This window comes from Pseudomonas sp. Tun-23181, assembly GCF_057415455.1.
In genome coordinates this window covers 4,041,304-4,097,860 of sequence record NZ_CM171630.1, presented here as the reverse complement: position 1 = coordinate 4,097,860, position 56,557 = coordinate 4,041,304, and the positions used below count along the sequence as shown (strand labels likewise).

General features: G+C 65.5%; 55 protein-coding genes (2 of these 55 running past the window's edge). 37 read left to right on the top strand and 18 right to left on the bottom strand.

Going from position 1 to position 56,557, the window contains the following annotated elements; all coding sequences use genetic code 11:
• From mscK to trxC, 3 genes are all read left to right on the top strand, one after another.
• Window positions 1-172 carry the end of a mechanosensitive channel MscK gene (gene mscK / locus ACDI39_RS19540; protein ID WP_225787501.1) on the top strand. The gene continues 3,137 nt to the left of window position 1, outside the view, so only the last 172 of its 3,309 coding nucleotides appear in the window; its start codon lies beyond the left edge, outside the window; its stop codon occupies window positions 170-172.
• Between the two features lie 78 nt (window positions 173-250).
• Window positions 251-1,711, top strand: coding sequence for a protein adenylyltransferase SelO (selO, locus tag ACDI39_RS19535; RefSeq protein WP_225787502.1), 1,461 nt, complete (start codon window positions 251-253; stop codon window positions 1,709-1,711).
• A gap of 82 nt (window positions 1,712-1,793) precedes the next feature.
• Window positions 1,794-2,228 carry a thioredoxin TrxC gene (trxC, locus tag ACDI39_RS19530; protein WP_225787503.1) on the top strand — a complete coding sequence of 145 codons (435 nt, stop codon included), beginning with the start codon at window positions 1,794-1,796 and terminating at the stop codon, window positions 2,226-2,228.
• 129 nt (window positions 2,229-2,357) lie between these two features.
• On the opposite strand, the gene ACDI39_RS19525 is transcribed toward trxC, so the two are convergent.
• Window positions 2,358-3,131, bottom strand: coding sequence for a ParA family protein (locus ACDI39_RS19525; RefSeq protein WP_225787504.1), 774 nt, complete (start codon window positions 3,129-3,131; stop codon window positions 2,358-2,360).
• Window positions 3,132-3,447: 316 nt separating this feature from the next.
• Here ACDI39_RS19525 and ACDI39_RS19520 point away from each other — a divergent pair, with 316 nt between their 5' ends.
• The 21 genes from ACDI39_RS19520 (at window position 3,448) to ACDI39_RS19420 (ending at window position 21,301) form a co-directional block, all read left to right on the top strand.
• Window positions 3,448-4,164, top strand: coding sequence for a beta-ketoacyl synthase chain length factor (locus ACDI39_RS19520; protein ID WP_225787505.1), 717 nt, complete (start codon window positions 3,448-3,450; stop codon window positions 4,162-4,164).
• Window positions 4,140-4,958, top strand: a complete 819-nt coding sequence (locus ACDI39_RS19515) for a lysophospholipid acyltransferase family protein (RefSeq protein WP_225787506.1) — start codon at window positions 4,140-4,142, stop codon at window positions 4,956-4,958. Before ACDI39_RS19520 ends, ACDI39_RS19515 begins: the two co-directional genes overlap by 25 nt.
• On the top strand, window positions 4,927-5,199 hold the full coding sequence (locus tag ACDI39_RS19510; RefSeq protein WP_225787507.1) for a phosphopantetheine-binding protein: 273 nt from the start codon (window positions 4,927-4,929) through the stop codon (window positions 5,197-5,199). Before ACDI39_RS19515 ends, ACDI39_RS19510 begins: the two co-directional genes overlap by 32 nt.
• Window positions 5,200-5,208: 9 nt before the next feature.
• On the top strand, window positions 5,209-5,463 hold the full coding sequence (locus ACDI39_RS19505; protein WP_225787508.1) for an acyl carrier protein: 255 nt from the start codon (window positions 5,209-5,211) through the stop codon (window positions 5,461-5,463).
• Window positions 5,460-6,005, top strand: coding sequence for a COG4648 family protein (locus tag ACDI39_RS19500; protein WP_225787509.1), 546 nt, complete (start codon window positions 5,460-5,462; stop codon window positions 6,003-6,005). The genes ACDI39_RS19505 and ACDI39_RS19500 overlap by 4 nt, the downstream gene beginning before the upstream one ends.
• The gene (locus ACDI39_RS19495) at window positions 6,002-7,681 is read left to right on the top strand and encodes an ApeI family dehydratase (RefSeq protein WP_253079866.1); all 1,680 of its coding nucleotides are present in this window, start codon (window positions 6,002-6,004) and stop codon (window positions 7,679-7,681) included. Before ACDI39_RS19500 ends, ACDI39_RS19495 begins: the two co-directional genes overlap by 4 nt.
• Window positions 7,674-8,408, top strand: a complete 735-nt coding sequence (locus tag ACDI39_RS19490; protein WP_225787511.1) for a glycosyltransferase family 2 protein — start codon at window positions 7,674-7,676, stop codon at window positions 8,406-8,408. Before ACDI39_RS19495 ends, ACDI39_RS19490 begins: the two co-directional genes overlap by 8 nt.
• Window positions 8,405-9,343 carry a lysophospholipid acyltransferase family protein gene (locus ACDI39_RS19485; protein WP_225787512.1) on the top strand — a complete coding sequence of 313 codons (939 nt, stop codon included), beginning with the start codon at window positions 8,405-8,407 and terminating at the stop codon, window positions 9,341-9,343. Before ACDI39_RS19490 ends, ACDI39_RS19485 begins: the two co-directional genes overlap by 4 nt.
• Window positions 9,324-10,868 carry an HAL/PAL/TAL family ammonia-lyase gene (locus ACDI39_RS19480; protein WP_225787513.1) on the top strand — a complete coding sequence of 515 codons (1,545 nt, stop codon included), beginning with the start codon at window positions 9,324-9,326 and terminating at the stop codon, window positions 10,866-10,868. The genes ACDI39_RS19485 and ACDI39_RS19480 overlap by 20 nt, the downstream gene beginning before the upstream one ends.
• On the top strand, window positions 10,861-11,286 hold the full coding sequence (locus ACDI39_RS19475) for an acyl-CoA thioesterase (protein ID WP_225787514.1): 426 nt from the start codon (window positions 10,861-10,863) through the stop codon (window positions 11,284-11,286). Before ACDI39_RS19480 ends, ACDI39_RS19475 begins: the two co-directional genes overlap by 8 nt.
• Window positions 11,283-11,885 carry an outer membrane lipoprotein carrier protein LolA gene (locus ACDI39_RS19470; protein WP_225787515.1) on the top strand — a complete coding sequence of 201 codons (603 nt, stop codon included), beginning with the start codon at window positions 11,283-11,285 and terminating at the stop codon, window positions 11,883-11,885. The genes ACDI39_RS19475 and ACDI39_RS19470 overlap by 4 nt, the downstream gene beginning before the upstream one ends.
• On the top strand, window positions 11,875-14,196 hold the full coding sequence (locus tag ACDI39_RS19465) for an MMPL family transporter (RefSeq protein ID WP_486539011.1): 2,322 nt from the start codon (window positions 11,875-11,877) through the stop codon (window positions 14,194-14,196). The genes ACDI39_RS19470 and ACDI39_RS19465 overlap by 11 nt, the downstream gene beginning before the upstream one ends.
• Before the next feature lie 120 nt (window positions 14,197-14,316).
• Window positions 14,317-15,564, top strand: a complete 1,248-nt coding sequence (locus ACDI39_RS19460) for an NAD(P)/FAD-dependent oxidoreductase (RefSeq protein WP_225787516.1) — start codon at window positions 14,317-14,319, stop codon at window positions 15,562-15,564.
• A complete protein-coding gene (locus ACDI39_RS19455) occupies window positions 15,561-16,292 on the top strand; it encodes a class I SAM-dependent methyltransferase (RefSeq protein ID WP_225787517.1) in 732 nt (243 codons plus the stop codon). The genes ACDI39_RS19460 and ACDI39_RS19455 overlap by 4 nt, the downstream gene beginning before the upstream one ends.
• Window positions 16,289-16,774 (top strand): hypothetical protein, encoded by a 486-nt coding sequence (locus ACDI39_RS19450; protein ID WP_225787518.1) that lies wholly within the window; start codon window positions 16,289-16,291, stop codon window positions 16,772-16,774. Before ACDI39_RS19455 ends, ACDI39_RS19450 begins: the two co-directional genes overlap by 4 nt.
• Entirely contained in the window at window positions 16,771-17,964 is a 1,194-nt protein-coding gene (locus ACDI39_RS19445) for a beta-ketoacyl-[acyl-carrier-protein] synthase family protein (protein ID WP_225787519.1), read from the top strand. The genes ACDI39_RS19450 and ACDI39_RS19445 overlap by 4 nt, the downstream gene beginning before the upstream one ends.
• Complete coding sequence (locus tag ACDI39_RS19440) at window positions 17,961-18,431, top strand: hotdog family protein (protein WP_225787520.1); 471 nt, start codon at window positions 17,961-17,963, stop codon at window positions 18,429-18,431. The genes ACDI39_RS19445 and ACDI39_RS19440 overlap by 4 nt, the downstream gene beginning before the upstream one ends.
• The gene (gene fabG, locus ACDI39_RS19435) at window positions 18,424-19,152 is read left to right on the top strand and encodes a 3-oxoacyl-ACP reductase FabG (protein WP_225787521.1); all 729 of its coding nucleotides are present in this window, start codon (window positions 18,424-18,426) and stop codon (window positions 19,150-19,152) included. Before ACDI39_RS19440 ends, fabG begins: the two co-directional genes overlap by 8 nt.
• Entirely contained in the window at window positions 19,152-20,378 is a 1,227-nt protein-coding gene (locus tag ACDI39_RS19430) for a beta-ketoacyl-ACP synthase (protein ID WP_225787522.1), read from the top strand. The genes fabG and ACDI39_RS19430 overlap by 1 nt, the downstream gene beginning before the upstream one ends.
• Window positions 20,379-20,404: 26 nt before the next feature.
• Complete coding sequence (locus tag ACDI39_RS19425) at window positions 20,405-20,839, top strand: hypothetical protein (RefSeq protein WP_225787523.1); 435 nt, start codon at window positions 20,405-20,407, stop codon at window positions 20,837-20,839.
• Window positions 20,840-20,854: 15 nt separating this feature from the next.
• A complete protein-coding gene (locus tag ACDI39_RS19420; RefSeq protein WP_253079865.1) occupies window positions 20,855-21,301 on the top strand; it encodes an excinuclease in 447 nt (148 codons plus the stop codon).
• Window positions 21,302-21,332: 31 nt separating this feature from the next.
• Here ACDI39_RS19420 and ACDI39_RS19415 read toward each other — a convergent pair whose 3' ends face one another.
• A complete protein-coding gene (locus ACDI39_RS19415; RefSeq protein WP_225787525.1) occupies window positions 21,333-22,226 on the bottom strand; it encodes a LysR family transcriptional regulator in 894 nt (297 codons plus the stop codon).
• Between the two features lie 178 nt (window positions 22,227-22,404).
• Here ACDI39_RS19415 and ACDI39_RS19410 point away from each other — a divergent pair, with 178 nt between their 5' ends.
• On the top strand, window positions 22,405-23,601 hold the full coding sequence (locus tag ACDI39_RS19410; protein ID WP_413247282.1) for an MFS transporter: 1,197 nt from the start codon (window positions 22,405-22,407) through the stop codon (window positions 23,599-23,601).
• 141 nt (window positions 23,602-23,742) lie between these two features.
• Here the strand turns inward: ACDI39_RS19410 and ACDI39_RS19405 are convergent, their stop codons facing one another.
• The 11 genes from ACDI39_RS19405 to pilM form a co-directional block, all read right to left on the bottom strand.
• Window positions 23,743-24,090, bottom strand: a complete 348-nt coding sequence (locus tag ACDI39_RS19405) for a YgiW/YdeI family stress tolerance OB fold protein (protein ID WP_225787527.1) — start codon at window positions 24,088-24,090, stop codon at window positions 23,743-23,745.
• A gap of 104 nt (window positions 24,091-24,194) precedes the next feature.
• On the bottom strand, window positions 24,195-25,259 hold the full coding sequence (gene hemE / locus ACDI39_RS19400) for a uroporphyrinogen decarboxylase (protein WP_225787528.1): 1,065 nt from the start codon (window positions 25,257-25,259) through the stop codon (window positions 24,195-24,197).
• A 173-nt stretch (window positions 25,260-25,432) separates the two neighbouring features.
• Complete coding sequence (locus ACDI39_RS19395) at window positions 25,433-26,851, bottom strand: FAD-dependent oxidoreductase (RefSeq protein ID WP_225787529.1); 1,419 nt, start codon at window positions 26,849-26,851, stop codon at window positions 25,433-25,435.
• Between the two features lie 123 nt (window positions 26,852-26,974).
• On the bottom strand, window positions 26,975-31,420 hold the full coding sequence (gene gltB / locus ACDI39_RS19390) for a glutamate synthase large subunit (RefSeq protein ID WP_225787530.1): 4,446 nt from the start codon (window positions 31,418-31,420) through the stop codon (window positions 26,975-26,977).
• Between the two features lie 373 nt (window positions 31,421-31,793).
• On the bottom strand, window positions 31,794-33,386 hold the full coding sequence (locus ACDI39_RS19385; protein WP_253079864.1) for an SPOR domain-containing protein: 1,593 nt from the start codon (window positions 33,384-33,386) through the stop codon (window positions 31,794-31,796).
• Window positions 33,387-33,401: 15 nt separating this feature from the next.
• Window positions 33,402-34,499, bottom strand: a complete 1,098-nt coding sequence (gene aroB, locus ACDI39_RS19380) for a 3-dehydroquinate synthase (RefSeq protein ID WP_253079863.1) — start codon at window positions 34,497-34,499, stop codon at window positions 33,402-33,404.
• A gap of 97 nt (window positions 34,500-34,596) precedes the next feature.
• The gene (gene aroK / locus ACDI39_RS19375) at window positions 34,597-35,115 is read right to left on the bottom strand and encodes a shikimate kinase AroK (protein ID WP_225787533.1); all 519 of its coding nucleotides are present in this window, start codon (window positions 35,113-35,115) and stop codon (window positions 34,597-34,599) included.
• 4 nt (window positions 35,116-35,119) lie between these two features.
• Window positions 35,120-36,364 carry a type IV pilus secretin PilQ gene (locus ACDI39_RS19370; protein ID WP_486539009.1) on the bottom strand — a complete coding sequence of 415 codons (1,245 nt, stop codon included), beginning with the start codon at window positions 36,362-36,364 and terminating at the stop codon, window positions 35,120-35,122.
• The gene (locus tag ACDI39_RS19365; RefSeq protein WP_225787535.1) at window positions 36,312-37,328 is read right to left on the bottom strand and encodes a pilus assembly protein PilP; all 1,017 of its coding nucleotides are present in this window, start codon (window positions 37,326-37,328) and stop codon (window positions 36,312-36,314) included. The genes ACDI39_RS19370 and ACDI39_RS19365 overlap by 53 nt, the downstream gene beginning before the upstream one ends.
• On the bottom strand, window positions 37,325-37,861 hold the full coding sequence (locus ACDI39_RS19360; RefSeq protein WP_225787536.1) for a PilN domain-containing protein: 537 nt from the start codon (window positions 37,859-37,861) through the stop codon (window positions 37,325-37,327). Before ACDI39_RS19360 ends, ACDI39_RS19365 begins: the two co-directional genes overlap by 4 nt.
• Window positions 37,861-38,784 carry a type IV pilus biogenesis protein PilM gene (gene pilM, locus ACDI39_RS19355; protein ID WP_225787537.1) on the bottom strand — a complete coding sequence of 308 codons (924 nt, stop codon included), beginning with the start codon at window positions 38,782-38,784 and terminating at the stop codon, window positions 37,861-37,863. Before pilM ends, ACDI39_RS19360 begins: the two co-directional genes overlap by 1 nt.
• A 165-nt stretch (window positions 38,785-38,949) precedes the next feature.
• Between pilM and ACDI39_RS19350 the strand changes: the two genes are divergently transcribed.
• A complete protein-coding gene (locus ACDI39_RS19350; protein ID WP_410896916.1) occupies window positions 38,950-41,400 on the top strand; it encodes a penicillin-binding protein 1A in 2,451 nt (816 codons plus the stop codon).
• A 135-nt stretch (window positions 41,401-41,535) separates the two neighbouring features.
• Here the strand turns inward: ACDI39_RS19350 and ACDI39_RS19345 are convergent, their stop codons facing one another.
• The 3 genes from ACDI39_RS19345 to rpmE all read right to left on the bottom strand — a co-directional run bounded on the left by ACDI39_RS19345 (window position 41,536) and on the right by rpmE (window position 44,021).
• A complete protein-coding gene (locus ACDI39_RS19345; RefSeq protein WP_225787539.1) occupies window positions 41,536-42,804 on the bottom strand; it encodes a malic enzyme-like NAD(P)-binding protein in 1,269 nt (422 codons plus the stop codon).
• Window positions 42,805-42,981: 177 nt separating this feature from the next.
• A complete protein-coding gene (locus ACDI39_RS19340; protein WP_225787540.1) occupies window positions 42,982-43,803 on the bottom strand; it encodes a thermonuclease family protein in 822 nt (273 codons plus the stop codon).
• Window positions 43,804-43,805: 2 nt separating this feature from the next.
• Window positions 43,806-44,021 (bottom strand): 50S ribosomal protein L31, encoded by a 216-nt coding sequence (gene rpmE / locus ACDI39_RS19335; RefSeq protein WP_225787541.1) that lies wholly within the window; start codon window positions 44,019-44,021, stop codon window positions 43,806-43,808.
• A 169-nt stretch (window positions 44,022-44,190) separates the two neighbouring features.
• Here rpmE and ACDI39_RS19330 point away from each other — a divergent pair, with 169 nt between their 5' ends.
• The 3 genes from ACDI39_RS19330 to ACDI39_RS19320 all read left to right on the top strand — a co-directional run bounded on the left by ACDI39_RS19330 (window position 44,191) and on the right by ACDI39_RS19320 (window position 48,968).
• The gene (locus ACDI39_RS19330) at window positions 44,191-46,410 is read left to right on the top strand and encodes a primosomal protein N' (RefSeq protein ID WP_253079861.1); all 2,220 of its coding nucleotides are present in this window, start codon (window positions 44,191-44,193) and stop codon (window positions 46,408-46,410) included.
• A gap of 118 nt (window positions 46,411-46,528) precedes the next feature.
• Complete coding sequence (argS, locus tag ACDI39_RS19325; RefSeq protein ID WP_253079860.1) at window positions 46,529-48,265, top strand: arginine--tRNA ligase; 1,737 nt, start codon at window positions 46,529-46,531, stop codon at window positions 48,263-48,265.
• 1 nt (window position 48,266) lies between these two features.
• Entirely contained in the window at window positions 48,267-48,968 is a 702-nt protein-coding gene (locus tag ACDI39_RS19320; protein ID WP_225787544.1) for an SPOR domain-containing protein, read from the top strand.
• A gap of 112 nt (window positions 48,969-49,080) precedes the next feature.
• On the opposite strand, the gene ACDI39_RS19315 is transcribed toward ACDI39_RS19320, so the two are convergent.
• Window positions 49,081-49,500 (bottom strand): NINE protein, encoded by a 420-nt coding sequence (locus ACDI39_RS19315; RefSeq protein WP_225787545.1) that lies wholly within the window; start codon window positions 49,498-49,500, stop codon window positions 49,081-49,083.
• Window positions 49,501-49,669: 169 nt separating this feature from the next.
• Between ACDI39_RS19315 and ACDI39_RS19310 the strand changes: the two genes are divergently transcribed.
• Complete coding sequence (locus ACDI39_RS19310) at window positions 49,670-50,311, top strand: C40 family peptidase (protein WP_225787546.1); 642 nt, start codon at window positions 49,670-49,672, stop codon at window positions 50,309-50,311.
• Between the two features lie 103 nt (window positions 50,312-50,414).
• Here ACDI39_RS19310 and ACDI39_RS19305 read toward each other — a convergent pair whose 3' ends face one another.
• Window positions 50,415-51,413, bottom strand: a complete 999-nt coding sequence (locus tag ACDI39_RS19305) for a type IV pilus twitching motility protein PilT (protein ID WP_253090984.1) — start codon at window positions 51,411-51,413, stop codon at window positions 50,415-50,417.
• Between the two features lie 65 nt (window positions 51,414-51,478).
• Here ACDI39_RS19305 and ACDI39_RS19300 point away from each other — a divergent pair, with 65 nt between their 5' ends.
• The 7 genes from ACDI39_RS19300 to rdgB form a co-directional block, all read left to right on the top strand.
• Window positions 51,479-52,165, top strand: coding sequence for a YggS family pyridoxal phosphate-dependent enzyme (locus tag ACDI39_RS19300; protein WP_225787548.1), 687 nt, complete (start codon window positions 51,479-51,481; stop codon window positions 52,163-52,165).
• 38 nt (window positions 52,166-52,203) lie between these two features.
• Window positions 52,204-53,022, top strand: coding sequence for a pyrroline-5-carboxylate reductase (proC, locus tag ACDI39_RS19295; RefSeq protein WP_225787549.1), 819 nt, complete (start codon window positions 52,204-52,206; stop codon window positions 53,020-53,022).
• Window positions 53,023-53,032: 10 nt separating this feature from the next.
• A complete protein-coding gene (locus ACDI39_RS19290; RefSeq protein WP_225787550.1) occupies window positions 53,033-53,623 on the top strand; it encodes a YggT family protein in 591 nt (196 codons plus the stop codon).
• Between the two features lie 90 nt (window positions 53,624-53,713).
• Window positions 53,714-54,853, top strand: a complete 1,140-nt coding sequence (metX, locus tag ACDI39_RS19285; protein ID WP_225787551.1) for a homoserine O-succinyltransferase MetX — start codon at window positions 53,714-53,716, stop codon at window positions 54,851-54,853.
• Between the two features lie 7 nt (window positions 54,854-54,860).
• Window positions 54,861-55,481 (top strand): methionine biosynthesis protein MetW, encoded by a 621-nt coding sequence (gene metW / locus ACDI39_RS19280; RefSeq protein ID WP_225787552.1) that lies wholly within the window; start codon window positions 54,861-54,863, stop codon window positions 55,479-55,481.
• Window positions 55,482-55,537: 56 nt separating this feature from the next.
• A complete protein-coding gene (locus ACDI39_RS19275; protein ID WP_225787553.1) occupies window positions 55,538-55,972 on the top strand; it encodes a DUF4426 domain-containing protein in 435 nt (144 codons plus the stop codon).
• On the top strand, window positions 55,969-56,557 hold the 5' portion of the coding sequence (gene rdgB / locus ACDI39_RS19270; RefSeq protein WP_225787554.1) for an RdgB/HAM1 family non-canonical purine NTP pyrophosphatase. It continues 8 nt past the right edge of the window; only the first 589 of its 597 coding nucleotides appear in the window; it begins with the start codon at window positions 55,969-55,971; its stop codon lies off the right edge, out of view. The genes ACDI39_RS19275 and rdgB overlap by 4 nt, the downstream gene beginning before the upstream one ends.

The window sequence follows — 56,557 nt, the reverse complement described above, 5'->3', positions numbered from 1 at the left end:
CCGTAACCCGACGCTGGACGAGATCAACCGCTACATCGACCGCGAGTTCAAGGCCCACGGCATCAAGATCTCGGTGCGCCAGGTCGAGGTGTTCCTCATGGACCCCAGGGACGGCAAGCAACAGTTGATCCCTGTGGAACAACCAAAATCGGATGGCACTGCGCCGGCCTGAGTGCACTCGAATACTTTATCCTGTCCCGTATCCTCGCGAGGGCCGCGCCCTCGCTCGCGATTTTCCAGGAGCCGGCCCGTGAAAGCCCTCGATCAACTGACGTTCGACAACCGCTTCGCCCGCCTGGGCGATGCCTTCTCCACCCAGGTTTTGCCCGAGCCGATCGCCGAGCCACGCCTGGTGGTGGCGAGCGAGTCGGCCATGGCCCTGCTCGACCTCGACCCGGCCCAGGCCGAGCTGCCAGTGTTCGCCGAGCTGTTCAGCGGCCACAAGCTGTGGGAAGAAGCCGACCCTCGGGCGATGGTCTACTCCGGACACCAGTTCGGCTCCTACAACCCGCGCCTGGGGGACGGCCGAGGCCTGTTGCTGGGCGAGGTGGTCAACGAGGCCGGCGAGCACTGGGACCTGCACCTCAAGGGCGCCGGCCAGACCCCGTATTCACGTATGGGTGACGGCCGCGCCGTACTGCGCTCGTCGATCCGCGAGTTCCTCGCTTCCGAGGCCCTGCAGGCCCTCGGCATCCCCACCAGCCGGGCGCTGTGCGTAGTCGGCTCGAGCACGCCCGTGTGGCGCGAGACCCGCGAAAGCGCCGCCATGCTCCTGCGCCTGGCCCAGAGTCACGTGCGCTTCGGCCATTTCGAGTACTTCTACTACACCCGTCAGCCCGAGCAGCAGCGCCTGCTCATCGACCATGTCCTGGAGCAGCACTACCCCGAGTGCCGCGAAGCCGAGCAGCCCTACCTGGCCATGTTCCGCACCATCGTCGAACGCAATGCCGAGCTGATCGCCCGCTGGCAGGCCTACGGCTTCTGCCATGGGGTGATGAACACCGACAACATGTCGATCCTCGGCATCACCTTCGACTTCGGCCCCTACGCGTTCCTCGACGACTTCGACGCCAACTTCATCTGCAACCACTCCGACGACCGGGGCCGCTACAGCTACGCCAACCAGGTACCGATCGCCCACTGGAACCTCAGCGCCCTGGCCCAGGCGCTGACCACGGTGATCGAAGTAGAACCGCTCAAAGAGGCGCTGGGGCTGTTCCTGCCACTGTACCAGGCCCATTATCTGGACCTGATGCGCCGACGCCTGGGCTTCACCACCGCCGAGGACGATGACATGGCGCTGGTCGAGCGCCTGCTGCAGCGCATGCAGAGCGGCGGCGTGGACTACAACCTGTTCTTCCGCCGGCTCGGCGAACAGCCCGTGGCCGAGGCCCTGAAGGTGGTACGCGACGACTTCGTCGACCTGGCCGGCTTCGATGCCTGGGGCAAGGACTACCTGACCCGCTGCCAGCGCGAGGCCGCCCACGCCGAAGGGCGACGCGAGCGCATGCATGCCGTCAACCCGCTGTACGTGCTGCGCAACTACCTGGCGCAGAAGGCCATCGAGGCCGCCGAGGCGGGCGACTACAGTGAAGTGCGGCGGTTGCACCAGGTATTGTGCAAACCGTTCGAGGAACAGCCCGGGATGCACGCCTATGCCGAGCGACCGCCGCAGTGGGGCAAGCACCTGGAGATCAGTTGTTCGTCATAGCAGGGCGGCCTTGCCGGCGATGGGGCGCAAAGCGCCTCAAGACGACGGCTGAAAGTCCATCTCGTACCGATAAGGAGCTCCCATGTCCGACCCGCTACTGATCCCCTGCCCCCACTGCAACGGCCTCAACCGCCTGCCCGCCGCCCGCCTGGGCGACAACCCCAAGTGCGGTCGTTGCAAACAGGATGTGCTGCTGAACAAGCCCTTCGACCTCACCGAGCGCAGCTACGCCAGCCAGATCAAGGGCGACCTGCCACTGCTGCTGGACGTCTGGGCCGACTGGTGCGGCCCGTGCAAATCCTTCGCCCCGACATTCGAGCAGGCCGCGCGCCAGCTCGGTGGCCGCTGCCGCCTGGCCAAGCTCGACAGCGAAGCCAACCGCAACCTGGCCGGGCAACTGGGCATCCGCTCGATCCCCAGCTTGATCCTGTTCAAGAACGGCCGCGAAGTGGCACGCCAGGCCGGCGCTTTTCCACTCCAGTCACTGCTGGAGTGGTTGCGCGGCCAGGGGGTCTAGAGTTCACCACACAGGCCACAATTCCCAGAACTTCACCAAGGTACTTTTGGCAATGACGCGCATCCAAGCAGTTCTCCCTTTTTGGGAGATCCCAATGGATATCTACGTTTGCCGCAAGCGACGCCCTGTTCACTCGAGCCGCTCAAGCAAGTCATGCAACTCCACGAACTGCTGGGTCAGCTTGTGCCGCGGCTCCAGGTGGATCAACGGCAGGCTGGCATGGTGGGACTCGCGCATCTTCACCGAGCTGCCCAGGTATACCGGCAACACCGGCAGGCCTTCGGCCAGCAGCTCGTCGAGCATCTGCTGGGGCAGGCTGGCCCGCGACTGGAACTGGTTGACCACGATGCCCTCGACCAGCAAGTCTTCGTTGTGGTCGTCCTTGAGTTCCTCGATCTCGGCCAGCAGGCCGTACAGCGCCTGGCGCGAGAAACTGTCGCAATCGAAGGGGATGAGCACGCGATCGGCGGCGATCAGTGCAGAAACCGCATAGAAGTTCAAGGCTGGCGGCGTATCGATGTAGATCCGCTCGTAGTCGTCGTCCAGCTCGTCGAGCAGTTTGCGCAGCTTGTTGATCTTGTGCTTGGCCTCGAGCTTGGGCTGCAGGTCGGCCAGCTCCGGGGTCGCCGTGACCACGTGCAGGTTGTCGAACGGCGTTTCGTAGATATCGACCCGGTTCTTCTTGGCGAACGGCCCGCTGGACAGGCTCTGCTTGAAGAAGTCGGCGATGCCCATGGGGATGTCCTCGCCGGTCAGCCCGGTGAGGTACTGGGTCGAGTTGGCCTGGGCATCCAGGTCGATCAGCAGGGTCCGGTAGCCTTCGCTGGCGCTGACCGCCGCCAGGTTGCAGGCGATGCTCGACTTGCCCACGCCACCTTTCTGATTGAACACCACGCGCCGCATGGAAGACCTCCGTGTATCAACGAATGCCCGAGTATGTGGCGGCACAACGGCAATGGCCAGCATTCTTCATTCAAGTTGCCCCTGGCCCTGACCGACAACCTCAGTCAGACCGATTATCGGAAAAAGCGCACATAACTCATCAGACGATGCCACGTACGACTGAAGGCAATGTCTGATTGAAACCATATGCATTGATCCATGACTCCGGCACCGGGATAATGCGCGCCACTCGGCGAATGCGCCAACCCTGTCAGGTCGTTGTTCCGAGTCATTCCCTCGGCAAGGAATTCCCGCAGGGCGGGAAGTAGAAAGCACCGTGATCACCTTCGATATCAGCCAATGGCGCGCCTGGGCTCCGGGCTTGCAGACGCCTGCCGACTGGCAGGCGTGGGCGCTCGGTCACCAGGCCCCGCACAGCGACGGGCCGGCACCTGACGTGTCGTTCTTGCCCGCCATGCAACGCCGCCGGCTCAGCCGCCTGGCGCGCATGGCGTTCGCAGTTGGCTGGCCATTGGCCGAAGGGCACGAAACATTGCCGCTGGTGTTCGTCTCGCGCCATGGTGAAACCCCTCGGACATTCTCGATTCTCAGCGAGCTGGCCGAGCGCCAGCCGCTGTCGCCGACCCAGTTCAGCCTGTCGGTGCACAACGCAGTGATTGGCCTATGGTCGATCCTGCGCGGCGAAACCAGCGAGATGACCGCCCTGGCCGCGGCCGGCGATGGCTTCGAGCACGGTGTGCTGGAGGCCTCCGCGCTGCTGGCCGAGGGGGCCCCGGCGGTGCTGTTGATCGTTACCGAGGAGCTGCCGCCGGAGGCTTACAGGCCATGGATAGACGACGTGCCCTTCGCCTATGCCCTGGGTCTGCTGCTCACGCCTGGTACGCATTGGCGACTGGCCCAGGGCCAGACACCGGCCCCCGAGGCCACGGAACTGCCCCATGCCCTGAACTGGCTTCGTGCCTCGCTCAACGGCACGGGCTCCTTCACTCATACATGGAAGCGTCGTACATGGAACTGGCAACGGCAGCCGTGAGACGGCCACGCGATGCCTACTACTGGCGCCTGCTGGCGACGGCCGCGAGCTTCTTTCTGTTCGGGCTGGGCGGCCTGTGCCTGCGGTTGCTGGTGTTCCCGCTGCTCGCCTGCCTGCCCGGTAGTGCAACGCGCCACCGTCAGCGCGCCCGTCGTACCATTGGCTGGTTGTTCTGGCGCTTCATCCGTTTCATGCACGCTGCGGGCGTGCTGACCTATGAGATAGACGGCGCCGAACGTTTGGGGCGTCCCGGCCAGATGATCGTCGCCAACCACCCGTCGCTGATCGATGTCGTGTTTCTCATCGGCCTTGTGCGCCAAGCCAACTGCGTGGTCAAGCACAGCCTGTTCGAGAACCCCTTCACCCGCGGCCCGGTGAGCGAAGCCCAGTACATCGGCAATGACGGCAGCCTGGACATGCTCGACACCGCCGTGCAATCCCTGCGCCACGGCCAGCCGCTGATCATCTTTCCCGAAGGCACGCGCACACCACCCGGCCAAACGCCAACCTTTCATCGCGGCGCCGCCGCCATCGCTCTACGGGGTGCGAAGATCATCACCCCGGTGACCATCGAGGTCAGCCCCACCACCCTGACCAAGAACGAACCCTGGTACCGCATTCCCAGCCGCCGCGTCCATTTCACCCTCAAGGTCGGCAGCGATATCGACCCCCAGGCCTTCGCCGTCCAGGGACCCGCGCCCCAAGCATCGCGCAAACTCAACGACTACCTGCACCAGTACTACATCAAGGAGCTCGCCGCCGATGAGCGATCCACAGCAAGACCTGCACCGTGACCTCAAGCAACTGATCATCGACGCCCTGGGCCTGGAGGACATCAGCGTGCAGGACATCGACGACCAGCAGACCCTCTTCGGCGAAGGCCTGGGTCTGGACTCGGTGGATGCGCTGGAACTCGGCCTGGCGATCCAGAAGCGCTATGGCATCAAGATCGATGCCGACGCCAAGGACACCCGCAACCATTTCAGCAACGTTGCCGCCCTGGCCGCGTTCGTCACTGCCCGTAAGGCCGCCTGAGACCGCCCCATGCAAACCCGCGAAGACATCTTCAACATCCTGCGCGACGCCCTGGTAGAACTGTTCGAACTGGAACCGTCTCGCATCAGCCTGGACGCCAACCTGTACCAGGACCTGGAGATCGACAGCATCGACGCCGTCGACCTGATCGACCACATCAAGCGCCAGACCGGCAAGAAAATCACCGCCGACGACTTCAAGTCGGTACGCACCGTCAACGATGTGGTCGAAGCGGTGTTCCGCCTGGTCAACCCTCCGGCATGAAGCGCCTGATCGGCCTCGGCTTGCTGGCGGCCGGTGTGCTGTATCCCTTTGCAGTGCATTTCGGCATGACGCACTTCGCCCCGTGGCAGTTCGGCCTGCTGCTCGGTGCCTTGTGGCTGGCCCGCGCCCTGAGCGCGCCACACCGCCCCGGCAGCCTCGGGATGGCAGTGGCGGCCCTGGCCTTCTGTGCCCTGCTGGGCCTTTCCGACAGCCCGCATCTCTTGCGCTGGTATCCGGTGCTGATCAGCACATTCATGCTCGTCCTGTTCGGCGCCAGCCTGCTGCGCGGCCTGCCGGTCATCGAACGCCTGGCGCGCCTGCGCGACCCGCAGCTCCCCCCGCACGCGGTGCGCTACACGCGCCGTGTGACCCAGGTCTGGTGCCTGTTCTTCCTGGCCAATGGCCTGATCGCCACCGCCCTCGCCCTGTGGGGGCCGCTGAGCTGGTGGACCCTCTACAATGGCCTGGTCGCGTATGCCGCCATGGGCCTGCTGTTCGCCGTCGAATGGCTGATAAGACAACGCGTGCGAGGACGCCCATGAACTGGATCGACCTTGAGCACCTGCTGCGCCCGCTGGATGCGCCACGCCAGGTGACCCAGGCCCCGGCCCTGGACCATGCCGCCCTGTGCCAACAGGCCCTTTGCCTGGCCGGCGGCCTGCGCCAACGTGGTGTGCAGCGCCTGGCAGTGCATCTGGAGGATGCCGCACAGCTGGCTGTCGCCCTGCTCGGCGCCTGGCGTGCCGGGGTCGAGGTATTGTTGCCCGCCGACCTGCAACCGGGCACCCGCGAACGCTGGAACGCCCACGTCGATCTCTGGCTCAGCGACCAACCAGGTGACCTGGCCCCAGAGGCCCTGCAGGCCGCCCCATTGCCACCGGCGGACCTCGACCTGGATCAGTGCCGCATCAGCCTGTGCACCTCCGGCTCCAGTGGCGAACCCAAGCGCATCGACAAGCGACTGCGCCAACTGGCCAACGAGGTAACGGCCCTGGAACAGCTCTGGGGCGGGGCCCTGGGCGACGCCTGGATCATCGGTAGCGTCGCCACCCAGCACATCTATGGCCTGCTGTTTCGCGTGTTATGGCCGCTCTGTGCCGGGCGCGGTTTCGACAGGCGCCAACTGCCCTTCCCCGAAGACCTGCAGCGCGCCAGCCGCGAGCACCCGGCGTTCGCCTGGGTGGCCAGCCCCGCCCTGCTCAAGCGCATGGGTGACAACCTCGACTGGCCGGCCCTGAGCCTGGTACGCAAGGTCTTTTCCTCCGGTGGCGAATTGCCTGCCGATGCCGCCGAGCGCTTGCACCAGCGCCTGGGCCAATGGCCAACGGAAATTCTCGGCAGCTCCGAAACCGGCGGTATCGCCTGGCGGCAAGGTGAAGCCCTGTGGCAACCGTTCGCCGACATGCGCTTGAGCCAGGATGAACAGGGCGCCTTGCGCATCGCATCACCGTACCTGCCTGCTGGGCATGTCGAGCAGAGCGCCGACGCCGTCGAGTTCACCAGCGACGGCCGCTTTCGCCTGCTCGGTCGCCTGGATCGCATCGTCAAGCTGGAAGAAAAGCGCATCTCCCTGCCCATGCTCGAACAGGCGCTGTGCACTCACGCCTGGGTTGCCGAGGCGCGCCTGGGCATGATCGAGGAAGGTCGCGCCTACCTTGGGGCGCTCCTGGTGCTCTCTGCCAACGGCCTGCATACCCTGCGCAACCATGGTCGCCGCACCCTGGTGGAAGGCTTGCGCCAACACCTGGCCGCCCATTGCGAGGCCCTGGCGCTGCCACGCCGCTGGCGCCTGCTCCGGCAGTTGCCCCTCAATGCCCAGGGCAAACTCCCACAGGCTCAACTCCAGGCCCTTTTGCAGGCCCCTCGCAGCATGGCCGCAGAATGCCTGGAACAGCGCCAGGAAGGTGACACATGGCACCTGCGCCTTGCCGTACCCGTGGATTTGGCCTGCTTCACCGGGCACTTCCCGCAGGCACCGGTGCTACCGGGAGTGGTGCAGATCGACTGGGCTATCGCCCAGGCCCGCGAACTACTCGGCATCGATGGCCGCTTCGTCGGCATGGAGGTGCTCAAATTCCAGCAACTGGTCCGCCCTGGCGACGAGTTGGCACTGACCCTGCGCTTCGATACCGAGCGCGGCAAACTGTATTTCGCCTACAGCTGCGCCGGACAAGCCTGCGCCAGTGGCCGCATTCTGCTGGAGGCTTCCCGTGCATAGGGCCTGCGCTGTGATCCCGGTGTACAACCATGAGCAAGCAGTGCCGTCGGTGGTCGACAACCTGCTACGCGCCGGCCTGCCTTGCGTGCTGGTCGACGACGCCAGCCATGCGCCCTGTGCCCAGGTACTGCGGCAACTGGCCAAGCAAGACGATGTGCACCTGGTCAACCTGCCGGTCAACCAAGGCAAGGGCGGCGCCGTCATGGCCGGCCTGCGCGAAGCCGCACGCCTGGGCTTCAGCCATGCCTTGCAGGTGGACGCCGATGGGCAGCATGACCTGGCCGACGTCAGCCGCTTCCTGGAACAGTCGCAGGCTTATCCACAAGCGCTGGTGTGCGGTTATCCACAATACGATGCCAGCGTACCCAAGGGCCGCCTGTACGCCCGCTACCTCACCCACGTGTGGGTGTGGATCAACAGCCTGTCGCTGCGCATCCCCGACGCCATGTGTGGTTTGCGTATCTACCCATTGCCCGTGACACTGGCCTTGATCGACAGCGTCAACCTCGGCCGGCGCATGGACTTCGACCCGGAGATCCTGGTGCGCCTGTCATGGCGTAACCAGCCAATGCGCTGGCTGCCGACACGGGTCCACTACCCGCAGGACGGCCTGTCGCACTTTCGCCTGTTCCACGACAACGCGCTGATCTCGAAGATGCATGCCAAGCTGTTCTTCGGCATGCTCCTACGTGCGCCGCTGATCCTCTGGCGCAGGTATCGCGCATGAGCGGGCAACCACAGCACTGGGCCGAGCAGCAGGAGCGCGGCAGCTTCTGGTTGATGAAGCTGACCGCGACCTTGGTGCGCTTGCTTGGCCGCCGCATGCTCAGCCCGCTGATCCATGTGGTTGTCGCCTATTTCTTCCTGTTCGGCCGTCGCGCCCGGCGCAGCGCCTGGCAATACCAGCAGCGGCTCAACCAGTGGAGCGGCGGGCAGGTACCGGCTCCCAGCCAATGGCGGGTGTTCCGTCAATTCATGGCATTCGCCGAGGCCCTGCTGGACAAGCTCGACGTGTGGAACGGCAGGCTGCGCCTGGAAGACATCGAGATCGAGGACCCGGCCCAACTGCGCCAGCGACTGCATGGCGAACGCGGCCAACTGCTGGTGGGCGCACACCTGGGTAACCTCGAGGTGTGCCGCGCCCTGGCCGAGATCGGCGAACAGGTCACCATGAACGTACTGGTCCACACTCGCCATGCCGAGCGCTTCAACCGCCTGCTGGGCGAGGCCGGGGCCAGCAACCTGCGGCTGATCCAGGTCAGCGAGCTGGATCCGGCAGTGATGCTGCAGTTGTCCGAACGCCTGGAACGCGGCGAGTGGTTGGCCATCGCCGGTGACCGCATCCCGCTGCACGGCACGCGCACGGTCGAGGTGGACTTCCTCGGCCATCCGGCCGCCTTTCCGCAGGGCCCGTGGTTACTGGCCGGGCTGCTGGGCTGCCCGCTCAACTTGCTGTTCTGTCTCAAGCACGAGGGCCGCTACCGGGTCGTCCTCGAACCGTTCGTCGAGCGCCTGCACTGGCGGCGTGGCCAACGCGAGCAGGTGATCGCCGAATGGGCCGTGCGCTACGCCGATCGTCTCGGCCATTACTGCTGCCAGGCCCCCCTGCAATGGTTCAATTTCTACCCCTTCTGGAAGACCGATGACGATGCATCCGCATGAGCCTGTAACCTTCGGCGAGTCGCCGCTCGCGATCGAGGATGTCCTGGCCCTGGCCGAGCGCCGGGCCCCGGTGCGCCTGCAGGACGACCCTGCCTATCGCGAGCGCATCGACCGCGGCGCACGCTTTCTCGACACCTTGCTCGACAAGGAAGGGGTGATCTATGGCGTGACCACCGGCTATGGCGACTCTTGCGTGGTGGCCGTACCGCTGGAGCACGTGGAAGCGCTGCCCCGACACCTGTACACCTTCCATGGCTGTGGCCTGGGCAAGCTGCTCGGCCCCATCGCCACTCGCGCGGTGCTCGCCGCCCGCCTACGCTCGCTCAGTCATGGCGTGTCGGGCGTGCGCCTGGCATTGCTGGAGCGCCTGCGGGCGTTTCTCGAACACGACATCCTGCCGCTGATCCCGGAAGAGGGCTCGGTGGGCGCCAGCGGCGACCTGACCCCGCTGTCGTACGTCGCCGCCGCACTGTCCGGCGAACGCGAGGTGCTCTACCAGGGCGAGCGCCGTAGCAGCGCGGACGTACACCGTGAATTGGGCTGGCAACCGCTGGTGCTGCGGCCCAAGGAAGCCCTGGCACTGATGAACGGCACCGCGGTGATGACGGGCCTGGCCTGCCTGGCCTATGCCCGCGCCGACTACCTGCTGCACCTGGCCACGCGCATCACCGCACTCAACGTCATAGGTCTGCAGGGCAACCCCGAGCACTTCGACGAGCGCCTGTTCGCCGCCAAACCGCACCCTGGCCAGGCCCAGGTCGCCGCCTGGCTACGCCAGGATCTCGCCCTCGACGCCCCGCTGCCGCCGCTGCACCGCTTGCAAGACCGTTACTCGCTGCGCTGCGCTCCCCATGTACTAGGGGTGTTGGCCGATAGCCTGGGCTGGCTGCGAGGCTTCATCGAGACCGAGTTGAACAGCGCCAACGACAATCCGATCATCGATGGCGAAGCCGAGCGTGTGCTGCACGGCGGGCACTTCTATGGCGGCCATATCGCCTTCGCCATGGACAGCCTGAAGACCCTGGTCGCCAATGTCGCCGACCTGCTCGACCGCCAGCTCGCGCTGCTGGTAGACGTGCGCTACAACCACGGCCTGCCGAGCAACCTCTCCGGCGCCGAAGCCGACCGGGCGATGATCAACCACGGTTTCAAGGCCGTGCAGATCGGTGCCAGCGCCTGGACGGCCGAAGCCCTCAAGCAGACCATGCCGGCCAGCGTCTTCTCCCGCTCCACCGAATGCCACAACCAGGACAAGGTGAGCATGGGCACCATTGCCGCGCGCGACGCCCTGCGCGTATTGGAACTGACCGAGCAAGTCGCCGCCGCGACCCTGCTGGCAGCCAACCAAGGTGTCTGGCTGCGTGCCCGCCAAGCCGCTGCGCGGCCATTGCCGCCGGCCCTGGCACGCATGCATGAGGCCCTGCTGGAAGACTTCGCCCCGGTCATCGAAGACCGAGCCCTGGAAAGCGACCTGCGCCTGTGCCTCGAACGTATCGGCGAGCGCCACTGGAGGTTGCATGCGTAGCCCCGGCGTCTTCCATGTCGACAGCGAGATCGTCGTCCCCTTCTTCGACGTCGACAGCATGCATATCGTCTGGCACGGCCACTACGTCAAGTACCTGGAGATAGCCCGTTGCGCACTGCTCGATCGTCTCGAGCACAACTACCTGCAGATGCAGGCCAGCGGCTATGCCTGGCCGGTGATCGACCTGCAGCTGCGCTACATCCGTGGCGCCACCTTCGGCCAGCACCTGAAGGTGCGGGCCAGCCTGGTGGAGTGGGAAAATCGCTTGAAGATCCACTACCTGATCAGCGATGCCGCCACAGGCGAGCGCATGACCCGCGCCAGTACGGTGCAGGTCGCGGTGCATATCGACAGCGGGGAAATGCAACTGGCGTCACCGCAGGTCATGCTCGACGCGGTGCAGAAGGTATTGTCATGAAGCGCCTCGCGCACCTGCTCGCCACGCTCGCCCTACTGGCCGCCAGCGCCTCGGCCCAGGCCTTCGGCTTGGACGATCTGCAGAAACACCTGGGCGACACGGCGGTGGTCAAGGGGCCATTCATCCAGGAAAAACACCTGCGTGCCCTGCCGCAACCGCTGCTGAGCGAAGGCCGCTTCGTCCTCGCCCGCGACCATGGCCTGCTGTGGCAGCTGCAAGCGCCCCTGCGCCAGGACTACCGTATCGACGCCAGCGGCATCGCCCGGCGTACCCCGGAGGGCTGGCAAGCCTTGCCCAGCCGCAGTGCCGCCGCCGAACAAAACCGCCTGTTCTTCGCCGTGCTGCAAGGCGACAGCAGCGGCCTGCAACGTGACTTCAAGCTGAGCCTGTCGGGCGACGCGCAGCACTGGCAACTGCGCCTGACACCTCGTTCGCTACTGCTCAAGCAGGTCTTCAAGCATATCGACATCACCGGTGGGCGCTTCGTTGAGCGCATCGAACTGAACGAAACCCAAGGCGACAGGACCGTTCTGCGCATGCCCCAAAGCAGCGGCGCGGCCACCCTGGACGACCCGGAGCGCCGTGATTTTGCCGACTGAACGCCTGTTGCCCCGCCTGTTCCTGGCCTTGTTGCTGGTCATGCTCGCCGTCGTCGGCTGGCAATGGCACCGGGGGGCACCGCTGTCGGCCGACCTGATGACCCTGGTCCCCGGCGCGAGCCAAGACCCGCTGGTCAAGCGCGCCGAACAGCGCATGCAGGAGCCGCTGAACCGCGAATTGCTGGTGCTGGTCGGTCACCCCGACCGCCAGCAGGCGCTCGCCATGACCGAGCGTCTGGCTGGACAATGGCAGGCCAGCGGGCTGTTCGAGAAGGTGCAGTGGAGCCTGCAGACCGACCTCGCCGCCGTACGCGAACAACTGCTGCAAGGGCGCCTGGCCATGCTTTCGGCCACGGATCGCCAGCAACTGCGCAAGGATCCCGACGCATTCGTCGAGCAGCGTGTGCACAACCTGTTCGACCCCTTCGCCGGCTTCAGCCTGGTGTCCAGCCAAGACGACTGGCTGGGCCTGACCGGGCGTATCCAGGCCAGCCAGCCCAAACCTGCCAACGTCGAGCTGGACACCGCCAGTGGCGCCCTGATCGCCAAGGCCGAGGGCAAGCATTGGGTACTGCTGCGCGCACGTACCTACGCCGATGCCTTCGACATGCACCTGCCCTTGCAGGTGGCCGACCTGCTCGCCAGCAGCCGCACCCAGGCCGACCAGCAGGGCGCCCATCTCCTGGCAGCCAGCGGCCTGCTGCATGCCGCCGCTGGCCAACGACAGGCCAGCCGCGAGATCACCTGGGTCGGTGGTGGCGCCACCCTCGGCATCCTGCTGCTGTTGCTGCTGGCGTTCAAGCGCTGGCGGGTGTTGCTGGCGTTTGTCCCGGTCCTGGTGGGCATGCTGTTCGGCTCGGTGGTCTGCGTGATGCTGTTCGGCCAGATGCACGTCATGACCCTGGTGCTGGGCTCCAGCCTGATCGGCGTGGCGGTGGATTATCCCCTGCACTACTTGTCCAAGAGCTGGAGCCTGACGCCTTGGCGCAGTTGGCCAGCCGTACGCCTGACCCTGCCGGGCATGAGCCTGAGCCTGGCGACCAGTTGCATCGGCTACCTGGCCTTGGCTTTCACGCCCTTCCCGGCACTGACCCAGATCGCCGCCTTCTCCGCCGCAGGCCTGGTCGGCGCCTACCTGAGCGCGGTGTGCCTGCTGCCTGCCCTGCTGGGGAATGTCGAGCTGCAGCCGGCGCAGTGGCCACTGCGCATCGCCGAAACGCTCACCGATTGGCGCGAACGCCTGCTGCGCAGGGTGCCAAGCGGTGCGCTGCTGATCCTGCTAGCCCTGTTCTGTGCCACCGGCCTGTGGCACCTGAACAGCCGCAACGATATCCGCCAATGGGTCGGCAGCCCACCCCAGTTGCTCGAAGAAGCCCAGGCAGTGGCGCGCATCACAGGCTACCAGCCGACCAGCCAGTTCTATCTGGTGCGCGGCGCCGATCAGCAAGCGTTGCTCGATCGTTTGGAGGCGCTGTCCAGCAAGCTCGACGAATGGGTGGCGCAGGGCGAGCTCAAGGGCTACATGAGCCTCAGCCAGATCGTCGCCAGCCCCGCTGAACAAGCGCAGGCACGCCAGGCCCTGAGAGCCCTCGGCGCGCACTGGCAACCGCTCGTGGCCCTGGGCGTGCCAGAAGCGGCCCTGGCCGCCGAGCAAGCACAACTGTTGCAGCTACCCGTGCAGACCATCGACCAAGTGCTCGCCGGCCCCCTGGGCGAAGCCTGGCGGCCGTTGTGGCTGGGCCAGGACGGTACGGGCGTGGCCGCCATCGTCAGCTTGCAGGGCCTGGGCGATGCCGCCCTGCTGCGCCTGCACACCGCTGAACTGGCCGGGGTGCAACTGATAGACCGGCTGGGTGAGCTGAACCAGGTATTCGCGGCCACCCAGGTCAGCGCCGCCGAACTCAAGCTGCTGTCCTGCGCCCTGATCCTGGTGCTACTGGCCCTGCCCTTCGGCCTTCGCGGTGCCCTGCGCATCGTTGCCCTGCCACTCCTGGCAGCCCTGTGCAGCCTGGCCAGTCTCGGCTGGCTCGGTCAGCCACTGACCCTGTTCAGCCTGTTCGGCCTGCTGCTGGTAACGGCGATCAGCGTCGACTACGCGATCCTGATGCATGAGCGCATCGGCGGCGGTGCCGTGAGTCTGCTGGGTATCCTGCTGGCGGCACTCACCACCTGGCTGTCGTTCGGCCTGCTGGCCTTGTCGAGCACGCCAGCAGTGAGCAACTTCGGCCTGGCAGTAAGCCTGGGCCTGGTCTTCAGCTTCCTGCTGGCCCCCTGGGCTGCCCCTCGCGATGGAGCGCACACGTCGCCATGACCCGCCTTCTGTCATGGGCACCGGCCCTGGCGATGCATGCGCCGGCCAGCACGCTCGGCACGCGTCTCGGGTTGCCCTCAATCGCCAGCCTGACAACTGCTCCACCGGCAAGGAGGCCTCATGCCGAACCCTGAACTGCAACATCACCCCGTGGTGGTGATTGGCGCCGGCCCATCCGGTGCTATCGCCGCCACCCTGCTCAAACGTCGGGGGCACGACGTGCTGGTCCTCGAGCGCCAGCGGTTTCCGCGCTTCTCGATCGGCGAAAGCCTGTTGTCGCACTGCATCGACTTCGTCGAGGAGGCCGGCATGCTCGATGCCCTCCAGGCGGCAGATTTCCAACTGAAAAACGGCGCTGCCTTCGCCTGGGGTGAGGCGTACACCGACTTCGACTTTGGCCAGACCTTCAGCAAAGGCCGGCCGACCACCTTCCAGGTACAGCGGGCACGCTTCGACCAACTGCTGGCCGACCAGGCCGAAGCGCAAGGCGTGGAAATCCGCTACGAGCATGAAATCGTCAGCGCCGATATGGATGGGGAACGACCGTACCTGCAGGTACGCCGTGCCGACGGCAGCGAGTACCCCGTGCATGCCAGCTTCGTGCTCGACGCGAGCGGCTATGGCCGTGTGCTGCCACGGCTGCTCGACCTGGAGGCGCCGTCGAACTTCCCAGTGCGCCAGGCCGTGTTCACCCATATCGAGGACCGCATCGACCACCCAGGCTTCGACCGCGACAAGATCCTCATCACCACCCACCCCGAACACCGCGACATCTGGTTCTGGACCATCCCGTTCAGCGATGGCCGCACCTCGCTAGGGGTCGTTGCCGCTGCCGAGCGCTTCGCCGACGCGCCCGGCGACCTGGACGCCTGCCTCAAGCACTTCGTGGCCCAGGCCCCCAGCCTGTCCAAGGTGCTGGCCAACGCCGTCTGGGACACCCCGGCGCGCGCCATCGGCGGCTACTCGGCCAACGTCAAGGCCCTGCACGGCAAGGGCTTCGCGCTGCTGGGCAATGCCGCCGAGTTCCTCGACCCGGTGTTTTCCTCGGGCGTGACCATTGCCATGCGTTCGGCCAGCATGGCCGCCGGCCTACTGCACCGCCAGCTGCAAGGCGAGGCGGTGGACTGGCAGCGGGACTTCGCCGAACCGCTCAAGCGTGGCATCGATACCTTCCGCGCCTATGTCGAAGGCTGGTATGACGGCAGCTTCCAGGACGTGATCCACCACCCCGGCAGCTCACCTGAGATCCGCGCCATGATCAGTTCGATCCTCGCCGGCTATGCCTGGGACCTGCGCAATCCGTTCGTCGTCGAGCCCAGGCGCCGCCTGCGGACCTTGGCCGAACTGTGCGCGAGGGCGCCGGCATGAGCCAGCAACCGTTCCTCAGCGACACCTACGTCGAAGAGACCCGCTTCGGCTTCTGGTTCCTGCGCAGCCACACCTGGCAGCATCATGTGCTGCGAGTGGCCATCAACGACCTGCGCTGCCTGTTCGACGACGAGCCGCCGCAGGCACCGGTACTGCTCGACGCCGGCTGTGGCCAGGGCAAATCGTTCAAGCACCTGCAGCAGGTGTTCGCGCCGTCGCGGCTGCTCGGCACCGATGCCGACCCGCACAGCCTCGAGCTCAGCGCGGCGGAGGCAGAACGCCTGGGACTCGACGTGGAACTGCGTGGCAGCGACTGCGCTCGATTGCAGTTCGCCGATGCCAGCATCGACATCCTGTTCTGCCACCAGACCTTCCACCACCTGGTGGAACAGGAACAAGCCCTGGCCGAGTTCTACCGGGTGCTCAAGCCCGGCGGTTACCTGCTATTCGCCGAATCTACCGAGGCGTACATCGACACCTGGGTGATTCGCTGGTTGTTCCGTCACCCCATGCACGTGCAGAAGAGCGCCGAGCAATACCTGCGGATGCTGCGCGATCAAGGGTTCGAATTCGCCTCGCACAACATCTCGTACCCCTACCTGTGGTGGAGCCGGGCCAAAGACTTCGGCCTGCTCGAACGCCTCGGCCTGCGCAAGCCGCCGCCCGTTGGCCAACGAGAAGAGACCCTGGTCAACGTAGTGGCACGCAAGCCCCTGGAGCATCCGTGAAGTACCTGCTGGCAATCATCCTGTGCCTGCTGCTCGGCGCCTGTGCCGCACGCCCGCCGCTGCCTACGCAGCTACCGCAGCTGGATCTGCCGCGGCAATTGCACGTCGAGCGCGAGCAGGCCGGGCAGCGCCAGGACTGGCTGCTGGTGATCCAGCGCGAGGACGGCCGATTGCGCTGGTCGCTGCTCGACCTGCTAGGCATCCCCCTGGCCCGCCAACTGCTCGAAGGTGAACACTGGCAGGCCGACGGCCTGTTGCCACCCAACCCGCAAGCCCGCGAACTGTTCGCTGCCGTGCTGTTCGCCCTGACACCGTCCGGGCAATTGCCACAGCTCTATCCGCAAGCACATCAGCAGGGCGAGTTGCGCTGGTTGGGCGACCGTTGGCAGGTCACCTATCGGGCGGCCGACACCTTCGACTTGAACCTCGGCCAAGGCCTGCGCTATCTAATCAGCCCACTGCCCAGCGAGAATACGCCATGACCGCCTACCTCAATGCCTTGGGCCTGGTCTGTGCCCTAGGCCGTGGCCAAGCCGAAGTCGCCGCCCATCTGTTCGCGGGAGATTGCTCCGGCATGCAGCCCCAAGAGGGCTGGATCGCCGAGCGCAGCCCACCGGTCGGCGCGGTGACAGGCGAGCTCCCGGCAGTCCCCCTGCCAGGGCAGCACAGCCGCAACAACCAACTGCTGTACAGCGCCGCCCTGCAGATCGAGCCGGCCATCCGCCAGGCCATCGACCGCCATGGCGCCGGTCGGGTTGCGGTGATTCTGGGCACCAGCACCTCGGGCATCGCCGAGGCCAGCGATGGCATTGCCGAGTACCTCAAGACCCAGCACTTTCCCGAGCGCTACCGCTACGACCAACAGGAACTCAGCGCCCCCGCGAACTTCCTTGCCGACTGGCTACAACTAAGCGGCCCGGCCTACGTGATTTCCACAGCCTGCACGTCCAGTGGGCGTGCCCTGTCGAGTGCGCGCCGGCTGCTCGACCTGGGCCTTTGCGACGCGGTTCTGTGCGGCGGTGTCGACAGCCTCTGCGGCCTGACCCTCAACGGCTTCAGCGCCTTGGAAGCGCTCAGCGACCATCGCTGCAATCCGTTCTCGGTGAACCGCAACGGCATCAACATCGGTGAAGGCGCGGCGCTGTTCCTGATGACTCGCGAACGTAACCCCGCAGGCCCGTCCATCGCCCTGCTCGGCACGGGTGCCGGCTCCGATGCACATCACATCTCGGCGCCGGACCCAACCGGCAAAGGTGCCTTGCAGACCATGCGCAAAGCCTTGGACAATGCTGGCCTCGTGCCAGGGCAAATCGACTACCTGAACCTGCATGGCACCGCCACCCCCCATAACGACGCCATGGAAAGCCTGGCAGTGCATGAGCTGTTCGGTTCCGCACTGCCGTGTTCCTCGAGCAAGCCCATGACAGGCCACACCCTTGGCGCCGCGGGCGCACTGGAGGCGGCATTCTGTTGGTTGAGCCTGAGCGAGCACAACCCGATGGGCCTGCTGGCGCCGCATGTCTGGGATGGCCAGGCCGATCCGCAATTGCCGGCCCTGTCGCTGACCAGGGCAGGCCAGTGCCTGAGCACGCGAAGCCCACGTCGATTGATGAGCAATTCGTTCGCCTTCGGCGGCAACAACGTCAGCCTGATTCTCGGAGACGTCCCATGATCCCCTGGCCATTGGCCGAGCTGCTGCCTCACGCCGGCGACATGATCTTGATCGACCAGGTCGACAACTGCGATGAAGAGCAGATACACACCCGCGCCACCGTTCGCCCCGGCGGCCTGTTCAACCGTGCCGACGGCAGCCTGCCAGCCTGGCTCGGCATCGAGTTGATGGCACAGAGCGTTGCCGCCTATGCCGGTTGCCGTGCACGCCGCCAAGGCCAGCCAGTGGCGCTGGGTTTCCTGCTCGGTACCCGCAAGTACGAATGTGACGTCGAGCACTTCCCGGCAGGCACCGAGCTGCACATCCACGCCTTGCGCTCACTGGAAGACGAGAACGGCATGGGTGTGTTCGAATGCCACCTGCGCGCCCCCGGCATCTACGCCACGGCCCGCCTGAATGTCTATCGTCCGCCGCAAGCGGCCAGTTACCTGGCTGAAGCAGGCCCAGAGGAGTCACCCCATGACTGATACCATCCTGGTCACCGGTTCGAGCCGGGGCATCGGCCGAGCCATCGCCCTGCGCCTGGCCCGCGCAGGCTTCGACCTGGTTCTGCACTGCCGCAGCGGTCGTACCGAGGCAGAGGCCGTCGCCAGCGAAGTCCGGGGGCTGGGCCAACAGGCGCGGGTGTTGCAGTTCGACGTCGCCGACCGCGCCGCCTGCCGGGCCATCCTGGAAAGCGACGTGGACACCCACGGCGCTTACTACGGGGTGGTATGCAACGCCGGGCTGACCCGTGACGGCGCCTTCCCCGCGCTGACCGACGAGGACTGGGACCAGGTCATGCGCACCAACCTGGATGGTTTCTACAACGTCCTGCAGCCGCTGACGATGCCGATGATCCGCCGCCGAGCACCGGGCCGTATCGTTTGCATCACCTCGGTCTCGGGGCTGATCGGCAACCGCGGCCAGGTCAACTACAGCGCCTCCAAGGCCGGCCTGATCGGCGCCGCCAAGGCCCTGGCGATAGAGTTGGGCAAACGCCGCATCACCGTCAATTGCGTCGCTCCCGGGCTGATAGACACGGCGATGCTCGACGAACACGTACCGGTCGAAGAACTGCTGAAGATGATCCCGGCCGGGCGCATGGGTACGCCAGAAGAAGTAGCAAGTGCGGTGAACTTCCTGATGTCGCCGGAGGCGGCCTACATCACCCGCCAGGTATTGGCGGTCAACGGGGGGTTGTGCTGATGCGCCGCGTCGTGGTCACCGGCATGGCCGGCCTTACCGCCCTGGGCAACGACTGGGCAACCATCGCCGGGCATTTCGCCAACCAGCGCAGCGGTATCCGGCGCATGGACGAGTGGGATCGCTTCGAGGAGCTCAACACTCGCCTGGCCGGGCCCATCGATGATTTCAACGTGCCTGGCCACTGGACCCGCAAGCAATTGCGTAGCATGGGCCGCGTCTCGCGCCTGGCGGTGGCTGCCGCCGAGCGCGCCCTGGCCGATGCCGGCCTGCTCGACGACCCGAGCATCCGCGACGGGCGCATGGGGGTGGCCTGTGGTTCTTCGACCGGCAGCACCGACGAAATCAAGGCCTTCGGCAACATGCTGCTGAACTCGGTGGCCGACGGGCTCAACGCCAACTCCTATGTGCGCATGATGCCGCACACCACTGCGGCCAACATCAGCATCTTCTTTGGCCTGACCGGGCGCCTGATCCCGACCTCCAGCGCCTGCACCAGCGGCAGCCAGGGTATCGGCTATGCCTACGAAGCGATCAAGTACGGTCGCTTGCCGATGATGCTCGCGGGCGGAGCCGAGGAGCTGTGCCCCACCGAGGCCATGGTCTTCGACGCCTTGTATGCCACCAGCCTGAAGAACGACACCCCGCACCTGAGCCCCCGCCCCTATGACAGTGGCCGCGACGGCCTGGTGATCGGCGAGGGCGGCGGCATGCTGGTGCTCGAAGAGCTCGAACACGCCTTGGCCCGCGGGGCACGCATCCACGCCGAAATCGTCGGCTTCGGCAGCAATGCCGACGGTCAGCACACTACCCGTCCGGAACAAGCCACCATGCGCCGGGCCATGGAGCTGGCGTTGGAGGACGCAGGCCTTGCCCCCGAGTCCATCGGCTACGTCAACGGCCATGGCACCGCTACCGAACAAGGTGACATCGCCGAGACCCTGGCCACCAGCAGCCTGTTCGGCCCGCGCATGCCGATCAGTTCGCAGAAGAGCTTCCTCGGCCACACCTTGGGGGCCTGCGGCGCGCTGGAATCGTGGTTCAGCATCGAGATGATGAACAGCGACCGCTACGTGCACACCCTCAACCTCGATCACATCGACCCACGCTGCGGCGAGCTGGACTACCTGCAAGGAGAGTTCCGCGCCATGAGCCGCGAGTACGTCATGAACAACAACTTCGCCTTCGGCGGGGTCAACACCTCGTTGATCTTCCGCCGCTGGCCTTGAAATACCACCCTACTGGAGAGCAAGGAATGTCTTCACTGATCCGCGCCGCGGCCCTGGGCCTGGCGTTGACCGCGCTGACCGGCTGCACCTCGAAGCCTGTGATGAACCCGGCGGAACAACTGGCCGCCAATCACGGCTACAGCCAGGCACAGGTGCAGCTGGCGATCCTCAAGGCCATCGCCGATCGAGGCTGGACCGCACGCAACGTCGGCCCCAACCTGATCCAGGCCGACATCACCGTACGCAACACCTTCTTCGCCGCGGTGGATATCCACTACAGCACCAGCCAGTTCCGCATCGCGTACCGCGACAGCCGCGAGCTGGGCTACAAGAACGGCAAGATCCACCGCAACTACAACCGCTGGGTCTACAACCTCGACCGCAGCATCCTGCGCGAGCTGAACCTTCTGGCCACCCAGAACATCCTGCAACAGCAGGGCACTGCAACCCTCCACAACTGATCGAGGAACGATCCCATGCGTCTGAAGACCTGGACCGCCACCACCGCCCTGTTGCTCTGTGCCCTGCCCGGCCTCAGCCAGGCCCGTGACACGGCGCTATACCTGCCGTTCGAGAAGGTCGTGCAGCAAATGCTGGCCGAGAAGAAGCTCGATGGTTCGGTGAAGTTCTACCTGGCCGGCGTGCAGCCACGTGGAAAGGTCAAGGTGATCAGCCCCAATGCAGTCACCAACAAAAAGACCAACGCGTTCAACAAGAGCGACGAGGCGGCCTGTGAGTGGGCATTGCAGTCAGCGCTGCTGACCTTGCAGGACGCCGCGCGCAAGGCCAATGCCAACGCCGTGACCAATATCGCCAGCTACTACAAGAAGAACGAGCGCAAGGACCCTGCGACCTATGAGTGCCATGCCGGTGCCGTGATCGCTGGCGTTGCCCTCAAGGGCGACCTGGCTCGCGTCGACTGACCCAGACCCGCGTCGATCACCGGCACGCTGGCTACTGAAAGCCTGTGCCGGTGAGCAATTCGGCAAAGGCCTTGGCCATCGCTGAGCCCGCGCCACTGCGCTGCACCAGCCACACCGCCGTCGTTGCCTCCTCGTCCAGCAGCAGCCGATACACCACCCCTTCGATGCGCATACGCTGGAACGACGCCGGCAACACCGACACCCCCAGCCCCGCCGATACCAGGCCGATGATGGTCATCGCCTCGCCCGCCTCCTGGGCGAAATGCGGGCTGAAGCCGGCCTGCCGCGCCAGGCTCAGCAACTGCGCATGCAGCCCGCTGCCATAGCTGCGCGGGAAAAACACGAACGGTTCAGGCGCCAAGTCGGCCATGTACACCCCCTGCTCGCGGCTCACAGCCAGCGGATGCGAGGCGTTGAGCACCGCCACCAGCGGCTCGCGAAACAGCTCGGTGGCCACCAAGCCATCTGGCAAGGGCATGGGGCGCATCAGCCCGACCTCGATGGACTCGTCGAATACCGCATCCGCCACGTCGCGGCTGCTCATTTCCTTGAGGTTCAGGTGCACCGCCGCAAAGCGCTGGCGGAAGGCATGGATGGCCTTGGGGATCTTCGAGGTGAAGGGCGCCGAGGAGGTGAAGCCGATCTTCATCTCGCCCAGCTCACCCAGTTGCGCGCGCCGTGCCACGTCGGCGGCCCTTTCCACCTGGGCCAGGACCTGGCGGGCCTCCTCGAGGAACAGCCGCCCCGCTTCGCTCAGCTCGACCCGACGGTTGGTACGCTCGAACAACCGCGCGCCCAGCTCCTGCTCCAACGCCAGGATCTGCTGGCTCAGCGGCGGCTGCGAGATGCCCAGTTGCTGGGCGGCCCGGCCGAAATGCAGCTCCTCGGCCACGGCGATGAAATAGCGTAGATGGCGCAGCTCCATGATCGGCTCCAGACAAGTCGCCAAACGTCTTAAATAGGTCGAATAATATATTGGATCTAATCATTAGCCAGCTATATGCTTTTTCCATCGCAATACCGGCCTGCGCGCCCGAGGTACCCCGATCGTGAAAACAGCCGTAGCCCCGCTCCCCGCCGAACCTGAACCCGCCACGCCCGCGCTGGACGACACCTGGATCGAGAAAGGCACCCCGGCCTTCATGAAGACCGTGTTGGCCCTGTTCAGCGGCGGTTTCGCCACCTTCGCCCTGCTCTACTGCGTGCAGCCGATGATGCCGCTGTTGTCGCAGGAATTCGCCATCAATGCGGCGCAGAGCAGCCTGGTGCTATCGGTGTCCACCGCCACGCTGGCCTTCGGCCTGCTGGTCACCGGGCCGATCTCCGACCGTATCGGGCGCAAGCCGGTGATGGTCTGCGCCCTGCTCTGCGCCGCCCTGGCGACCCTGGCCAGCGCGGTGATGCCGACCTGGGAAGGGGTGCTGGCGACCCGCGCGCTGGTGGGGCTGGCCCTGAGCGGCCTGGCGGCGGTGGCGATGACCTACCTGAGCGAAGAGATCCACCCGCAACACATCGGCCTGGCCATGGGGCTGTACATCGGCGGCAATGCCATCGGCGGCATGAGCGGGCGGTTGATCACCGGCGTGTTGATCGACTTCGTCAGCTGGCACACGGCGATGCTGACCATCGGCGGCCTGGCCCTGGTGGCGGCGCTGGTGTTCTGGAAGGTGCTGCCCGAGTCACGCAACTTCCGCCCCCAGGCGCTGAACCCGCGCAGCCTGCTGGATGGCTTCGTCGTGCACCTGCGCGATGCCGGCCTGCCCTGGCTGTTCCTCGAGGCGTTCTTGCTGATGGGGGCCTTCGTCACCCTGTTCAACTACATCGGCTATCGCCTGCTCGCCGAGCCTTACCACATGAACCAGGCGCTGGTCGGCCTGCTTTCGGTGGTCTACCTGTCGGGTATCTACAGTTCCGCCCAGGTGGGCGCCCTGGCCGACCGGCTAGGCCGGCGCAAGGTCTTCTGGGCCAGTATCGTGGTGATGGCGGGTGGGCTGCTGATGACCCTGGCCAGCCCGCTGGCGATGGTGATCCTCGGCATGCTGGTGTTCACCTTCGGCTTCTTCGGCGCCCATTCGGTGGCCAGCAGCTGGATTGGCCGCCGGGCCTTGAAGGCCAAGGGGCAGGCATCTTCGCTGTACCTGTTCTGCTATTACGCCGGGTCGAGCGTTGCCGGGACGGCGGGCGGGGTGTTCTGGCACCAGGCCGGGTGGAACGGGATCGGGCTGTTCATCGGCAGCTTGCTGGCGGTGGCGCTACTGGTGGCGTTGCACCTGAGTCGCTTGCCGGCCAAGACGGCCTGAGCAAGGGGGCTGCTTCGCAGCCCATTCGCGGGCAAGCCCGCTCCCACAGGGCCCGCGTCGATCACAAATGATGTGATTCGCAAGGCCGTGTGGGAGCGGACTTGCCCATGAATGGGGCGCGAAGTGGCCCCTTTTGCGCGATCAGTTGACGATCTCGACGATATCCACATCCACCTCGCGGCTCATCAGATGCTTTTCCACCTCGCCCGTCAGCTTGACCTTGGTCTTCTCGTCGAACGGCGTCGACGGCAGGTCTTCGTCGTCGATCTCAACGGTGATGGTGCCGGTGCTGTCCTTGAACTCGTACTTGTCGTCGTTGTTGATCTTCTTGGTCACGAACCCCTGCAGCACCACCGGGGTGTCGTCAGCAGCATCGTTGGCGGCGGCAACGGTGGTCACCGGCTGGGCACCCGGGCCGGTGTAACCGGCGGCCAGGGCGGTGGTGCTCAGCAGCGGGGCGAGGATCAGGGCAAGGTAACGGGTTTTCATGGGAATCGGGTCCTGTTTCGGTTTCGATGGGACCAGATTAGCGATGATCACTGAATTGAAACTTAATGCGACAGCTCGGGGCCGCTGTGCGGCCCCGGCCCAAGTCATGCGTGATAGCGCGCCGACAACTCGTGCACGGCGTTGATGAACACGCCGGCGTGCTCCGGATCGACCTCTGGCGTGATGCCATGGCCTAGGTTGAATACATGGCCGCTGCCGTGGCCGTAGCTTTCCAGGATCCGCGCCACTTCCTTGCGGATCGCTTCGGGCCTGGCGTACAGCACGGTCGGGTCCATGTTGCCCTGCAGGGCGACCTTGTCGCCGACCCGGCGACGGGCATCGCCGATCTCGCAGGTCCAGTCCAGGCCCAAGGCATCGGCACCAGCTTCGGCGATGCTTTCCAGCCACAGGCCGCCGTTCTTGGTGAACAGGATCACCGGCACCTTGCGGCCTTCGTGCTCACGGATCAGGCCACTGACGATCTTGCGCATGTAGGCCAGGGAAAATGCTTGGTAGGCCGCCGCCGACAGGTTGCCACCCCAGGTGTCGAAGATCTGCACGGCCTGGGCACCGGCCTGGATCTGGCCGTTGAGGTAGCTGGTGACCGACTGGGCCAGCTTGTCCAGCAGCAGGTGCAGGGCCTCGGGGTTGTCGTAGAGCATCGCCTTGGTCTTGCGGAAGTCCTTGGAAGAACCGCCTTCGACCATGTAGGTGGCCAGGGTCCAGGGGCTGCCGGAGAAGCCGATCAGCGGCACGCGGCCATTCAGCTCGCGGCGGATGGTGCTGACCGCATCCATGACGTAGCCCAGGTCCTTCTGCGGATCAGGGATCGGCAGCGCCTCGATGTCGGCCGGCGTACTGATGACCTTCTTGAAGCGCGGGCCTTCGCCGGTTTCGAAGTACAGGCCCTGGCCCATGGCGTCGGGGATGGTGAGGATGTCCGAGAAGAGGATCGCCGCATCCAGCGGGTAGCGGTCCAGCGGCTGCAAGGTGACCTCGCAGGCGAACTGCGGGTTCATGCACAGGCTCATGAAGTCCCCGGCCTTGGCGCGGCTGGCGCGGTATTCCGGGAGGTAGCGGCCGGCCTGGCGCATCATCCAGACAGGGGTGACATCTACGGGTTGCTTGAGCAGTGCACGCAGGAAACGATCGTTCTTCAGGGCAGTCATGTCGGCATCCAGCAAAAAAGTGCGGGCATTTTCTCAGAGGCCAGCACAAAAGGCACGGCCAGGACCATGCGTTTTGTCTATTGGATGCCGTGGATCAAGCATTTTTGTATACAGGAGCACGGCCAATCTGGGTTGAACAATCCTAGGGGCCGCGTTGCGGCCCCTAGGATCGATCAGACTTCGAGGTAGTCCAGGATACCTTCAGCGGCGGTACGCCCTTCGAAGATCGCCGTCACCACCAGGTCCGACCCGCGCACCATGTCGCCACCGGCGAACACCTTCGGGTTGCTGGTCTGGTGCTTGAACTTGCCCTTCTCCGGCGCCACCACGCGGCCCTGGTTGTCGGTCTGGATGCCGAACTGCTCGAACCACGGCGCCGGGCTCGGGCGGAAGCCGAAGGCGATGACCACGGCATCGGCCGGCAGGATCTCCTCGGAGCCGGGGATCGGCTCGGGGCTGCGGCGGCCACGGGCGTCCGGCTCGCCCAGGCGGGTCTCGACCACCTTGACGCCTTCGACCTTGTCCTCGCCGACGATGGCGATGGGCTGGCGGTTGTAGAGGAACTTCACGCCCTCTTCCTTGGCGTTCTTCACCTCGCGGCGCGAGCCCGGCATGTTGGCCTCGTCACGGCGATAGGCGCAGGTGACCGACTTGGCGCCCTGGCGGATCGAGGTGCGGTTGCAGTCCATCGCGGTGTCGCCACCGCCGAGTACCACCACCTTCTTGCCCTGCATGTCGACGAAATCTTCCGGCGACTTCTCGAAGCCCAGGTTGCGGTTGACGTTGGCGATCAAGAAGTCCAGCGCGTCGTGCACGCCCGGCAGGTCCTCGCCCGGGAAACCGCCCTTCATGTAGGTGTAGGTACCCATGCCCATGAACACTGCATCGTACTCGGCGAGCAGTTGCTCCATGGTGACGTCCTTGCCCACCTCGGTGTTCAGGCGGAACTCGATGCCCATGCCGCCGAAGACTTCGCGGCGGTTGGCCAGCACGGTCTTCTCCAGCTTGAACTCGGGGATGCCGAAGGTCAGCAGGCCGCCGATCTCCGGGTTACGGTCGAACACCACCGGGGTCACCCCGGCGCGCACCAGCACGTCGGCACAGCCCAGGCCCGCCGGGCCCGCGCCGATGATCGCGACACGCTTGCCGGTTGGCTTGACCTTGGACATGTCCGGGCGCCAGCCCATGGCGAAGGCGGTGTCGGTGATGTACTTCTCCACCGAACCGATGGTCACCGCGCCGAAACCGTCGTTCAGGGTGCAGGCACCCTCGCACAGGCGGTCCTGCGGGCAGACCCGGCCACACACTTCCGGCAGGGTGTTGGTCTGGTGCGACAGCTCCGCCGCGGCCAGGATGTTGCCTTCGGAAACCAGCTTCAACCAGTTGGGGATGAAGTTGTGCACCGGGCACTTCCATTCGCAGTACGGGTTACCGCAGCCCAGGCAGCGGTGCGCCTGCTCCACGGACTGCTGCGGCTTGAAGGGTTCGTAGATCTCGACGAACTCCTTCTTGCGCTGGCGCAGCAGCTTCTTCTTCGGGTCCTTGCGCCCCACCTCGATGAACTGGAAGTCGTTGTTCAGACGTTCAGCCATTTTTCAAAACCTCTTAACAGCAGCCGCAAGCTACACGCTGCAAGCCGCAAGACGATCACTTAAGCCGGGCAAACCTCGTACTGCTTTTGCGTGCAGCGTGAGGCTTGCCACTTGCAGCTGTTGTTACTGCGGGTTGGCACGGGTGCTGGACAGCAGTTGCTTCAGGTTGGCCGCCTTCGGCTTGACCAGCCAGAAGCGCCGCACGTAGTCGTCCAGGTTCTCCGAGAGCTCACGCCCCCACTCGCTGCCGGTCTCTTCCACGTATTCGGCAAGGACCCGCGCCAGGTGGCTGCGGTAGGCCTCCATCGCTTCGCCACTGATACGCTGGATTTCCACCAGCTCGTGGTTGAGCTTGTCGACGAAGGTATTGTCCATGTCGAGCACGTAGGCAAAGCCGCCAGTCATGCCAGAACCGAAGTTGTAACCGGTCTTGCCCAGGACGCAGACAAAGCCGCCGGTCATGTATTCACAACAGTGATCGCCGGTGCCCTCGACCACAGCGTGGGCGCCGGAGTTACGCACAGCGAAGCGCTCGCCCGCGGTACCGGCAGCGAACAGCTTGCCGCCGGTGGCACCGTACAGGCAGGTGTTGCCGACGATGGCGCTGTGCTGGGTTTCGAACGGGCTGCCGGCAGGCGGCACGATGGTCAGCTTGCCGCCGGTCATGCCTTTGCCGACATAGTCGTTGGCGTCGCCTTCCAGGTGCAGGTTCAGGCCACCGGCGTTCCACACGCCGAAGCTCTGCCCCGCGGTGCCCTTGAAGCGGAAGGTGATCGGCGCCCCGGCCATGCCCTGGTTGCCGTGCAAGCGGGCGATCTCGCCGGAGATGCGCGCGCCGATGGAGCGGTCGCAGTTGCAGATGTCGAGCTCGAACTCGCCACCGGACAGGTCGCGGATCGCCGGCAGGGCCATCTCGACCATCTTCTCGGCCAGTTCGCCCTTGTCGAACGGCGGGTTCTTGTCGACTTCGCAGAACTGCGGCTTGTCGGCCGGGATGTGCGAGCTGCCCAACAGCGGCGACAGGTCCAGGTACTGCTGGCGCTCGGTGTCGCCCGGCAGCACTTCAAGCAGGTCGGTGCGGCCGATCAGCTCGCCGAGGCTGCGCACGCCCAGCTTGGCCAGCCACTCGCGGGTCTCCTCGGCGATGAAGGTGAAGAAGTTCACCACCATGTCGACGGTACCGATGTAGTGATCCTTGCGCAGCTTGTCGTTCTGGGTGGCCACGCCGGTGGCGCAGTTGTTCAGGTGGCAGATGCGCAGGTACTTGCAGCCGAGGGCGATCATCGGCGCGGTGCCGAAGCCGAAGCTTTCGGCGCCGAGGATCGCGGCCTTGATCACGTCCAGGCCGGTCTTCAGGCCGCCGTCGGTCTGTACCCGCACCTTGCCGCGCAGGTCGTTGCCGCGCAGGGTCTGGTGAGTCTCGGCCAGGCCCAGCTCCCAGGGCGCGCCGGCGTACTTGATCGAGGTCAGCGGCGAAGCGCCGGTACCGCCGTCGTAGCCGGAAATGGTGATCAGGTCGGCATAGGCCTTGGCCACGCCAGCGGCGATGGTGCCGACGCCGGCCTCGGCCACCAGCTTGACCGACACCAGCGCCTGCGGGTTGACCTGCTTGAGGTCGTAGATCAGCTGGGCCAGGTCTTCGATCGAGTAGATGTCATGGTGCGGCGGTGGCGAGATCAGGGTCACGCCCGGCACCGCATAGCGCAGGCGAGCAATCAGGCCGTTGACCTTGCCGCCTGGCAGCTGACCGCCCTCGCCAGGCTTGGCGCCCTGGGCCACCTTGATCTGCAGCACTTCGGCGTTGACCAGGTATTCCGGGGTGACGCCGAAGCGGCCGGTGGCCACCTGCTTGATCTTCGAGCTCTTGATGGTGCCGTAGCGCGCCGGGTCCTCGCCGCCCTCACCGGAGTTGGAGCGGGCACCCAGGCGGTTCATCGCCTCGGCCAGGGCCTCATGGGCTTCCGGCGACAGGGCGCCGAGGGAAATACCGGCGGAGTCGAAGCGCTTGAGGATGTCCTCCAGCGGCTCGACCTGCTCCAGCGCCAGTGGCTGCTCGGCCACCTTCACGTTCAACAGGTCGCGGATCATCGACACCGGACGCTGGTCGACCAGCGTGGTGTATTCCTTGAACTTGGCGTAGTCGCCCTTCTGCACGGCGGCCTGCAGGGTGTTGACCACGTCCGGATTGTAGGCGTGGTACTCGCCGCCGTGGACGAACTTGAGCAGGCCACCCTGCTGGATCGGCTTGCGCGCGCTCCAGGCTTCGGCGGCGAGCAGCTTCTGGTCGTTTTCCAGGTCGACGAAACGCGCGCCCTTGATGCGGCTGGACACACCCTTGAAACTGAGGTCGACCACTTCCTCGGCCAGGCCCACGGCTTCGAACAGCTGGGCGCCGCGGTAGGAGGCGATGGTCGAGATGCCCATCTTCGACAGGATCTTCAACAGGCCCTTGGAGATGCCCTTGCGGTAGTACTTGAACACTTCGTCCAGGTCGCCCAGCACCTCGCCGGTGCGGATCAGGTCGGCCAGCACTTCGTAGGACAGGTACGGGTAGACAGCCGAGGCACCGAAGCCCAGCAGCACGGCGAAGTGGTGCGGGTCGCGGGCGGTGGCGGTTTCCACCAGGATGTTGCTGTCGCAGCGCAGGCCCTGCTCGGTCAGGCGGTGGTGCACCGCACCGACGGCCAGGGAGGCATGCACCGGCAGCTTGCCCGGGGCGATGTAGCGGTCGCTCAGCACCAGCTGGGTCTTGCCGGCGCGCACGGCCTCTTCGGCCTGGTCGGCGATGTTGCGGATGGCCGCTTCCAGGCCGACGCTCTCTTCATAGTTGAGGTCGATCAGCTGGCGCTCGAAGCCTTCGCGCTCCAGGTTCATCAGCGAGCGCCACTTGGCGGGCGAGATGACCGGCGAGCTGAGGATCACCCGCGAGGCGTGCTCGGGGGACTCCTGGAAGATGTTGCGCTCGGCGCCCAGGCAGATCTCCAGGGACATGACGATCGCTTCACGCAGCGGATCGATCGGTGGGTTGGTCACCTGGGCGAACTGCTGGCGGAAGAAGTCGTACGGCGAACGCACGCGCTGGGACAGCACGGCCATCGGCGTGTCGTCGCCCATGGAGCCGACCGCTTCCTGGCCCTGCTCGCCAAGCGGACGCAGGACCTGGTCACGCTCTTCGAAGGTGACCTGGAACATTTTCATGTACTGCTTGAGCTGGTCGGCGTCGTAGCTGGCCACGCCCTGGTCGTCGCTCAGGGTCGCCTGGATGCGCAAGGCGTGCTGGCGCAGCCAGCGCTTGTAGGGGTGGCGCGACTTGAGACGGTTGTCGATGGCGTCGGTATCGAGGATCTGGCCGGTCTCGGTGTCCACGGCGAAGATCTGGCCCGGGCCGACACGGCCCTTGGCCAGGACGTCCTCGGGCTTGTAGTCCCACACACCGATTTCCGAGGCCAGGGTGATGTAGCCATTGCGGGTGGTGACCCAGCGTGCCGGGCGCAGGCCGTTGCGGTCGAGCAGGCAGACTGCGTGGCGGCCTTCGGTCATGACGATGCCGGCCGGGCCGTCCCAGGGCTCCATGTGCATGGAGTTGTATTCGTAGAACGCACGCAGGTCGGCGTCCATGGTCTCGACGTTCTGCCAGGCCGGCGGCACCAGCATGCGCACGCCCCGGAACAGGTCGATGCCGCCGGTGACCATCAGCTCGAGCATGTTGTCCATGCTCGAAGAGTCGGAGCCGACGCGGTTGACCAGTGGGCCGAGTGCCTCGAGGTCGGGAATCAGGTCGTTGGCGAACTTGGTGCGACGGGCCATGGCCCAGTTGCGGTTGCCGGTGATGGTGTTGATCTCGCCGTTGTGGGCGAGGAAGCGGAACGGCTGCGCCAGCGGCCACTTCGGCAGGGTGTTGGTGGAGAAGCGCTGGTGGAACACGCAGATCGCGGTCTTCAGGCGCTCGTCACCCAGGTCGGGATAGAAGGCGGCGAGGTCCGCCGGCATCATCAGGCCTTTGTAGATGATGGTCTTGTGCGAGAAGCTGCAGATGTAGTGGTCGGCGTCGTGGGCGTTGGCCACGGACGAACGACGACGGGCACTGAACAGCTTGATGGCGAACTCCTGGTCGCTCAGGCCTTCGCCACCGATGAACACCTGTTCGATCTGCGGCAGGCGCTCCAGGGCCAGGCGGCCGAGCACGCGAGTGTCGATCGGCACCTTGCGCCAGCCAACCAGCTTCAGGCCGGCCGCGAGAATCTCACGATCCATGTTGGCGCGGGCCGCTTCGGCCTTCACCGGGTCCTGGTTGAAGAACACCATGCCGACGGCGTACTGCCCGGGCAGTTCGGTGGCGAAATGTTCCTGGGCAACGGCACGCAGGAACTGGTCGGGCTTCTGCATGAGCAGGCCGCAACCGTCGCCGGTCTTGCCGTCGGCGTTGATCCCGCCGCGGTGGGTCATGCAGGTCAGCGCCTGCATGGCGGTTTGCAGAAGATGGTGGCTCGCCTCGCCCGTCATATGGGCAATCAGTCCGAAACCACAGTTGTCCTTGAATTCTTCGGGATGGTACAGACCTGTTTTCATAGACACTTTCTCACCAGGTTCGCCTCTCAACCAAGGCAAATCTCTTTTTAGTACAACCACTTACCATCCACGCCGATCGAATGCCAGCTTTTTGCGGTGGGCAATGGGAAACCATTGTTGCACAGCGACAGCGAAGCTCACAAATTTTCAAGACGTTTCATTGAAAATTCATGTCGCATTTTTGAATGTTTTTGCACCATGCGCCGTGATAGCGGCTTGGCTCGAGTCTGAAGCGTTTCAGCCCTGACTGCAAGTGAGGCTTGTGGCCGGCAGTTCGGGACAGAAAAGCCTGCCGCGCGAGAGCACAGCAGGCTAGACGAAGTTCAGGAGTCGCTCAGCAACTGGGCGGCGGGGTGATGCCGCCCGGCAGGTATCAGCGGGCCGCGGCGAGCTCTTGTTGGACGCTGCCGACGGTTCGAGGCCAAGGTTTACCAGCCTGGACCTTGGCTGGCAAGTTCTTGATTGCCGCAACCGCTGCATCGCGGTTGGCGAAATTGCCATAGGTGACCACGTAGAGTGGCTTGCCCTGCAGGGTTTTGCGGAAGTAGCGATAGTCGCCACCCTGGGCCTTGACGAAGGCCTGGGCCGACGCTTCGGAGCTGGTACCGAGGATCTGTACCACGTAGTTGCCCGGTTTCTGGCCAGCGTACCAGCTACTGTTACCGACACCACCGGCGGCCGGCTTGGCGCTGGCGACCTGGGTCGGTGCCGGGGCCGGCTTGGCAGGCGCAACCGGCTTGGCCGGCTGGGTGGCGACAGGCTTCTGCGCAGGTGCAACCGCGACCGGCTGGGTGGGCGCGCTGGTGGTCGGCAGTGCCTGGGTCGGCGCCGGGCCGGCCGGTACGCCCTGAGGCGGCGCGGTGGTGGTCACGGTCGGCGGGTTGCCAGGCTGCAATGCGGTGTTGCCGGCCGGGCCGCCTTCTTCGCCATCCCCCATGCCTGCCGCCTGGGCCAGCGGCTCGCGCATCACCGGTTGCGACTGGCCGACCAGCGGCAACGGCGTGGGCTGGGAGGAGCCGGAGAATTCGATCGCCGGGCCGCCATTGCCGGGCTGGCCCTCTCCCAGCGGCAACTGGGCCTGGGCCACAGGTTCCTCGGCAGGTGCCTTGTCTCCCTTCTTGGGCATCAGCACCGCGGCGGCCACGGCGACCACGACGACAGCAGACAGCGCGAGCACGTGTTTCTTAGGCATATTGAACCCCATGGATGGTCGCTTGGCCGTACTGCGGCTGGCGATCATGGCTTCGATCAAGGTATCGCGGGCAACCTGGTTGATGGTGCCAGGCCAGCCGTCGGAGTTTTCATGGATATCGACGATCTGTTCGCGGGTGAACACCTCGATGCCCCGGCCCGCGCCTTCCAGGCGCTGCTCCAGGTATTCGCGGGTCTCTTCTTCACTGTAGGGGGCAAGCTCGATGACGTGGAAACGCTCCCCACCGACATCGAGCCCCTCCAACCCAGCGATCAGTGACGGCTCGCCGAACAGGAACACGTGCGGACGCCCTTCCGGGACACCTGCCGCCAGTTCCAGCAAGGCTTGGAGTGCCGAGTCGTCGAGTTGTTCCGCATCGTCCACCAGCAGATAGACTTCCTGGCCGGTCAGCGCCAGTTGCACCACCTGGGCGAGGATCGCCTGGACCTCGGCATGGGCCACGTCGAGCGCCTGAGCTACCTGGCCGAGCACGCTGGCAGCATCGCCCGCGCCACGGGCGGACACCACCACGCTCTGCACCGACTGTTTGTTGGTGCTGGCCACCAGGGCCTGGCGCAGCAGGGTCTTGCCACTGCCCAGGGGGCCGGTGACCACCAGCATCAGCTGGCTGTAGCGCGCCAGGTGATGCAACTGGCCCAGCACCGGCTTGCGTTGGGCGGGGAAGAACTTGAAACCGGGCACGCGCGGTGCGAACGGGTCATGGTTCAACTGGTAGTGGTCGAGAAACGCCTCATCGGCATGCAAACTGGTCATCGCGCTGTCACAACCTCAAAGCTGGGCCACGATCGCGCGGTAATCCGCCGCCAACGTGGCCTGAAGGATCTCTTTCGGATAGTCGTCGGTGACCACGGCTTCCCCCAACTGGCGCAGCAGCACCAGGCGCAGGCGACCGTCGAGCACCTTCTTGTCGACCGCCATGTGCTCCATGAAATGCGCCGGGGTCATTTCCTGTGGTGGCACCACCGGCAAGCCTGCCGTCTGCAGCAGGCGAATTCCGCGATCGCGCGCCGGCTGGTCGATCCAGCCCAGGCGCATGGACATCTCCAGGGCCATGACGGTACCTGCCGCCACGGCCTCGCCATGCAGCCAGACGCCGTAGCCCATGTGGGTCTCGATGGCATGGCCGAAGGTATGGCCAAGGTTCAGGGTCGCACGCACCCCCGACTCCCGCTCGTCGGCACCGACCACCGCGGCCTTGGCCGCGCAGGAGCGGCGGATGGCCTCGGTCAGGGCGGCGGACTCCAGGCGGCGCAGGGCCTCCATATTCTCTTCGAGCCAGCTGAGGAAAGGCTTGTCGCAGATCAGGCCATACTTGATGACTTCCGCCAGGCCCGCCGACAGCTCGCGCTCGGGCAGGGTCTTGAGGCTGGTGGTGTCGATCAGGACCGCGTTGGGCTGGTAGAAGGCCCCGACCATGTTCTTGCCGAGCGGGTGGTTGATGCCGGTCTTGCCGCCGACCGAGGAGTCCACCTGGGACAACAGGGTGGTCGGCACCTGGATGAAATCCACGCCGCGCTGGTAGCAGGCTGCGGCGAAGCCGGCCATATCGCCGATCACACCGCCGCCCAAGGCCACCACGGTGGTGCGGCGGTCGTGCCGTGCGCTGAGCAGGGCGTCGAAGATCAGTTGCAGGGTTTCCCAGTTCTTGTAGGCCTCGCCGTCGGGCAGCACCACCGGCAGCACCGAATAGGCGCCCAGCGTGCGGCTCAGGCGCTCGAGATACAGGGGCGCGACGGTTTCGTTGGAGACGATGGCAACCTGCCGCCCAGCAATGTGCGGCGCCAGCAGTTCGGGCTGGTCCAGCAGGCCTTCGCCAATGTAGATCGGGTAGCTACGTTCGCCCAGGTCGACCTTTAGTGTCTGCATGTATCCCCACAATGTACTAGGGCGCGGCATCGCCCAGGCGACCCGCGCGGTCACGTTGAAACCCGCCTCGGCGTTGGTCGCCGAGAATAGTCCCGGCTTACCGGGGCGGCAACTTCTGCAGGCGCTCGAGGATGTCGAGCACCACCATGCGCGGTGGCCGTTCGTCGGTTTCCACCACCAGGTCGGCGATCTCCCGGTAAAGCGGGTCGCGTGTCTCCAGCAGGGTACGCAGGGTCGCCTCCGGGTTGGCGGTACGCAGCAGCGGCCGGTTACGGTCACGGGCGGTGCGCCCCACCTGCTGCTCCACCGAGGCGTGCAGGTAGATGACCCGGCCGCCTTCACGCAATGCCTTGCGGTTGGCCTCGCGCATCACGGCGCCACCGCCGGTCGCCAGGACCACGCCGTCGAGCGCACTGAGCTCGGCGATCATCGCCTGCTCGCGGTCACGAAAGCCCGGCTCGCCTTCCTTGTCGAAGATCCACGGGATGTTGGCGCCGGTTCGCAGCTCGATTTCCTTGTCGGAATCCTTGAACAGCAGGCGCAGCTCTTTGGCCAACAGGCGCCCGATGGTGCTCTTACCAGCGCCCATGGGCCCCACAAGTATCAAATTTCGCACAGAATCAACGACTCACAGCAATCGCCTGGTCACTCATGATACGCGGAGTCAGGAAGACCAGCAGCTCGGATTTTTTCTCTTGTAATGCATCGCGTCGAAACAGCCGTCCAACATACGGCAGATCGCCCAAAAATGGCACCTTGTCGACCACATTGTTTTGCGTGGTCGAGTACACCCCGCCGATCACGATCGTTTCACCATCGGTCACCCGGACCTTGGCATTGACCTCGTTCTTGCGGATCGGCGGCACGTCGTTCAGTGCATTGACGTAGTCAGGCTCGTCCTTGGTCACCCGCACGGTCATGATGACCTTGCCGTCCGGGGTGATCTGCGGGGTCACCTCCAGCGACAGCGATGCCTCGCGAAACGAAACGGAGGTGGCGCCGCTCTTGCTGGTTTCCTGGTAGGGCACCTCGGTGCCCTTGAGGATCCGCGCGGTTTCCTTGTCCGCCGTCACCACCTTGGGCTGGGAGATGATTTCGCCGTTGCCGCTCTTTTCCATGGCGCTGAGTTCGAGGTCCAGCAACGTGCCACCACGTAGCAGGCCCAGGCCAATGGCCGAGGTCGCCCGTTCCACGCCCAGGTCGACGAACAGGTCGCTGCCCAGGCGGGCGTTCTCGCCCTTGAGCGGGGCTCCCCAGCGTACGCCCAGGCTTTTCTCGTAGTCGACATTGGCTTCGACGATGCGAGCCTCGATCAGGACTTGGCGCACCGGCACGTCCAGTTGAGCCACCAGCTGTCGCAGTTCGGCGAGGCGGTCGGCGGGCTGGTGAACGACCAAGGTGTTGGTGCGGGCATCGACGCTCAGGCTGCCGCGCCCGGTGAGGATGCGATCGTCGGCGAGCGTGGCCAGCAGCAGCTCGGCCAGCTCCGAGGCCTTGGCATGATGGATGGGCAACAACTCCCGGCGCATGGGCTGCAGTTGCGCATCCAGCGCCTGGCCAAGGCGGGCCTCCCGGGAGTGCTCCGCCAGTTCGGCTGCCGGTGCCACCAGCAGCACGTTGCCCTCTTCGCGCCGGGCCAGCCCCTTGCTGCGCAGTACCAGGTCCAGGGCCTGGTCCCAGGGCACATCCTCGAGGCGCAGGGTGATGTTGCCCTGTACCGCATCGCTGGCAACCAGGTTGATGCCTGCGTAGTCGGCCAGCACCTGCAGCACCGAACGCACTTCCACATCCTGGAAATTCAACGACAGGGGTTCACCCCGGTAGATCGTCGCCGATGCCACCTGAATCGGCAGCATCACTGCCATTGCCCACGTCGACAGCCGTTTCACGCTCATCCCTGACCTCTTTGCCCACAGGCTTCCTCAATGCTAGGTAGGTCGACCGCTCGTGCCACGCCCCGCCGAGGAACAGGCGCTCGCGCACTTCGACCTGCTGCCGGTCGACCCGTACCACGACGCCGTCGCCCCGCCCCAACCGGTCGCCGGGCGCCACCCGGTAAAGCCGCCCGGCTGACCACAGCAAGGCCTGGTGCTGGCCAGCCCGCGACAGGCTGCCGACCATCTCCAGCTGCGCCAGCGGTATCCTCGCCAGGCCGCCCGAGGCCATGCGCGATGACCAAGGCAGGAACAGGTCTGCCTGCGCGCCCTGCACGGCTGGGCGGGCCGGCTCGTCCGCCAGCGATGCCGGCGGCGGCAATACCTGGCCTGGATGGTAGGCATTCACGTCCAGGTCCAGGCGCAGCAACCCCGACGGCTCATCCACCCTGGCAAGCCGCAGGCCTGATACACGCAGCAGGCGCACCTGGCCCAGCCACTCCTCCAGCCAGGCACGCAAGGCCGCATAGTTCCCTACCACCTGGAGCTTCAAAGGCACCTGCCGATAGCCGGCCTGCGCGACTTCATCCAGCACTTCGAGCTGCTCGAAGATCAGCCCATGGGCATGCCCGGAGCTCGCCAGCTCATCGAGCAGGTCGCTCATGCCGACACCCGCCGAAAGGCGCCAGCGGGCCTCCCGCAACTGGTGTTCGGCATCGGCCAGCGCCACCTCCGCGGATGCCAGCTCGCGAGCCTGGAGCGCCCGCTCCTGCCACATGCCATCCAGTTCGTGTGCCCGTGCCTGGCCAAGCCGGTAGGCCTGATCCGAGCCCTGCAAGCGGACCAACCAACCCAAGGCGATCACCAGCAGCGAAACCGCAACCAGGGTCGCCCCCATGGCCACCCGGGACGTTCCGATAGCTTCCAGCCAGCCACGCGCCGATGCCACGATCATGACCAGGACGCCAACAGACGCGCCACCAACTGGAACTCATCGCCTTGCGGTAAATGGCGCAGTTGCTTCAGCTCCAGGCCCTGCAACACAGGCGCACGCTCCAGGTCGCGCATGAGCTGGGCCAGCACCGCGGGAGACGCTGCCACGCCAACGACCTGCAAGCGACCACCCTGCAGCGTCAGTTCAGTCAGGTGCAAGCCGCCGGGCATTGCCCGCTCGAACTCCGCGAACATCGCCACGACCAGCCCCTGGCCTGCCCGCAGCTCGGCCAAGGCCGCATACTGCGCCTGTATGTCGTCACGCGCCTCCTGCAGGGCTGCGATTCGCTGCAACTGCGTCTCCAGGCTTTCCACGGCCGTCTGTCGACCAGCATTGGCCAGTGCCTGCTGCTGCAAGCGCTGGCGGGCCAGATGATCGAGCAGCATCACACCACAGAAGGCGAGCAGCAGGCTGACCACCAGTGCGAGCTGGAATCGCCGCACCGCCGCGCGACGTTGCCGCTCCCGCCAGGGCAAAAGATTCAGACGTACCATCAGTGCGCCCCTCCCAATGCCAGGCCACACGCCAGCGCCATGGGCGAGAAGTCACGCAATAGCGCCTGGGTAGCGGCCTCGTCAGTTCCCGCTGCCAGGTCGATGCAGGGCACCAAGGGTTCGCAGGGGATGCCCAGGCGCACCTTCAGCGCCTCGGCCCAGCCCTCATCCGCAGGAGCGCTTGCCGCAATCCAAAGGTGCTCGACCCCGATCGTAGGCAGGTTATGGTGCAGCAGTTGGCCAATGCCCTCGAGCCTTCGCTCCCACGAGTCCGAACGCGCGAACCGCAGCGCCAGCCGTTGCGGCAAGCCGCCCTGCGGCCAGGCATGCAGGGTCGCACTGTCTGCCTCGAGCCGCAGCAACCCCGTCGACGCGCTGCTGGCCGAGGGCAACAGGCGCCCTAGGGCGATGCTGTCGACTTCCGCCGCCTCGGCGTGCAAGCCCGCATCCTCGAGCAACTGCTCCAGCGGTTCGAGCAGGCCTTGACGGCACGCGCCCACCAGCACGTCCACATGGCCAGGCTGCCCCGACGCAGGCCCCAGGATCTGGAAATCCAGGGCCAGGTCCTGTAGTGGAAAGGGAAACAGGCGGTCGGCATCCGTGAGCAACTGCGCCTCCATCTCCCCCGCGGACAAGGTCGCCGACAAGTGGCAGACCTTGCAGATCACCTCCGAGCCTGGCAACGCGATGGCCGCCCGGCACTGTCGGCTGCCGCTGCGCAAGCGCGCCCGGCGCAATGCATCCACCACGGGTTGCGGGTCCTGGGAGGCGTCACCGCGCCAGGGCGTGTCGAAGGGCTCCAGGGCCCAAGCGGCCACAACCCGACGCCCACGACGCCGGTGCAATTGAAGGATTCGTACGGAGTCGGAGGCAATTTCTACCCCCAGCAGTGAACCGGCATCCCTGCCGAAGCGTCCAAGCATGGCTATTTCCTGAGAAATCGTAGCGATATCGCGCCGTCGGATCCGGCCGCCAGGGCCGGCCGGTCGCCCCGGCGAGGCTAAAAATGCTTATAATGGCCAGCGTTTTTTCCCTGTCCGCCGGACCCGCGTGCAATCCACTCCCAACCTGGACACCCAAAAGCCTTGATACGCCTGCTGAAGTTCTTCTGGTGGTCTTTCGTCGCAGTCATCTGTGCGCTCGTACTCGGTGTGAGCGGTGCGTTTCTGTATCTTAGCCCCAGCCTGCCCTCGGTCGAGTCCCTTAGAAGCATCCAGTTGCAGATCCCCCTGAGGGTGTACAGCAGCGACGGCAAGCTGATCGCCGAGTTCGGCGAAATGCGGCGTTCGCCGATCCGTTTCGCGGATATTCCCCCGCAGTTCATCCAGGCACTTCTGTCAGCCGAGGACGACAATTTCCTCAATCACTACGGGGTCGACCCGAGCAGCCTGATGCGTGCCGCGACCCAGCTGGTGAAGTCCGGCCATATCCAGACCGGCGGCAGCACCATCACCATGCAGGTGGCGAAGAACTTCTTCCTCACCAGCGAGCGCAGCTTCTCGCGCAAGACCAACGAGATCCTCCTGGCCTTGCAGATCGAGCGCGAACTGACCAAGGACGAGATCCTCGAGCTGTACGTCAACAAGATCTACCTGGGCAACCGCGCCTACGGCATCGAGGCCGCCGCACAGGTGTACTACGGCAAGTCGATCCGGGACGTGAGCCTGGCCCAGATGGCCATGATCGCCGGCCTGCCCAAGGCGCCATCGCGCTTCAACCCGCTGGCCAACCCGGGGCGTGCCAAGGAGCGACGCGACTGGATCCTCGGCCGAATGTACAAGCTCGGCAAGATCGACGAAGCCAGCTACCAGGCAGCGCTGGCCGAGCCCCTGAACGCCAGCTACCACGTGCCGACACCGGAAGTGAACGCCCCCTACATCGCCGAGATGGCCCGTGCCGAAATGGTCGGGCGCTATGGCAGCGACGCCTACACCGAAGGTTTCCGCGTCACCACCACGGTGCCGAGCGACATGCAGGAGATGGCCAACAGGGCCGTACTCGATGGCCTGTCCGACTACGACGAGCGCCACGGCTACCGGGGCCCCGAGTCGCGCTTCCCGGGCAAGACCCGCGCCGCCTGGCTGCAGGAGCTGGCCAAGCAGCGCACGCTTGGCGGCCTGGAGCCGGCCATCGTCACCCAGGTCGACAAGGCCGGCCTGAAGGTGCTGACCCGCAACGGCGAGGAACAGGACGTGGCCTGGGAAACCATGAAGTGGGCCCGCCCCTTCCTCAACAGCAATGCCCAGGGGCGCTCGCCGCAATCGCCCGCGGACGTGGCCCAGATCGGCGACCTGATCCGCGTGCAGCGCCTGGACGACGGCACGCTCAAGTTCAGCCAGGTACCTGGTGCGCAGAGCGCGCTGGTCACCCTGGACCCGTACAGCGGCGCCATTCGCGCCCTGGTGGGTGGTTTCTCGTTCGAGCAGAGCAACTACAACCGTGCGATGCAGGCCAAGCGCCAGCCAGGCTCGAGCTTCAAGCCATTCGTCTACAGCGCCGCGCTGGACAATGGCTACACCGCCGCCAGCCTGGTCAACGATGCGCCGATCGTGTTCGTCGACGAGTACCTGGACAAGGTCTGGCGCCCGAAGAACGACACCAATACCTTCCTCGGCCCGATCCGCATGCGCGAGGCGCTGTACAAGTCGCGCAACCTGGTGTCGATCCGCCTGCTGCAAGCCATGGGCGTGGACCGCACCATCGACTACATCGCCAAGTTCGGCTTCAACAAGCAGGACCTGCCCCGCAACCTATCGCTGGCCCTGGGCACCGCGACGCTGACGCCGATGGAGATCGCTACCGGCTGGAGCGCCTTCGCCAATGGCGGCTACAAGATCAATCCGTACCTGATCGAGCGCATCGAGAGCCGCAACGGCGAGACCCTGTTCACCGCCAACCCGGCACGGGTACCGCAGGCCAACGAGGACCAGGCCGGCCTCGCCGCGCCGGAGCAGCCGATCAGCACCGAGGCATTGCCCGGCGAGGCACCGTCGGCCCTTGGCCAGATGGCGCCGCCACCCCAGCTGCCGGCGGTGGCCGAGCGCATCATCGACGGGCGCACCAGCTACATCCTCACCAGCATGCTCCAGGACGTGATCAAGCGCGGCACCGGCCGCCGCGCCCTGGCCCTGGGCCGCAGCGACCTGGCGGGCAAGACCGGCACCACCAACGAGTCCAAGGATGCCTGGTTCTCCGGGTACAACGCCGACTACGTCACCACCGTATGGGTCGGTTTCGACCAACCGGAAACCTTGGGTCGCCGCGAGTACGGCGGCACCGCTGCGCTGCCGATCTGGATGAACTTCATGGGCGCCGCGCTCAAGGACAAGCCAGAACATGCCCCGGCCGAGCCGGAAGGCATCCTCAGCCTGCGGGTCGACCCGATCAGCGGCCGGGCGGCTACGCCGAGCACACCGAATGCCTACTTCGAACTGTTCAAGGCCGAGGACTCGCCGCCTTCGATGGACGAACTGGGCAATGGCGTCGTACCCGGCAGCCCACTGCCAGCCGACGAGACGGCGCCTATGGATCTCTTCTGAGCTACACGCTGCAAGCTGTCTTGCGCTGAGCCAGATGCCGAGCAAGGTATCGAAGCCTGCGCAACACCTCTTGCAGCTCGAAGCTCGAAGCAAAAAAAAACCGGCTCATATGAGCCGGTTCTTTTTTGCGTGCCGTTAGCCGTTGAAGACTTCGTCCACGCTCTGCAGCGGGTAGTGCTGCGGATACGGCAGGGTCGCCACGCCGGACTCGATGGCCGCTTTGGCCACGGCGTCGGAAACGACGGTGATCAGGCGTGGGTCCATCGGCTTCGGAATGATGTACTCACGGCCGAACTCCAGCGCCTGCACGCCATAGGCGTCGCAGACTTCCTTCGGTACCGGCAGCTTGGCCAGGTCCTTCAGGGCGATGGCGGCAGCGATCTTCATCTCTTCGTTGATGCGCTTGGCACGTACGTCCAGGGCGCCACGGAAGATGAACGGGAAGCCCAGCACGTTGTTGACCTGGTTCGGGTAGTCGGAACGACCGGTGGCCATGATCACGTCACTGCGGGTCTCGTGAGCCAACTCCGGCTTGATTTCCGGGTCCGGGTTCGAGCAAGCGAACACGATCGGGTTCGGCGCCATGGACTTCAGGCCTTCGGGGCTCAGCAGGTTCGGGCCGGACAGGCCGACGAACACGTCCGCACCTTCCAGGGCATCGGCCAGGGTGCGCTTGTCGGTGGCGTGAGCGAACTGCGCCTTGTACTGGTTCAGGTCGTCGCGGCCAGCGTGGATCACGCCGCTGCGGTCGATCATGAAGATGTTCTCGACCTTGGCGCCCATGCTCACCAGCAGCTTCATGCAGGAGATGGCGGCAGCACCGGCACCCAGGCAGACGATCTTGGCGTCTTCGAGCTTCTTGCCGGCGATTTCCAGGGCGTTGATCATGCCGGCCGCGGTAACGATCGCGGTGCCGTGCTGATCATCGTGGAACACGGGAATGTCGCACTGCTCGATCAGGGTACGCTCGATCTCGAAGCACTCCGGCGCCTTGATGTCTTCAAGGTTGATGCCGCCGAATGTGATGGAGATGCGCTTGACGGTATCGATGAAGGCCTGTGGGCTTTCCGAGTCGACTTCGATGTCGAACACATCGATGCCGGCGAAACGCTTGAACAGAACGCCCTTGCCTTCCATGACCGGCTTGGAGGCCAGCGGGCCGAGGTCGCCCAGGCCCAGGATGGCGGTGCCATCGGAAATCACGGCGACCAGGTTGCCCTTGCCGGTGTATTGGTAGGCCAGTTCCGGATCACGGCCGATCTCGCGCACCGGTTCGGCGACGCCCGGGCTGTAGGCCAGGGCCAGGTCGCGGGCGGTTGCGGTGGGTTTGGTGAGCTCGACGCTCAGTTTCCCCGGACGAGGCTGAGCGTGGTATTCGAGAGCGGCGGTTTTCAGGTCTGACATGGTGGGCATTCCGCTATTTACTGTTCTGACGGACCGCCGAGGATACGCAAAGAGCCGGGGGGCCACAAGACTGCCCGGTCACTTCTGTCAAGGCCTTCAGCCTACGACTTTACGCTATAACCCGCGGGGCATACGGCCTCAGTGTGTACAATTCATCAGCGTAATGTCTACAATTTTTTAGCCTGAAATGCGCTCCAACATGCTCGGATCGGTCAATGGCAATACCCAGCGTCGCTGCCCCGGCTTCAACCCGCCCTTGCGGGAGCGATCCACGACCCAGCCGCGCGCCTCGACCTGGCGTCCCTTGAGGTTATCGAAGAAGCCTGAGGGGAAGTTGCGTTGTAGACGAGCGGGAACCTGGAGCACCACGGCATCGTCCAGCTCCAGCCAGATCCCGCCACGATTGCGCTCGATACCGCGGATCTTGCCGCCGATGACGGCAAACCCTGATTGGCGCACGTCGCTGGCGCGGATGACCGGCGACTGCCGCCAGAGCCCCGCCCGCACGGTGCGGGCAGCTTGTTCGGCCTGCTGCTGGCAGCCGGCGAGCTTGACGTTGGGAGCGACCGCAACCCGGTAGCCCAGCCCTTCGCTGAGCAGCCGTGCCTCGAAATTGTCGCCATCGCGCCCATAGATGTGCGCCAGGGTGCGCCCGTACTTGTCTTTCGCTTCGACACCCGGCAGCAGCCCGACACGGCCGTCGCTGGCCTTGACCAGCGCCTGCAGGCGGCGCCGTGCAGCCTCGGCATAGGGTTCGCTGGTACGGCCCTTGCGGCCGATCTCGGGCGCATTGATGCCGATCAGGCGTACGCTGCGCCCGTCGCTCAGGCGCAGGGTGTCGCCATCCACCACCTGGCGCACCGCTACCTGCTGTACCTTGTCGGGCAGTGGGCAGAAGGCCAGCGCCGGAACATGCCAGATCGCGCCCATGAAAAAGGCGCCCACGAGGGGCGCCTTTTTCCACAGCAGCGCGAAACCCGAAGGATTCGCCATGCGCATGATTACTTCTTGGTACCGAACATACCGAAGCGATCGGCGAACTTCTGTACGCGACCACCGGTGTCCAGGACCTTCTGCTTGCCAGTGTAGAACGGGTGGCACTGGGAGCAGACGTCGATCGCCAGCGGCTTGGCCAGGGTCGAACGGGTCTCGAACTTGTTACCGCAGCTGCAGGTGACCGCAACTACTTCGTAATTCGGGTGAATTTCTGGTTTCATCGTCACTTCCTCGAGCTGCGTGCCGCCACCCAACACCAATTGTTGAATACCGCACGGAAATAGGCGGCGAATAATACCAGAGCATTGCGCCAACGCAAGTTGTCGCGAGCACCGACCGTCGTCTGCTAGTCTCGCGTGATTTCCGAAATACCCTCCAGAGACCTTCCGCGTGTCCGACGTCATCCTGCGCCTTGCCCTGCCCTCGCCCCTGCGTCGCCTGTTCGACTACCGGGCGCCGGCGAGCATGGCCCGCCAGGCACTCACGCCAGGCATGCGCATCCGCGTGCCGTTCGGCCGCCGCGAAATGATCGGCGTACTGGTGGAAGTCTGCGACAAGAGCGAGGTGCCGGCCGATAAGCTCAAGCCGGCCACGGCCCTGCTCGACCCGGTCTCGCCACTGCCACCGGCACTGTTCAAGCTGTGCCTGTGGACCGCCCAGTACTACCAGCACAGCCTCGGCGACACCCTGAACTGGGCACTGCCGACCCTGCTGCGCCAGGGAGAGCCGGCGCAGATGCGCCAGGAGCGCTTCTGGCATGTCGCCCCCGGTGCCCGCCTGGAAGACCCGCGCATCGCCCGTGCGCCACGCCAACGCGATGCCCTCAAGACCCTGTCCCAGCACCCCCATGGCGTGGCCCACAGCCTGCTGGGCAAGCTCGGCCTGAACAAGGACAGCCTCGACCTGCTGCTGGCCAAGGAGCTGGTCCAGGTGGAAGTACGCCGCCACCTGCCGCTTTCCCGCCACGAACATTGGCTGGCCCAGCCGGAACTGCCGCTGAACGACGAACAGCAAGCCGCGTTCGACGCCGTGCGCTCGGGCTTCGGCAGTTTCCACGCCTTCCTCCTGGCCGGGGTGACGGGCAGTGGCAAGACCGAGGTCTACCTGCAATTGATCCGCGAGGCCCTCGAAGCAGGCAAGCAGGCGCTGATCCTGATCCCCGAGATCAATCTCGGGCCGCAGACCCTGGCGCGCTTCGAGCAGCGCTTCAACGCCCGCATCGCCCTGCTGCACTCGGCAGTGGGCGACCGCGAGCGCCTCGATGCCTGGCTGGCGGCCCGCGATGGCGAGGCCGACATCATCATCGGCACGCGCTCGGCGCTGTTCACGCCGATGAAGCATCCGGGGCTGATCATCATCGACGAAGAACACGACGGCTCCTATAAACAGCAGGAAGGCCTGCGTTACCATGCTCGCGACCTGGCCGTGGTGCGCGCCCACCAGGAGAACATCCCCATCCTCCTCGGCTCCGCCACGCCCTCGCTGGAGAGCCTGCACAATGCCCACAGCGGCCGCTATGGCCTGCTGCGCATGACCCAACGCGCCGGCGGCGCACAACCGCCACGGCTGCTGCGCCTGGACGTGCGCAGCCGACCGCTGGACAGCGGCATCAGCGGCCCGCTGCAACAGGCCATCGGCCAGACCCTGGCGGCGGGCCAGCAGGTGCTGGTGTTCCTCAACCGCCGCGGCTTCGCCCCGACCCTGCTGTGCCATGACTGCGGCTGGCTCAGCGAGTGCCCGCGCTGCGATGCGCGGATGACCGTGCACCAGCGTTCCGGCGTGCTGCGCTGCCATCATTGCGGCCATGACGAGCGCCTGCCACAGCAGTGCCCGCAATGCGCCCATGTGGACTTGCGCCCGGTAGGTGCGGGGACCGAGCGTGCCGAGGAGCGCCTGAAGGTCCTCTTCCCGGACTACCCGGTGCTGCGCGTCGACCGCGACAGCACCGCGCGCAAGGACGCCATGCACAACCTGTTCACCACCATCCAGCGCGGGCAACCGAGCATCCTGGTCGGCACCCAGATGCTCGCCAAGGGGCATCATTTCCCCCGGGTGACGCTGGTCGCCATTCTCGATGCCGATGGCGGCCTGTTCTCCGGCGACTTCCGCGCCAGCGAGCGCATGGCCCAGTTGATCGTCCAGGTGGCTGGCCGCGCCGGGCGCGCCGAAGACCCCGGCAAAGTGATCATCCAGACCCACCTGGCCGAACACCCGCTGTTGGTGCAACTGACAGAACAAGGCTACTTCGCCTTCGCCGAGCAGGCCCTGAGCGAGCGCCGCGCCGCCGGCCTGCCCCCCTTCGCCCACCTCGCCCTGCTGCGCGCCGAGGCGCACAAGCCGGGCCAGGCCGAGGGTTTCCTCGACGAGGCCTGCAGCGCCGCCGAACGCTTGCTGGCCGAACAGGGCCTGCAGGGCATCGAGCTGCTCGGCCCGGTCCCCGCGCCCATGGAGCGCCGCGCCGGGCGCTTCCGGGCACAGTTGCTGTTGCAGGCCAATGCCCGGGGAGCATTGCATCGGCTGATCAGCGCCTGGTTGCTGGCATTGGAGCAGATGCCGTCGGGACGCCAGGTGCGCTGGTCGCTGGATGTGGACCCGGTGGATCTTTATTGAGCGGCAAGCTGCAAGAAGCCGAAAGGTTGGCAACCCGGCTCCGGGAACGGATAATGTTCAGTTTTTCCACCTGCGCATCGAAGCGCCCTACCGCGCTTGCGGTCGAAAAGAGATCCCCATGAAAGACACCATTCGCCAGCTGATCCAGCAAGCCCTCACCCAACTCGTCGCCGACGGTGTGCTGCCTGAAGGGCTGACGCCGGCGATCCAGGTGGAAAACGCCCGGGACAAGACCCACGGCGATTTCGCCAGCAACATCGCCATGATGCTGGCCAAGCCCGCCGGCATGAAGCCGCGCGACTTGGCCGACAAGATCATCGCCGCCCTGCCGACCAGCGACGACATCAGCAAGGTCGAGATCGCCGGCCCGGGCTTCCTCAACTTCTTCCAGAACATCGACGGCCTGGCCAGCCGCCTGGACGCAGCCCTGGCCGATGACCACCTGGGCGTGCGCAAGGCCGGCCCCGCCGAGAAGGTGGTGATCGACATGTCGGCACCCAACCTGGCCAAGGAGATGCACGTCGGCCACCTGCGTTCGACCATCATCGGCGACAGCGTCGCCCGCGTCCTGGAGTTCCTCGGCGACCAGGTGATCCGCCAGAACCACGTGGGCGACTGGGGCACCCAGTTCGGCATGCTGCTGGCCTACCTGGAAGAGAACCCGATCACCAGCGACGAGCTGTCGGACCTGGAGAACTTCTATCGCGCCGCGAAGAAGCGCTTCGACGAGTCCGAGGCGTTCGCTACCCGCGCCCGTGGCCTGGTGGTCAAGCTGCAGGCCGGCGACCCGGACTGCATGGCGCTGTGGACACGCTTCAAGGACATTTCCCTGTCCCACTGCCAGAAGACCTACGACCTGCTCAACGTCAAGCTGAGCATGGCCGACGTGATGGGCGAGAGCGCCTACAACGATGACCTGGCCAACGTGGTCGCCGACCTCAGGGCCAAAGGCCTGCTGGTCGAGAACCAGGGCGCCCAGTGCGTGTTCCTCGACGAATTCAAGAACACCGAGGGCGAGCCGCTGCCGGTGATCGTGCAGAAGGCCGATGGCGGCTACCTCTACGCCACCACCGACCTGGCCGCGGTGCGCTACCGCAGCAACGTGCTCAAGGCCGACCGAGCCTTGTACTTCGTCGACCAGCGCCAGGCCCTGCACTTCAACCAGGTGTTCGAGGTGGCGCGCCGCGCCGGCTTCGTTGGCCACCCGATGCAGATGGAACACATGGGCTTCGGCACCATGAATGGCGCCGATGGCCGGCCGTTCAAGACCCGCGACGGCGGCACCGTGAAGCTGATCGACCTGCTCACCGAAGCCAAGGAGCGCGCCTACGCGCTGGTCAAGGAGAAGAACCCGAGCCTGTCCGAGGACGAGCTGCGCCGTATCGGCGAAGTGGTCGGCATCGGCGCGGTGAAGTACGCCGACCTGTCCAAGCACCGGACCAGCGACTACAGCTTCAACTTCGAGCTGATGCTCAACTTCGACGGCAACACCGCGCCCTACCTGCTGTATGCCTACACCCGCGTGGCCAGCGTGTTCCGCAAGCTGGGCAAGGGCTTCGACGAGGTCGACGGCAAGATCGTGCTGCAGGCGGCCCATGAGCAGGACCTGGCCGCGCGCCTGGCGCAGTTCGGCGAAGTGCTCAACAGCGTGGCCGACAAGGGCACGCCGCACGTGCTGTGCAGCTACCTGTACGACATCGCCGGCCTGTTCTCCAGCTTCTACGAGAACTGCCCGATCCTCACGGCGGAAACCGCCGAGCAACAGCAGAGCCGCCTGCGCCTGGCGGCCCTGACCGGTCGCACCCTCAAGCAGGGCCTGGAACTGCTCGGCCTGGAAACCCTGGAGCGCATGTAAGTTGGCTGCCAAGAAGAAACCCGCCCCCAAGCGTGGCGCCAGCCGCTACCAGCCCCCGGCCAAGCAGCCGATCCCTGGCTGGATATGGCTGGCGGTCGGCCTGACTGTCGGCGCCTTCATCGTTTTTCTGATGAAGCTCGAACCGGGTAGCGAAGACATCAAGCGCACCAAGCCCGAACAGCAGAAGCCAGCCAAGGTCGCCGAAAGCGCCAAGGCCACCGCGCCGGCACCGCAGCAGCCGGTCAAGCCGAAATACGACTTCTACACGCTGCTGCCGGAGTCCGAGGTCATCGTGCCACCCGAGGCCGTGCCGGAGAAAACGCCGCCAGTACCGGCCCAGCCGGTCAAGCCGGTGACGCCTGAGGAAGCGGCGAAGATCGACACGGCCAGGGCCCAGGCTGCGCTGATGGGGCAGACACCACCGCCGGCGCCACCGGTCATCAAGCCGGCGGCGACCACCCAGTTCTTCCTCCAGGCCGGCTCGTTCCGCAAGCAGGCCGACGCCGACAAGGTCCGTGCGCAGATCATCCTGCTCGGCCAGTCGGTCAAGGTGGAGTCGGGGACGGTGAAAGAGGAAACCTGGTACCGCGTGCTGGTCGGCCCGTTCAGCAACCGCGAACAGCTGACCGTGGCGCAGAAGCAGCTGGCAGGTGCGGGTTTCAGCAACCTGCTCTTGCAGCGCAGGCAGACCCGCCAGCAATGAAGACCAAGGCCTTGTCGCTCTCAGCTACAAGGCCTTTTTTAACTGCAAGCGGCAAGCAAAAGCAGGCGGCGCTCATATGAGCCGAGCACGGCCATGGCAACCTGCGGCTTTCCTAGCGGCGTTCGGCGTTGACTTGGGAGATCTGGCTGTTGAGGGTCCAGAAGTCGTACAGCACGCCCAGCAGGAACAGACCGCCTGTGAACAGGTAGATCAGGGCACTGATCCATTTGCCCTGGTACAGGCGATGCGCACCGAATATGCCAAGGAAGGTCAGGAGGATCCAGGCCAGGTTGTAGTCCACCCGCCCGGACTGGAAGCGCATGTCGGCCTCACGGTCCATCGACGGGATCAGGAACAGGTCGATCAGCCAACCGATGCCGAGCAGGCCCAAGGTGAAGAACCAGATCGTCCCGGTGATCGGCTTGCCGTAGTAGAAGCGGTGCGAGCCGGTGAAGCCGAAGATCCATAGCAGATAGCCGAGGACCTTGCTGTGGGTGTCGTGGAACGGCACGCCCTGTTGATAACTGTTCATTCATAGCTCCCAGGGGTTAGCGGAAAATTTTCTAAGGAAAAATGTGACTTTTTCGCGAGAAGCCGACGTATGGCAGCGGCGCATCGACCAACGGATCAGAATTTGATCAAAAAGCTGTTATAAAGTTGCGCGCCAACACATACCTAGATAATACAAAAGAGCTTCAACTATGCCGCCTTTCTTCAAGACATGGCTGACCCTCTGCCTTTTATTGCCATTGGCCGCCCACGCCACCAACCGTGAGCAACGCCTTCCCAACGGGTTCACCGGCTATACCACCAATGCCAGCAGCACGGTGAAACGCGCGCCGGTCAAGCACAGCACCCTGCGTGCCCGCCCGAGCAATGCCGCCAAGGCCCCCGGCAACCTGCCGATCGCCGCGATGTCGGCCAAGCAGAGCAGCGACGTGCTCAGCCGCGCCGTGAATGTCCTCGGTACGCCCTATCGCTGGGGCGGCAGCAGCCCGAGCAAGGGCTTCGATTGCAGCGGGCTGGTCAAGTATGCCTTCAACGACGTGGCCGACGTCGACCTGCCGCGCACTTCCAATGCCATGGCCCACGGGCATGGTATCAAGGTAGCCCGCAGTGACCTCAAGCCGGGTGACCTGATCTTCTTCAACATCAAGAGCCGCCGGGTCAATCACGTCGCCATCTACCTGGGCAACGACCGCTTCATCCATGCGCCCCGGCGCGGCAAGCGGGTAAGCATCGACAACCTGAACAAGCCGTACTGGCAGAAGCACTACGTGGTCGCCAAGCGGGTGCTGCCGAAGGAACAGGAAAGCCAGGTATTGAGCCTGGCCAAGCGCTGATCCGCCCCCGGCATCGGCGTCCTTTGGGGCCGCTTCGCGCCCCAAAGAGTCGAGCCAAAATGATGTGACTTGCAGGCTGCACGGGCTTGTCGCGGCATAGGCACTAGAGCGCTCCAACCAAGCCCTGGTCCCTCAACCCCTGCATCGCCGCCTCCATCGTCCGCATCCCCGCCGCCGCCCCGGCCTGCATCATCGAATACAGCTGCGTCACCCGCCCCTCGCGCACCAGGTTGCGCACCGCCGGCGTGGCCACCAGCACCTCCCGCGCCGCCACCCGGCCACCGCCAATACGCTTGACCAGCACCTGCGCCACCACCATGCGCAGCGACTCCGCCAGCATCGCCCTCACCAGCGGCTTCTCCTCGGCAGCGAACACCTCCACCAGCCGATCGATGCTGTTCACCGCCGAGCGGGTATGCACCGTCGCCAACACCAGGTGCCCGGTTTCCGCCGCGCGCAGGGCCAGGCGGATAGTCTCCAGGTCACGCAGCTCACCGATCACGACCACGTCCGGGTCCTGGCGCAGGGCGCTGCGCAGGCCGTGGGCGAAGCTGCGGCAATGTCGGCCGATCTCCCGCTGGTTGACCAGGCTGCGCTGCCCGCTGTGGATGACTTCGATGGGGTCTTCCAGGGTGATGATATGCAGCGCCCGCTGGCGATTGAGCTGGTCGACCAGGGCCGCCACGGTGCATGACTTACCACTGCCGGTCGGCCCACCGATCAGCACCAGCCCGTCATGCAACTGCGCAACAGATTGAAATACTTCATTCAGCCCCAGCGCATCGACGCTCGGGATGCCGGCCGGCAGCAAGCGGACGCTCGCCCCCGGCCCATTGCCCTGCCGGAACAGGTTCAGGCGAAAGCGCCCCAGCTCCGGCAGCGTGAGCGCCAGGTCCAGTTCGTCGCCAGCCGCCCACTCGCGCCGCTGCGACTCTTCGAGCAAGGGCGCCATGCCCTCGGTGAGGGCTTGCGGCGCCAGGCGTGGCAGCTCCAGGCGTTGTAATTCACCATCCAGGCGCAGCATCGGTACTTCGCCCGCGGCCAGGTGCAGGTCGGAAGCCCCCGCAGCCACGGCCCGGGCCAACAGGTCGGTCACGTCCATGAGACTCCCCAAAGGCCATCAAGCAGGTAGAATGCCGCAGACCACTGAGCCGTCGGCACCGATCCATGTCCACCATAGCAGACAACCTTTCCGCCCTCGCCGCCCGCATCGCCAGCGCGGCCAAGGCCGCCGGACGCGACCCGGCCAGCATCCAGCTGCTGGCGGTGAGCAAGACCAAGCCGGCCAGCGCCATCCGCCAAGCCCATGCCGCCGGCGTGGTCGACGTGGGCGAGAACTATCTCCAGGAAGCCCTGGCCAAACAGGAAGCCTTGCGCGACCTGCCCTTGACCTGGCACTTCATCGGCCCCATCCAGTCGAACAAGACCCGTGCAATCGCCGAGCATTTCGACTGGGTACATTCCGTGGACCGCCTGAAGATCGCCCAACGCCTGTCCGAACAGCGCCCCGCCGGCTTGGCGCCACTGAACATCTGCCTGCAGGTGAATGTCAGCGGCGAAGACAGCAAGTCCGGCTGCGCCCCGGACGAGTTGCCTGCCCTGGCCAAGGCCGTCGCCACCCTGCCCGGCCTGCGCCTGCGCGGGCTGATGGCGATCCCCGAGCCTACCGAGGAACGCGCCGCGCAAGAGGCCGCCTTCGCCACCCTGCGCCACTTGCAAGACAGCCTCGGGCTGGAGCTCGACACCCTGTCCATGGGCATGAGCCACGACCTGGAAGCCGCGATCGCCCAGGGAGCGACCTGGGTCCGTATCGGTACCGCCCTGTTCGGTGCCCGCGACTACGGGCACGCCTGAATCCATGCTTTACTCACTCTTTCCCTCAAGGACCTGACATGAGCAAGACACGTATTGCCTTTATCGGCGCCGGCAACATGGCCGCCAGCCTGATCGGCGGTCTGCGTGCCCAGGGCCTGGACGCCGCGCAGATCCGCGCCAGCGACCCAGGCGCCGAGACCCGCGCACGGCTCCAGGCCGAACACGGCATCGCAACCTTCGAAGACAACGCCCAGGCCATCGCCGGCGCCGACGTGATCGTCCTGGCGGTCAAGCCGCAGGTCATGAAAGCCGTGTGCCAGGCCCTGCAGCCGCACCTCGAGGCGGGCCAGCTGATCGTTTCCATCGCCGCCGGTATCACCTGCGCCAGCCTGCAAGCCTGGCTCGGCGCCCGCCCGGTGGTGCGTTGCATGCCCAATACGCCGGCGCTGCTGCGCCAGGGCGTCAGCGGCCTGTACGCCACCGGCGAGGTATCGGCCGAGCAGCGCCAGCAGGCCGAGCAACTGCTGCGCGCCGTGGGCACCGCCCTGTGGCTGGAACAGGAGCAGCAACTGGACGCCGTCACCGCCGTATCCGGCAGTGGCCCGGCCTACTTCTTCCTGCTGATCGAGGCCATGACCGCCGCCGGCGAAAAACTCGGCCTGCCGCGCGAAACCGCGTCCCAACTGACCCTGCAGACCGCCCTGGGTGCCGCGCGCATGGCCGTGTCCAGCGACGTGGACGCCGCCGAGCTGCGGCGCCGGGTAACCTCGCCGGCCGGCACCACCGAGGCGGCGATCACGTCGTTCCAGGGCAACGGTTTCGAGGCCATCGTCGAGCAGGCGCTGGAGGCCGCGGCGAAGCGTTCCGCCGAGCTGGCCGAACAATTGGGCAAATAAGGAGCTGTCGATGAATGCACTGTCCGGCGCCGCGATCTTCGTGGTGCAAACCCTGGTCAGCCTGTACCTGGTGATCGTCCTGCTGCGCTTCGTGCTGCAGATGGTCAAGGCCGACTTCTACAACCCCCTGAGCCAGTTCGCGGTACGCGCCACCCAGCCGCTGCTCAAGCCGATCCGTCGCATCATTCCCAGCATCGGCGGCCTGGACACCTCGTCCCTGCTGCTGTCGGTGGTGATCCAGGCGCTGCTGATGGCGTTCGTGCTGATGGTCAGCTACGGCACCTTCGGCGACGTGCTGCACCTGCTGATGTGGGCCATCATCGGCGTCACCTCGCTGTTCCTGAAGATCTTCTGGGTCGCGATGATCGTCATGGTGATCGTCTCCTGGGTCGCACCCAACAGCCACAATCCGGCGGCGCAACTGGCCTACCAGATCAGCGAACCGGTACTGGCGCCGTTCCGCCGGCTCATCCCCAGCCTGGGCGGCATGGACATCTCGCCGATCTTCGCCTTCATTGCCATCCAGGTGATCCAGTCGTTCGTCATGCCCCCTCTGGCAGCCTACGCCGGCATGCCCCAGGAGCTGTGGCGGATGATCTGATTCGACCGACGCCCCCGGTGGCAAGCCTTCGCTTGCCGCTGGGGGTGGCCCTCTTTAGACTTACGCCTCCGTCAAGCGTGAGCAGGGTCGATGTCCACTGTCCTTCCCGAAGATTCCGTCGGTCTGGTAACACCGCAGATTGCCCGGTTCGATGAACCGCTGGCCCTGGCCTGTGGCCGCTCCCTGGCCACCTACGAACTGATCTACGAAACCTATGGCACCCTCAACAGCACCGCCAGCAACGCCGTGCTGATCTGCCATGCGCTGTCCGGCCATCACCATGCCGCCGGCTACCATGCGCCTACCGACCGCAAGCCGGGCTGGTGGGACAGCTGCATTGGCCCGGGCAAGCCGATCGACACCAACCGCTTCTTCGTGGTCAGCCTGAACAACCTCGGCGGCTGCAACGGCAGCACTGGCCCCAGCAGCATCAACCCGGCCACCGGCAAACCCTACGGCGCCGACTTCCCGGTACTGACCGTGGAAGACTGGGTACACAGCCAGGCGCGCCTGGCCGATCGCCTGGGCATCGGGCAATGGGCAGCGGTGGTCGGTGGCAGCCTGGGCGGCATGCAGGCGCTGCAGTGGACCATCAGCTACCCGGACCGCGTTCGCCATTGCGTGGACATCGCCTCGGCGCCCAAGCTCTCGGCGCAGAACATCGCCTTCAACGAAGTGGCACGCCAGGCCATCCTCACCGACCCGGAGTTCCATGGCGGCTCGTTCCAGGACCAGGGCGTGATCCCCAAGCGCGGCCTGATGCTGGCACGCATGGTCGGGCATATCACCTACCTGTCCGACGACTCCATGGGTGAGAAATTCGGCCGCGAGCTCAAGAGCGACAAGCTCAACTACGACTTTCACAGCGTCGAGTTCCAGGTCGAGAGCTACCTGCGCTACCAGGGCGAGGAGTTCTCCGGCCGCTTCGACGCCAACACCTACCTGCTGATGACCAAGGCCCTGGACTACTACGACCCGGCCGCAGCCCATGGCGGCGACCTGGCCGCCACCCTGGCCCACGTCACGGCGGACTACTGCATCATGTCGTTCACCACCGACTGGCGCTTCTCCCCGGCCCGCTCGCGGGAGATCGTCGACGCCCTGATGGCGGCGCGCAAGAACGTCTGCTACCTGGAGATCGATGCACCTTACGGGCACGATGCCTTCCTGATCCCCACACCTCGCTACATGCAGGGTTTCTCGAACTACATGAACCGCATCGCCATCTGAGGACAGCATGAGAGCCGACCTGGAAATCATCCACGACTGGATCCCCGCCGGCAGCCGGGTACTGGACCTTGGCTGCGGCAATGGCGAGCTGCTGGCCTCGTTGCGCGAGCGCAAGCACGTCACCGGCTATGGCCTGGAGATCGACCCCGACAACATCGCCGCCTGCGTGGCCAAGGGCGTCAACGTGATCGAGCAGGACCTGGACAAGGGCCTGGGCAACTTCGCCAGCAACAGCTTCGACGTGGTGGTCATGACCCAGGCCCTGCAAGCCGTGGAGTACCCCGACCGCATTCTCGACGAGATGCTGCGGGTGGGCCGCGAGTGCATCATCACCTTCCCCAACTTCGGCCACTGGCGCTGCCGCTGGTACCTGGCGACCAAAGGCCGCATGCCGGTCTCGGACTTCATGCCGTATACCTGGTACAACACCCCGAACATCCACTTCTGCACCTTCGCCGACTTCGAGCAGTTGTGCCACGAGCGCCAGGCCAAGGTCCTCGACCGGCTGGCGGTCGACCATCTGCACCGCAACGGGTGGGCCGGCCGGCTTTGGCCTAATCTTCTAGGGGAGATCGGCATCTATCGGGTCAGCAGCCCGGGCCTGCAGGAACATCAGGTCGCGGTCTGAGCACACGATCGCGGGGCCGGCTTCGCGCTGCCCCATCAATCTGGAGGAACCGCACCATGCGTCGTCTAGCTCTTTTCCTGATCAGCCTGTGCCTGGCGCTGCCGGTCCTGGCTGCCGATGCCGCCAAGCCCGAGCGCAAGGAAGTCTTCGGCGACGTGACGGTCCACTACAGCGCCTTCACCTCGAGCATGCTGCAACCCGAGGTGGCCGCTGCCACGGGCCTGACCCGCAGCAAGAACCAGGGCGTGCTCAACATCACCGTGCTCAAGGGCGGCAAGCCGGGCATGGCGGTGGTCAGCGGCACGGTGCGAGACCTCACGGGGCGCAGCAGCGCGCTGTCGTTCAAGCAGATCACCGACCAGGGCGCGGTGTACTACATCGCCCAGTTCAAGATCGACCAGTCGGAAACCCTGACCTTCGACGTGAATGTCGAAACCGGCGGCGTCAGTCACAAACTCAGCTTCAACCAGGAAGTGTTCCCAGGCGAATGATGAATTTCCAGCAACTCGTATTGGCCAGCCATAACGCCGGCAAACTCAAGGAACTCCAGGCCATGCTCGGTACCTCCGTGCACCTGCGCTCGATCGGCGAGTTCAGCCAGGTGGAGCCGGAGGAGACCGGCCTGTCGTTCGTCGAGAACGCCATCCTCAAGGCGCGCAACGCCTCGCGCATCTCCGGCCTGCCGGCCCTGGCCGATGATTCGGGGCTGGCGGTGGATCACCTTGGCGGCGCGCCGGGCATCTATTCGGCGCGCTATGCCGATGGCAAGGGCGACGCGGCGAACAATGCCAAGCTGCTCGAGGCCCTGAAGGACGTGCCGGCCGAACAGCGCGGGGCACAGTTCGTCTGTGTCCTGGCCCTGGTGCGCCATGCCGAGGATCCACTGCCGATCCTCTGCGAAGGCCTGTGGCATGGCCGCATCCTGTTCGAAGCCAGTGGCGAGCACGGCTTCGGCTACGACCCGTTGTTCTGGGTACCGGAGCGCAATTGCTCCAGCGCCGACCTGGCCCCCGTCGACAAGAACCAGCTCAGCCACCGCGCCCGCGCCATGGCCCTGCTGCGTCAGCGCCTGGGCC

Coding starts and splice junctions, on each gene's coding strand:
- argS (WP_253079860.1), top strand. CDS start 46,529: ATGAAAGACACCATTCGCCAGCTGATCCAGCAAGCCCTCACCCAACTC.
- gltB (WP_225787530.1), bottom strand. CDS start 31,420: ATGAAAACAGGTCTGTACCATCCCGAAGAATTCAAGGACAACTGTGGT.
- ACDI39_RS19415 (WP_225787525.1), bottom strand. CDS start 22,226: ATGGAGCTGCGCCATCTACGCTATTTCATCGCCGTGGCCGAGGAGCTG.
- ACDI39_RS19275 (WP_225787553.1), top strand. CDS start 55,538: ATGCGTCGTCTAGCTCTTTTCCTGATCAGCCTGTGCCTGGCGCTGCCG.
- ACDI39_RS19515 (WP_225787506.1), top strand. CDS start 4,140: ATGGAACTGGCAACGGCAGCCGTGAGACGGCCACGCGATGCCTACTAC.
- ACDI39_RS19315 (WP_225787545.1), bottom strand. CDS start 49,500: ATGAACAGTTATCAACAGGGCGTGCCGTTCCACGACACCCACAGCAAG.
- ACDI39_RS19440 (WP_225787520.1), top strand. CDS start 17,961: ATGATCCCCTGGCCATTGGCCGAGCTGCTGCCTCACGCCGGCGACATG.
- ACDI39_RS19430 (WP_225787522.1), top strand. CDS start 19,152: ATGCGCCGCGTCGTGGTCACCGGCATGGCCGGCCTTACCGCCCTGGGC.
- trxC (WP_225787503.1), top strand. CDS start 1,794: ATGTCCGACCCGCTACTGATCCCCTGCCCCCACTGCAACGGCCTCAAC.
- ACDI39_RS19455 (WP_225787517.1), top strand. CDS start 15,561: ATGAGCCAGCAACCGTTCCTCAGCGACACCTACGTCGAAGAGACCCGC.
- ACDI39_RS19470 (WP_225787515.1), top strand. CDS start 11,283: ATGAAGCGCCTCGCGCACCTGCTCGCCACGCTCGCCCTACTGGCCGCC.
- ACDI39_RS19495 (WP_253079866.1), top strand. CDS start 6,002: ATGAACTGGATCGACCTTGAGCACCTGCTGCGCCCGCTGGATGCGCCA.
- ACDI39_RS19405 (WP_225787527.1), bottom strand. CDS start 24,090: ATGAAAACCCGTTACCTTGCCCTGATCCTCGCCCCGCTGCTGAGCACC.
- proC (WP_225787549.1), top strand. CDS start 52,204: ATGAGCAAGACACGTATTGCCTTTATCGGCGCCGGCAACATGGCCGCC.
- hemE (WP_225787528.1), bottom strand. CDS start 25,259: ATGACTGCCCTGAAGAACGATCGTTTCCTGCGTGCACTGCTCAAGCAA.
- ACDI39_RS19460 (WP_225787516.1), top strand. CDS start 14,317: ATGCCGAACCCTGAACTGCAACATCACCCCGTGGTGGTGATTGGCGCC.
- ACDI39_RS19370 (WP_486539009.1), bottom strand. CDS start 36,364: ATGGCAGTGATGCTGCCGATTCAGGTGGCATCGGCGACGATCTACCGG.
- metW (WP_225787552.1), top strand. CDS start 54,861: ATGAGAGCCGACCTGGAAATCATCCACGACTGGATCCCCGCCGGCAGC.
- fabG (WP_225787521.1), top strand. CDS start 18,424: ATGACTGATACCATCCTGGTCACCGGTTCGAGCCGGGGCATCGGCCGA.
- aroB (WP_253079863.1), bottom strand. CDS start 34,499: ATGCAGACACTAAAGGTCGACCTGGGCGAACGTAGCTACCCGATCTAC.
- ACDI39_RS19445 (WP_225787519.1), top strand. CDS start 16,771: ATGACCGCCTACCTCAATGCCTTGGGCCTGGTCTGTGCCCTAGGCCGT.
- rpmE (WP_225787541.1), bottom strand. CDS start 44,021: ATGAAACCAGAAATTCACCCGAATTACGAAGTAGTTGCGGTCACCTGC.
- ACDI39_RS19360 (WP_225787536.1), bottom strand. CDS start 37,861: ATGGTACGTCTGAATCTTTTGCCCTGGCGGGAGCGGCAACGTCGCGCG.
- ACDI39_RS19310 (WP_225787546.1), top strand. CDS start 49,670: ATGCCGCCTTTCTTCAAGACATGGCTGACCCTCTGCCTTTTATTGCCA.
- ACDI39_RS19345 (WP_225787539.1), bottom strand. CDS start 42,804: ATGTCAGACCTGAAAACCGCCGCTCTCGAATACCACGCTCAGCCTCGT.
- ACDI39_RS19365 (WP_225787535.1), bottom strand. CDS start 37,328: ATGATCGTGGCATCGGCGCGTGGCTGGCTGGAAGCTATCGGAACGTCC.
- ACDI39_RS19500 (WP_225787509.1), top strand. CDS start 5,460: ATGAAGCGCCTGATCGGCCTCGGCTTGCTGGCGGCCGGTGTGCTGTAT.
- ACDI39_RS19340 (WP_225787540.1), bottom strand. CDS start 43,803: ATGCGCATGGCGAATCCTTCGGGTTTCGCGCTGCTGTGGAAAAAGGCG.
- ACDI39_RS19300 (WP_225787548.1), top strand. CDS start 51,479: ATGTCCACCATAGCAGACAACCTTTCCGCCCTCGCCGCCCGCATCGCC.
- ACDI39_RS19510 (WP_225787507.1), top strand. CDS start 4,927: ATGAGCGATCCACAGCAAGACCTGCACCGTGACCTCAAGCAACTGATC.
- ACDI39_RS19485 (WP_225787512.1), top strand. CDS start 8,405: ATGAGCGGGCAACCACAGCACTGGGCCGAGCAGCAGGAGCGCGGCAGC.
- ACDI39_RS19475 (WP_225787514.1), top strand. CDS start 10,861: ATGCGTAGCCCCGGCGTCTTCCATGTCGACAGCGAGATCGTCGTCCCC.
- ACDI39_RS19505 (WP_225787508.1), top strand. CDS start 5,209: ATGCAAACCCGCGAAGACATCTTCAACATCCTGCGCGACGCCCTGGTA.
- ACDI39_RS19395 (WP_225787529.1), bottom strand. CDS start 26,851: ATGGCTGAACGTCTGAACAACGACTTCCAGTTCATCGAGGTGGGGCGC.
- ACDI39_RS19480 (WP_225787513.1), top strand. CDS start 9,324: ATGACGATGCATCCGCATGAGCCTGTAACCTTCGGCGAGTCGCCGCTC.
- ACDI39_RS19305 (WP_253090984.1), bottom strand. CDS start 51,413: ATGGACGTGACCGACCTGTTGGCCCGGGCCGTGGCTGCGGGGGCTTCC.
- ACDI39_RS19385 (WP_253079864.1), bottom strand. CDS start 33,386: ATGACCAGTTTGCATGCCGATGAGGCGTTTCTCGACCACTACCAGTTG.
- ACDI39_RS19290 (WP_225787550.1), top strand. CDS start 53,033: ATGAATGCACTGTCCGGCGCCGCGATCTTCGTGGTGCAAACCCTGGTC.
- ACDI39_RS19425 (WP_225787523.1), top strand. CDS start 20,405: ATGTCTTCACTGATCCGCGCCGCGGCCCTGGGCCTGGCGTTGACCGCG.
- metX (WP_225787551.1), top strand. CDS start 53,714: ATGTCCACTGTCCTTCCCGAAGATTCCGTCGGTCTGGTAACACCGCAG.
- pilM (WP_225787537.1), bottom strand. CDS start 38,784: ATGCTTGGACGCTTCGGCAGGGATGCCGGTTCACTGCTGGGGGTAGAA.
- ACDI39_RS19525 (WP_225787504.1), bottom strand. CDS start 3,131: ATGCGGCGCGTGGTGTTCAATCAGAAAGGTGGCGTGGGCAAGTCGAGC.
- ACDI39_RS19420 (WP_253079865.1), top strand. CDS start 20,855: ATGCGTCTGAAGACCTGGACCGCCACCACCGCCCTGTTGCTCTGTGCC.